Annotated in this window: 61 protein-coding genes (2 of these 61 only partly in view); 12 read left to right on the top strand and 49 right to left on the bottom strand. The window is 41.1% G+C overall.

Annotated features, from left to right (window positions below; all coding sequences use genetic code 11):
- The 14 genes from MHB41_RS07345 to MHB41_RS07280 all read right to left on the bottom strand — a co-directional run.
- Positions 1-257 carry the start of a cell division protein FtsQ/DivIB gene (locus tag MHB41_RS07345; protein WP_024424256.1) on the bottom strand. It extends 523 nt beyond the left edge of the window, so the window shows 257 of its 780 coding nt (coding positions 1-257); it begins with the start codon at positions 255-257; the stop codon falls past the left edge of the window.
- Between the two features lie 125 nt (positions 258-382).
- Positions 383-1,294, bottom strand: a complete 912-nt coding sequence (gene murB, locus MHB41_RS07340; protein WP_034623687.1) for a UDP-N-acetylmuramate dehydrogenase — start codon at positions 1,292-1,294, stop codon at positions 383-385.
- A 31-nt stretch (positions 1,295-1,325) separates the two neighbouring features.
- On the bottom strand, positions 1,326-2,420 hold the full coding sequence (murG, locus tag MHB41_RS07335) for an undecaprenyldiphospho-muramoylpentapeptide beta-N-acetylglucosaminyltransferase (protein ID WP_024426929.1): 1,095 nt from the start codon (positions 2,418-2,420) through the stop codon (positions 1,326-1,328).
- Positions 2,421-2,616: 196 nt separating this feature from the next.
- Positions 2,617-3,717 (bottom strand): stage V sporulation protein E, encoded by a 1,101-nt coding sequence (spoVE, locus tag MHB41_RS07330; RefSeq protein WP_024424259.1) that lies wholly within the window; start codon positions 3,715-3,717, stop codon positions 2,617-2,619.
- Positions 3,718-3,776: 59 nt separating this feature from the next.
- Positions 3,777-5,132 carry a UDP-N-acetylmuramoyl-L-alanine--D-glutamate ligase gene (gene murD, locus MHB41_RS07325; RefSeq protein WP_268436511.1) on the bottom strand — a complete coding sequence of 452 codons (1,356 nt, stop codon included), beginning with the start codon at positions 5,130-5,132 and terminating at the stop codon, positions 3,777-3,779.
- Complete coding sequence (gene mraY / locus MHB41_RS07320; RefSeq protein ID WP_003211854.1) at positions 5,133-6,107, bottom strand: phospho-N-acetylmuramoyl-pentapeptide-transferase; 975 nt, start codon at positions 6,105-6,107, stop codon at positions 5,133-5,135.
- 135 nt (positions 6,108-6,242) lie between these two features.
- Positions 6,243-7,718: a UDP-N-acetylmuramoyl-L-alanyl-D-glutamate--2,6-diaminopimelate ligase gene (locus tag MHB41_RS07315; protein ID WP_034281683.1), complete on the bottom strand. Its 1,476-nt coding sequence runs from the start codon at positions 7,716-7,718 to the stop codon at positions 6,243-6,245.
- A gap of 211 nt (positions 7,719-7,929) precedes the next feature.
- Positions 7,930-9,849, bottom strand: coding sequence for a stage V sporulation protein D (locus MHB41_RS07310; RefSeq protein WP_024424263.1), 1,920 nt, complete (start codon positions 9,847-9,849; stop codon positions 7,930-7,932).
- 128 nt (positions 9,850-9,977) lie between these two features.
- Complete coding sequence (locus tag MHB41_RS07305) at positions 9,978-12,128, bottom strand: penicillin-binding protein (RefSeq protein ID WP_034281955.1); 2,151 nt, start codon at positions 12,126-12,128, stop codon at positions 9,978-9,980.
- Between the two features lie 7 nt (positions 12,129-12,135).
- The gene (ftsL, locus tag MHB41_RS07300; protein ID WP_024424265.1) at positions 12,136-12,483 is read right to left on the bottom strand and encodes a cell division protein FtsL; all 348 of its coding nucleotides are present in this window, start codon (positions 12,481-12,483) and stop codon (positions 12,136-12,138) included.
- 37 nt (positions 12,484-12,520) lie between these two features.
- The gene (gene rsmH / locus MHB41_RS07295; protein ID WP_034281682.1) at positions 12,521-13,453 is read right to left on the bottom strand and encodes a 16S rRNA (cytosine(1402)-N(4))-methyltransferase RsmH; all 933 of its coding nucleotides are present in this window, start codon (positions 13,451-13,453) and stop codon (positions 12,521-12,523) included.
- Positions 13,454-13,519: 66 nt separating this feature from the next.
- Entirely contained in the window at positions 13,520-13,951 is a 432-nt protein-coding gene (gene mraZ, locus MHB41_RS07290) for a division/cell wall cluster transcriptional repressor MraZ (protein WP_340898767.1), read from the bottom strand.
- A 128-nt stretch (positions 13,952-14,079) separates the two neighbouring features.
- Positions 14,080-15,699, bottom strand: a complete 1,620-nt coding sequence (gene bshC, locus MHB41_RS07285) for a bacillithiol biosynthesis cysteine-adding enzyme BshC (RefSeq protein ID WP_340898768.1) — start codon at positions 15,697-15,699, stop codon at positions 14,080-14,082.
- A 65-nt stretch (positions 15,700-15,764) separates the two neighbouring features.
- On the bottom strand, positions 15,765-16,664 hold the full coding sequence (locus MHB41_RS07280; protein ID WP_340898769.1) for a 2-dehydropantoate 2-reductase: 900 nt from the start codon (positions 16,662-16,664) through the stop codon (positions 15,765-15,767).
- Positions 16,665-16,874: 210 nt separating this feature from the next.
- On the opposite strand from MHB41_RS07280, the gene MHB41_RS07275 reads away from it, so the two are divergent.
- Positions 16,875-17,354, top strand: coding sequence for an N-acetyltransferase (locus MHB41_RS07275; protein WP_007499784.1), 480 nt, complete (start codon positions 16,875-16,877; stop codon positions 17,352-17,354).
- A gap of 45 nt (positions 17,355-17,399) precedes the next feature.
- Here the strand turns inward: MHB41_RS07275 and gerR are convergent, their stop codons facing one another.
- From gerR to MHB41_RS07260, 3 genes are all read right to left on the bottom strand, one after another.
- A complete protein-coding gene (gerR, locus tag MHB41_RS07270; RefSeq protein WP_024426922.1) occupies positions 17,400-17,939 on the bottom strand; it encodes a sporulation-specific transcriptional regulator GerR in 540 nt (179 codons plus the stop codon).
- 138 nt (positions 17,940-18,077) lie between these two features.
- Positions 18,078-18,251, bottom strand: a complete 174-nt coding sequence (gene rpmF, locus MHB41_RS07265; protein WP_008354700.1) for a 50S ribosomal protein L32 — start codon at positions 18,249-18,251, stop codon at positions 18,078-18,080.
- A gap of 21 nt (positions 18,252-18,272) precedes the next feature.
- Positions 18,273-18,791: a DUF177 domain-containing protein gene (locus MHB41_RS07260; protein WP_019743276.1), complete on the bottom strand. Its 519-nt coding sequence runs from the start codon at positions 18,789-18,791 to the stop codon at positions 18,273-18,275.
- A gap of 206 nt (positions 18,792-18,997) precedes the next feature.
- On the opposite strand from MHB41_RS07260, the gene MHB41_RS07255 reads away from it, so the two are divergent.
- Complete coding sequence (locus MHB41_RS07255) at positions 18,998-20,245, top strand: nucleotidyltransferase (RefSeq protein ID WP_061109973.1); 1,248 nt, start codon at positions 18,998-19,000, stop codon at positions 20,243-20,245.
- Positions 20,246-20,276: 31 nt separating this feature from the next.
- On the opposite strand, the gene MHB41_RS07250 is transcribed toward MHB41_RS07255, so the two are convergent.
- Both MHB41_RS07250 and MHB41_RS07245 read right to left on the bottom strand, forming a co-directional pair.
- The gene (locus tag MHB41_RS07250; protein ID WP_024426920.1) at positions 20,277-21,305 is read right to left on the bottom strand and encodes a SepM family pheromone-processing serine protease; all 1,029 of its coding nucleotides are present in this window, start codon (positions 21,303-21,305) and stop codon (positions 20,277-20,279) included.
- A 4-nt stretch (positions 21,306-21,309) separates the two neighbouring features.
- On the bottom strand, positions 21,310-22,089 hold the full coding sequence (locus MHB41_RS07245) for a patatin-like phospholipase family protein (RefSeq protein ID WP_024426919.1): 780 nt from the start codon (positions 22,087-22,089) through the stop codon (positions 21,310-21,312).
- A gap of 156 nt (positions 22,090-22,245) precedes the next feature.
- Between MHB41_RS07245 and ylbJ the strand changes: the two genes are divergently transcribed.
- A complete protein-coding gene (gene ylbJ, locus MHB41_RS07240; RefSeq protein WP_029707660.1) occupies positions 22,246-23,454 on the top strand; it encodes a sporulation integral membrane protein YlbJ in 1,209 nt (402 codons plus the stop codon).
- A 13-nt stretch (positions 23,455-23,467) separates the two neighbouring features.
- Here ylbJ and coaD read toward each other — a convergent pair whose 3' ends face one another.
- The 9 genes from coaD to MHB41_RS07195 all read right to left on the bottom strand — a co-directional run bounded on the left by coaD (position 23,468) and on the right by MHB41_RS07195 (position 28,526).
- The gene (coaD, locus tag MHB41_RS07235) at positions 23,468-23,950 is read right to left on the bottom strand and encodes a pantetheine-phosphate adenylyltransferase (protein ID WP_024426917.1); all 483 of its coding nucleotides are present in this window, start codon (positions 23,948-23,950) and stop codon (positions 23,468-23,470) included.
- 1 nt (position 23,951) lies between these two features.
- Entirely contained in the window at positions 23,952-24,539 is a 588-nt protein-coding gene (gene rsmD / locus MHB41_RS07230; RefSeq protein ID WP_267542789.1) for a 16S rRNA (guanine(966)-N(2))-methyltransferase RsmD, read from the bottom strand.
- A gap of 280 nt (positions 24,540-24,819) precedes the next feature.
- Positions 24,820-25,092, bottom strand: a complete 273-nt coding sequence (locus MHB41_RS07225; RefSeq protein ID WP_024424276.1) for a YlbG family protein — start codon at positions 25,090-25,092, stop codon at positions 24,820-24,822.
- A gap of 65 nt (positions 25,093-25,157) precedes the next feature.
- Entirely contained in the window at positions 25,158-25,607 is a 450-nt protein-coding gene (locus tag MHB41_RS07220; RefSeq protein ID WP_061109802.1) for a YlbF family regulator, read from the bottom strand.
- Positions 25,608-25,664: 57 nt separating this feature from the next.
- Positions 25,665-26,072 (bottom strand): hypothetical protein, encoded by a 408-nt coding sequence (locus MHB41_RS07215; RefSeq protein ID WP_061109801.1) that lies wholly within the window; start codon positions 26,070-26,072, stop codon positions 25,665-25,667.
- 73 nt (positions 26,073-26,145) lie between these two features.
- The gene (locus MHB41_RS07210) at positions 26,146-26,394 is read right to left on the bottom strand and encodes a YlbE-like family protein (RefSeq protein WP_024424278.1); all 249 of its coding nucleotides are present in this window, start codon (positions 26,392-26,394) and stop codon (positions 26,146-26,148) included.
- 19 nt (positions 26,395-26,413) lie between these two features.
- Positions 26,414-26,827 (bottom strand): YlbD family protein, encoded by a 414-nt coding sequence (locus tag MHB41_RS07205; RefSeq protein ID WP_061109800.1) that lies wholly within the window; start codon positions 26,825-26,827, stop codon positions 26,414-26,416.
- Between the two features lie 110 nt (positions 26,828-26,937).
- The gene (locus MHB41_RS07200) at positions 26,938-27,981 is read right to left on the bottom strand and encodes a CAP domain-containing protein (protein ID WP_024426913.1); all 1,044 of its coding nucleotides are present in this window, start codon (positions 27,979-27,981) and stop codon (positions 26,938-26,940) included.
- A 122-nt stretch (positions 27,982-28,103) separates the two neighbouring features.
- Positions 28,104-28,526: a CBS domain-containing protein gene (locus tag MHB41_RS07195; protein ID WP_029707658.1), complete on the bottom strand. Its 423-nt coding sequence runs from the start codon at positions 28,524-28,526 to the stop codon at positions 28,104-28,106.
- Between the two features lie 161 nt (positions 28,527-28,687).
- Here MHB41_RS07195 and MHB41_RS07190 point away from each other — a divergent pair, with 161 nt between their 5' ends.
- Positions 28,688-29,053: a YugN family protein gene (locus MHB41_RS07190; protein ID WP_024426911.1), complete on the top strand. Its 366-nt coding sequence runs from the start codon at positions 28,688-28,690 to the stop codon at positions 29,051-29,053.
- Between the two features lie 67 nt (positions 29,054-29,120).
- Here the strand turns inward: MHB41_RS07190 and ctaG are convergent, their stop codons facing one another.
- The 6 genes from ctaG to cyoE all read right to left on the bottom strand — a co-directional run bounded on the left by ctaG (position 29,121) and on the right by cyoE (position 35,293).
- The gene (gene ctaG / locus MHB41_RS07185; RefSeq protein WP_061109799.1) at positions 29,121-29,999 is read right to left on the bottom strand and encodes a cytochrome c oxidase assembly factor CtaG; all 879 of its coding nucleotides are present in this window, start codon (positions 29,997-29,999) and stop codon (positions 29,121-29,123) included.
- Between the two features lie 30 nt (positions 30,000-30,029).
- Positions 30,030-30,359, bottom strand: a complete 330-nt coding sequence (gene ctaF, locus MHB41_RS07180) for a cytochrome c oxidase subunit IVB (RefSeq protein ID WP_024426910.1) — start codon at positions 30,357-30,359, stop codon at positions 30,030-30,032.
- A gap of 2 nt (positions 30,360-30,361) precedes the next feature.
- Entirely contained in the window at positions 30,362-30,985 is a 624-nt protein-coding gene (gene ctaE, locus MHB41_RS07175) for a cytochrome c oxidase subunit III (RefSeq protein WP_087977219.1), read from the bottom strand.
- On the bottom strand, positions 30,982-32,853 hold the full coding sequence (gene ctaD, locus MHB41_RS07170; RefSeq protein WP_061109798.1) for a cytochrome c oxidase subunit I: 1,872 nt from the start codon (positions 32,851-32,853) through the stop codon (positions 30,982-30,984). The genes ctaE and ctaD overlap by 4 nt, the downstream gene beginning before the upstream one ends.
- A 175-nt stretch (positions 32,854-33,028) precedes the next feature.
- Positions 33,029-34,096 carry a cytochrome c oxidase subunit II gene (gene coxB, locus MHB41_RS07165; RefSeq protein ID WP_061109797.1) on the bottom strand — a complete coding sequence of 356 codons (1,068 nt, stop codon included), beginning with the start codon at positions 34,094-34,096 and terminating at the stop codon, positions 33,029-33,031.
- Positions 34,097-34,375: 279 nt separating this feature from the next.
- The gene (gene cyoE, locus MHB41_RS07160) at positions 34,376-35,293 is read right to left on the bottom strand and encodes a heme o synthase (protein WP_034281660.1); all 918 of its coding nucleotides are present in this window, start codon (positions 35,291-35,293) and stop codon (positions 34,376-34,378) included.
- 393 nt (positions 35,294-35,686) lie between these two features.
- On the opposite strand from cyoE, the gene MHB41_RS07155 reads away from it, so the two are divergent.
- The gene (locus tag MHB41_RS07155; protein WP_034281657.1) at positions 35,687-36,610 is read left to right on the top strand and encodes a heme A synthase; all 924 of its coding nucleotides are present in this window, start codon (positions 35,687-35,689) and stop codon (positions 36,608-36,610) included.
- A 37-nt stretch (positions 36,611-36,647) separates the two neighbouring features.
- Here the strand turns inward: MHB41_RS07155 and MHB41_RS07150 are convergent, their stop codons facing one another.
- The 5 genes from MHB41_RS07150 to glsA form a co-directional block, all read right to left on the bottom strand.
- A complete protein-coding gene (locus MHB41_RS07150; protein WP_267542768.1) occupies positions 36,648-38,084 on the bottom strand; it encodes a deoxyribodipyrimidine photo-lyase in 1,437 nt (478 codons plus the stop codon).
- A 251-nt stretch (positions 38,085-38,335) separates the two neighbouring features.
- The gene (gene pyc / locus MHB41_RS07145) at positions 38,336-41,782 is read right to left on the bottom strand and encodes a pyruvate carboxylase (RefSeq protein WP_061109796.1); all 3,447 of its coding nucleotides are present in this window, start codon (positions 41,780-41,782) and stop codon (positions 38,336-38,338) included.
- Positions 41,783-41,861: 79 nt separating this feature from the next.
- Complete coding sequence (gene ftsW / locus MHB41_RS07140) at positions 41,862-43,073, bottom strand: putative lipid II flippase FtsW (protein WP_025092373.1); 1,212 nt, start codon at positions 43,071-43,073, stop codon at positions 41,862-41,864.
- Between the two features lie 210 nt (positions 43,074-43,283).
- Positions 43,284-43,565 (bottom strand): YlaN family protein, encoded by a 282-nt coding sequence (locus tag MHB41_RS07135; RefSeq protein WP_003212509.1) that lies wholly within the window; start codon positions 43,563-43,565, stop codon positions 43,284-43,286.
- Between the two features lie 122 nt (positions 43,566-43,687).
- Positions 43,688-44,617, bottom strand: coding sequence for a glutaminase A (glsA, locus tag MHB41_RS07130; protein WP_024426904.1), 930 nt, complete (start codon positions 44,615-44,617; stop codon positions 43,688-43,690).
- 120 nt (positions 44,618-44,737) lie between these two features.
- Here glsA and MHB41_RS07125 point away from each other — a divergent pair, with 120 nt between their 5' ends.
- A complete protein-coding gene (locus tag MHB41_RS07125; protein ID WP_024426903.1) occupies positions 44,738-45,220 on the top strand; it encodes a hypothetical protein in 483 nt (160 codons plus the stop codon).
- 15 nt (positions 45,221-45,235) lie between these two features.
- On the opposite strand, the gene MHB41_RS07120 is transcribed toward MHB41_RS07125, so the two are convergent.
- On the bottom strand, positions 45,236-46,558 hold the full coding sequence (locus MHB41_RS07120; RefSeq protein WP_025092370.1) for a PhoH family protein: 1,323 nt from the start codon (positions 46,556-46,558) through the stop codon (positions 45,236-45,238).
- A gap of 140 nt (positions 46,559-46,698) precedes the next feature.
- Between MHB41_RS07120 and MHB41_RS07115 the strand changes: the two genes are divergently transcribed.
- Together MHB41_RS07115 and MHB41_RS07110 are read left to right on the top strand one after the other, a co-directional pair.
- Positions 46,699-47,316 carry a YhcN/YlaJ family sporulation lipoprotein gene (locus MHB41_RS07115; RefSeq protein ID WP_034281647.1) on the top strand — a complete coding sequence of 206 codons (618 nt, stop codon included), beginning with the start codon at positions 46,699-46,701 and terminating at the stop codon, positions 47,314-47,316.
- Positions 47,317-47,415: 99 nt separating this feature from the next.
- Positions 47,416-47,649 (top strand): YlaI family protein, encoded by a 234-nt coding sequence (locus tag MHB41_RS07110; protein WP_223250959.1) that lies wholly within the window; start codon positions 47,416-47,418, stop codon positions 47,647-47,649.
- Positions 47,650-47,680: 31 nt separating this feature from the next.
- On the opposite strand, the gene MHB41_RS07105 is transcribed toward MHB41_RS07110, so the two are convergent.
- Together MHB41_RS07105 and typA are read right to left on the bottom strand one after the other, a co-directional pair.
- The gene (locus MHB41_RS07105; RefSeq protein ID WP_003210819.1) at positions 47,681-48,004 is read right to left on the bottom strand and encodes a YlaH-like family protein; all 324 of its coding nucleotides are present in this window, start codon (positions 48,002-48,004) and stop codon (positions 47,681-47,683) included.
- Between the two features lie 54 nt (positions 48,005-48,058).
- Complete coding sequence (gene typA, locus MHB41_RS07100; protein WP_041084955.1) at positions 48,059-49,897, bottom strand: translational GTPase TypA; 1,839 nt, start codon at positions 49,895-49,897, stop codon at positions 48,059-48,061.
- Between the two features lie 113 nt (positions 49,898-50,010).
- Between typA and MHB41_RS07095 the strand changes: the two genes are divergently transcribed.
- Both MHB41_RS07095 and MHB41_RS07090 read left to right on the top strand, forming a co-directional pair.
- Positions 50,011-50,190 carry a DUF5325 family protein gene (locus MHB41_RS07095; protein WP_034281645.1) on the top strand — a complete coding sequence of 60 codons (180 nt, stop codon included), beginning with the start codon at positions 50,011-50,013 and terminating at the stop codon, positions 50,188-50,190.
- A gap of 275 nt (positions 50,191-50,465) precedes the next feature.
- Positions 50,466-51,101, top strand: coding sequence for a hypothetical protein (locus tag MHB41_RS07090; protein WP_034281643.1), 636 nt, complete (start codon positions 50,466-50,468; stop codon positions 51,099-51,101).
- Positions 51,102-51,143: 42 nt separating this feature from the next.
- Here the strand turns inward: MHB41_RS07090 and MHB41_RS07085 are convergent, their stop codons facing one another.
- The 6 genes from MHB41_RS07085 to MHB41_RS07060 all read right to left on the bottom strand — a co-directional run bounded on the left by MHB41_RS07085 (position 51,144) and on the right by MHB41_RS07060 (position 55,373).
- Positions 51,144-51,440, bottom strand: a complete 297-nt coding sequence (locus MHB41_RS07085; RefSeq protein WP_061109793.1) for a zf-HC2 domain-containing protein — start codon at positions 51,438-51,440, stop codon at positions 51,144-51,146.
- Positions 51,437-51,955: a sigma-70 family RNA polymerase sigma factor gene (locus MHB41_RS07080; protein WP_305933638.1), complete on the bottom strand. Its 519-nt coding sequence runs from the start codon at positions 51,953-51,955 to the stop codon at positions 51,437-51,439. Before MHB41_RS07080 ends, MHB41_RS07085 begins: the two co-directional genes overlap by 4 nt.
- The gene (locus MHB41_RS07075) at positions 51,955-52,218 is read right to left on the bottom strand and encodes a hypothetical protein (RefSeq protein ID WP_070325785.1); all 264 of its coding nucleotides are present in this window, start codon (positions 52,216-52,218) and stop codon (positions 51,955-51,957) included. Before MHB41_RS07075 ends, MHB41_RS07080 begins: the two co-directional genes overlap by 1 nt.
- Complete coding sequence (locus MHB41_RS07070) at positions 52,208-54,133, bottom strand: hypothetical protein (protein WP_305933637.1); 1,926 nt, start codon at positions 54,131-54,133, stop codon at positions 52,208-52,210. The genes MHB41_RS07075 and MHB41_RS07070 overlap by 11 nt, the downstream gene beginning before the upstream one ends.
- Before the next feature lie 111 nt (positions 54,134-54,244).
- Entirely contained in the window at positions 54,245-55,051 is an 807-nt protein-coding gene (locus MHB41_RS07065) for an inositol monophosphatase family protein (RefSeq protein WP_305933636.1), read from the bottom strand.
- 133 nt (positions 55,052-55,184) lie between these two features.
- Positions 55,185-55,373 (bottom strand): hypothetical protein, encoded by a 189-nt coding sequence (locus tag MHB41_RS07060; RefSeq protein WP_340898783.1) that lies wholly within the window; start codon positions 55,371-55,373, stop codon positions 55,185-55,187.
- A 277-nt stretch (positions 55,374-55,650) separates the two neighbouring features.
- Here MHB41_RS07060 and MHB41_RS07055 point away from each other — a divergent pair, with 277 nt between their 5' ends.
- On the top strand, positions 55,651-56,286 hold the full coding sequence (locus tag MHB41_RS07055) for a DUF1054 domain-containing protein (RefSeq protein WP_024426894.1): 636 nt from the start codon (positions 55,651-55,653) through the stop codon (positions 56,284-56,286).
- Positions 56,287-56,513: 227 nt separating this feature from the next.
- Here MHB41_RS07055 and MHB41_RS07050 read toward each other — a convergent pair whose 3' ends face one another.
- A complete protein-coding gene (locus tag MHB41_RS07050; RefSeq protein ID WP_024424759.1) occupies positions 56,514-56,783 on the bottom strand; it encodes a UPF0223 family protein in 270 nt (89 codons plus the stop codon).
- A 190-nt stretch (positions 56,784-56,973) separates the two neighbouring features.
- On the opposite strand from MHB41_RS07050, the gene MHB41_RS07045 reads away from it, so the two are divergent.
- Positions 56,974-57,671, top strand: the 5' end (the start) of a protein-coding gene (locus tag MHB41_RS07045) for an aminotransferase class I/II-fold pyridoxal phosphate-dependent enzyme (RefSeq protein WP_340898785.1). Its footprint extends 775 nt past the window's final position; 698 of the gene's 1,473 nt are visible here — the first part of the coding sequence; it begins with the start codon at positions 56,974-56,976; the stop codon falls past the right edge of the window.

The raw sequence follows: 57,671 nt of genomic DNA, 5'->3' as shown, positions 1-57,671 counted from the left end.
CAAAACTCTGTTTCGCCTTCTTTAATCTGGGAAAGTTTCACAAGCTGTTTTGTAGGGACATGCTCATTACCCGTAATAGTTAAAGAAGAAATTTTACTGATTGGTGTCTGCAAATAAATAATGATTAAAACCATGATAAAAAACAGTAGAATAAAAGAGATTAGTCTCCGATTCGCTTTCTGCTTCCTTTGTTCTTTAATTTTAGGAATTCGTTCTTCTATATTGACGATCTTTTCATTTTCATGATCAGGCCGCATATATATTCTTCACCCCATTCAAAGCTGCTTGTCCACACCTTTGGGTCATCTTTTGATGAGAAAACAAACGGCATTCTTTCATGCCGTTTGTTTTCCTGTGATGCCATCATTCATAAGACTTGCTTTTATTTTGCTTCACCGATAATTTCTACTTCTGTATGCATTTCTACATTGTAGTCATCTTTAATTTTCTTTTGGATGTACTGGATTAAGTCCAGCACGTCTTGAGCAGTTGCCCCGCCAGCGTTCACAATAAAGTTGCCATGCATATCAGAGATTCTTGCTCCACCAATTTGGTACCCTTTTAAATTCGCTTTTTCTACAAGCTGTCCTGCATATTCAGGCAGCGGATTTCGAAAAATACTTCCGGCACATGGTCGATTATAAGGCTGTGTTTCCTTGCGATAGTCTTTATTTTGCTGCATTTTCTTTGTGATTTTCTCGCGATCATCCTGTTTGAGCTTAAACACGGCCTCGAGAACAATGCCTGGTCGTTCCTTTTGAAGGACAGACGTTCTATAGCTAAAGTTCATCTGCTCATTTGTTAGCCACTCGATGCTTCCATCTTCAAATAAGATTCTCGCTTTCACAAGAATCTTACTGATATCAGATCCGTGCGCACCTGCGTTCATATAAACAGCGCCGCCAATAGACCCTGGGATACCAGCTGCAAATTCCAGCCCTGAAAGACCCTGCTTACTAAGAGACGTTGCAAGCCTTACAACAGAATAGCCGCCGCCAACTGTAATTTCTTCATCATTTACAGTTAAGTGATCAAGTCCAGCGCCTAACTTCAGGACGACGCCACGTATTCCTTTATCAAGTACGAGTAAATTTGACCCTCTTCCAATAACCGTCCAGTCCGCGTGGTGTTTTTTTATCTGATCCATGATCGTTTTAACTGAATCGATATCTTTAGGAACGATCAATAGATCTGCCGGCCCGCCTATTTTCATTGTCGTATGATTTGCAAGCGGCTCATTTTCAAGCACTTTACCGACTTGCGCTTCTAATAATTCATTCTTCAAGTTCTCCATATTACCCTCCGCCTTACCTAATATCATTCCATCATGTAGTCGTAATTTCTTTTAATACATTATATAAACGTCCAGCCGCATCTGGTACTCCAAGTTCTTTTGTTAAACGGCTCATTTCGTTTAATTTTTCTTCATTACCAGCAATTTCATCAATGGCATGAAGGAGGCTTTCTCCAGAAAGCTCTGATTCTCTTAAAACGATTGCAGCGTCATGCTTTTCTAGTGATCTTGCATTGATTTCCTGGTGATTTGCCGTCACGTATGGGCTTGGAATAAAAATAGTTGGAATTCCAAGGGCTGTCACCTCAGCAATCGTTGTGGCACCGGCTCTTGCAACAATCACATCAATCGATTTCAAATACTCCGGCATTTGATGCAAGAAAGGCTTTGTGATCATATTAGGTGCTGCACCTTTTTCCTTTAGTTCGTTCAGCACTTTTTCATAATGAACCTCACCCGTGATATATAAAAGCTGATAGTTCTTAGCCTTTAATGCATCTTGCATGTCAATAACTGCTCTATTAATCGGCGCAGCCCCCCGGCTCCCGCCAAAAATAAGAACCGTTTTTTTCGTTTCATCCAGTCCAAACTCCTTCAGAGATTTCCCCTCTTTTATAGAGACGACTTCAGAGGCTCTAGGGTTTCCCGTAAATACAACCTTTTCAGAAGGAAAATGTGCCTTTGCTTCTTCAAAGCAGATGGCTACCTTATCAACATATCTTGCTAGAAACTTATTTGTGATACCAGGCAGGCTGTTCTGTTCGTGAATAATGGTCGGGATTTTCAGCTTAGAAGCTGCATAAACGACAGGGCCGCACACATAACCACCTGTTCCAATGACCGCATCTGGCTTAAATTCCTTTAAGTAAGATTTGCTTTTTTGAACGCCTTTTAGAAATCTCATCACCGTTTTTACGTTATCAAAGGAAAGCTTTCTTTTAAACCCTGAAATTTCTATGGACTTGAAAGGGATATTTTCTCTTTCTACAATTTTCTTTTCAAGTCCATTTTCAGTACCAATATATAAAAATTCTACATCAGGATGCAGTCTTTTCACTTCTTTAATAAAAGCTAAGGCTGGATAAATATGTCCGCCTGTTCCGCCTCCACTGATTACTATACGCATTATACCATTTCCCCTCAATTTTTTTCTGCTCTGAACAAAGTATAAACCCTGTTTTAAACAACAGGGCTCCGTTAAAACCTGTAAAGAAGAGTCGAAAAACATGTTTCCAATACAAAATCTGTCATTTCTACTCTTCAAATCATTTTTTTGTACTTTTGCAAAATAAATGTCATCATGGTTTCATGAACTAGCAGCACTAATATCTAGCGTACCTGCTTACATTCAAGAGTACGCCAATTGCCATCAGCATTAATGTCAGTGATGAGCCGCCATAACTTAGGAATGGGAGCGTGATACCTGTCACAGGGATAAGTCCAGTAACAACTGCGATATTAATCATCACTTGAATGGCAACCATAGAAATAATACCAACTGCTAGGAAACTTCCATATAAGTCTGGGGCTCCAAGTGCTATTCGTATGCCTCTCCATAATAGAACACTAAAGAGCAGCAAAATGAGTGATCCTCCTATAAAGCCGAGCTCTTCAGACAATATTGCAAAGATGAAGTCTGTTTGAGGCTCAGGTAAATAAAAGAATTTTTGTCTACTTTGACCGAGACCCATTCCGAACAGACCGCCTGGACCAACAGCGTATAAGGATTGAATAATTTGAAACCCACTGCCTAGTGGATCTTCCCAAGGATTTAAGTACGATGTAATTCGTTTTATGCGGTAGGGCGCTGATAACACTAGTGCAGCAAATCCGCTGAGCCCTAAAAGACCGAGAAATATAAAGTGAGCAATTCTCGCACCTGAAACAAATATCATAATAATACAGGTTCCAACCATTACCGTCCCTGTTCCCAAATCTGGCTGCAGCATGATGATGGCAAATGCAGAAAATACAATGCCTAATGCTGGTGCGAAACCTTTACGAAAGGATGTGATATTTTTTTGTTTTTCAGATAAGAATTTTGCAAGAAACGCAATCATCGCAAGCTTCATAAATTCAGAGGGTTGAATACTAAACGCACCGACACCGATCCAGCTTCTTGATCCATTTCTCTCCATACCGATACCAGGAATAAGTACAAGCAGCAAAAGGAGAAAACAAACAGCAATCAATATCTTTGACCAAGTCCGCCACGTCCAATAATCGACTCGCATAATGAAAAACATCGCGATAACTCCGATTCCGGCAAACAAAAGCTGTCTTTTTGCAAAATAAAACGAATCATCAAATTTATACGATGCCCACACAGCACTAGCGCTGTACACCATAATTAAACCAATCGTCAATAAAAGTAACGTAATGACAACAAGCAAAAAGTCCGGAGAAGTTTTCTTATTCGTCAAGAGACCGACACCCCAAGCATAATTTCATTTGGGCTGTCAGTCATACGAGAGACAAGCCCTTATTTAAGCATATGCACGGCGTTTACAAACATGTCTCCACGTTCTTCAAATGTTTTATGTTGATCCCAGCTTGCACAAGCCGGGGATAATAAAATCACGTCTTCTTCTTCAGAAATGTTAAACGCCGCAGGTACTGCTTGTTCAACATTATCGACATGTTTTACGTGATGTATTCCCAGTTCTTCACCAAGCTTCACAAACTTAGGTGCCGTCTCACCAAATGTGATAATTCCTTTTACATTTTTCATAAAAGGTTTCAATTCATCAAATTCATTGCCGCGATCAAGCCCGCCAGCTAGTAAAATGGTCGGCTGATTAAAAGCTGACAATGCTTTACTTGTTGCCAGTATATTGGTGGCTTTACTATCGTTATAGAATTTTCTGCTTTGAATTGTATCTACAAACTGCAGACGATGCTTCACTCCACTAAATGTCGTGAGAACGTGTGCGATTGCTTCATTTGAACAGCCTGCATTTTTCACAACACAAATAGCCGCCAAAATATTTTCTTGGTTATGCTCACCAGGAAGAACAACATCCTTTAAATCGATGATATGTTCATTCATGTAGTAGATCGCACCATTTTTAATATACGCACCATGTTCTACTTGCTCTTTCACTGAGAAAAACACTTTTTTTGCTTTTGAAGCTTCAGCCAGTTTTACGACTGATGGATCATCGAGGTTAATAACAGCTATGTCATCTTCAAGTTGATGTGCGTATACTTTCTGCTTTGCTTTTTCATATTCATCACGAGTGTGGTGATAGTCTAAATGTGCATCAAAAATATTTAATATTAAGCTGATTTTAGGTCTGAAATCAACTGTTCCCATTAACTGAAAAGAAGAGAGTTCAGTTACGATCCACTCATCGCCAGCTGCCTTTGCAGCGACTTCGCTGGCAACCGTGCCAATATTACCTGCCACTAAAGTTTTTTGACTGTCTTGTTTCAACATTTCATAAATCAAAGTCGTGGTAGTGGTTTTTCCATTTGATCCAGTGATCCCAATAAAAGGAGCTGAGGTTAAATGATAAGCTAATTCTATTTCCGTCCAAACTGGAATTCCGCGGCGAAGCGCTTCTTGAACCATCACATTTTCATATGGAATTCCTGGATTTTTAATTAAAATCGTAATTTCTTTATCATCGAACATACGAAGAGGATGGCTGCCGCAAATGACATCAATCCCCTTTTCAGAAAGAAGCTGAGCAGGTTCATTTTCTTCAAACGGCTTTTGGTCATTTACTATGACATTTACTCCATGCTCATGAAGAATTGAAGCTGCCGCATATCCGCTTTTTGCAAGACCTAATACTAGTACATGTTCGTTTTTTAACATTTGCATCTTATTCAATTATAACCACACCTCGATGTAAATTCCTAAAACAGCAAGTAATAAACCAGCTGTCCAGAAGGTGACAACTACTCTCCACTCAGACCAGCCAACTAACTCATAGTGGTGGTGAAGCGGACTCATCTTAAAGATTCTTTTTCCAGTTGTTTTAAAGGAGATCACTTGAAGAATAACGGATAACGTTTCGACAACAAATACTCCTCCAATAATGACAAGTAAAATTTCAAGCTTTGTTAAAATCGCAATTGCTACAATCGCTCCGCCTAAAGCAAGCGACCCTGTATCACCCATAAATACTTTTGCAGGATGCGCGTTAAACACAAGAAACCCAAGAACGGCTCCAGCAACAGCTACTGAAAATATCGCTACATCGTACTGTGATTGATTCCAAGCCAATATTGCAAAGGCTCCAAAGGCAATAGCCGCGGTTCCAGATAATAGACCATCCAGTCCATCCGTTAAGTTCACGGCATTAGAACCTCCGACAAGCATGAAAACGACAAGGATAAAGTAAGCCCATCCTAAATCGAAGCTCACATCTGTTCCTGGAATACGAATCGTCGTTGCAAACTGATAATAATGGAAGACTGCATAAAAAATCACTGCGATCACAATTTGACCAATTAATTTCTGTTTCGAGGTTAAACCTAGGTTTCGTTTCATCGCTACTTTAATATAATCATCTAAAAATCCTAATAGACCGTAGCCAAGCGTGACAAATAATAATAAAAACATTTCTGGACTAATCTCAGAAAATTTGTTGATCATCACAATCGTTGTAATGGTAATAGAAAAGATAATCATAATTCCGCCCATTGTCGGAGTACCTGATTTCTTTTGGTGAGACTGTGGTCCTTCTTCTCTAATACTTTGACCAAATTTAAGCCTTCTTAAAAACGGAATAAAAATCGGGGATAAAAGAACACTGATTAAAAATCCCATTATGATTGTAAACAATATCACCTGTTCAAGCATCGTTCTTTACTCCTTCCGAATTTCCAAAGCCGTTTTCCATCAGAAAATCACATTCATTAATAAGGTATTCATTCGCGTTCTTCGTATGTTGTTTTTGTACAAAATGCTTCATTTCATTACACTCTTTTCATCATTTTAAGATTTGTTTAGATCTAAAATAGCGTCCATAGCAACCTTTGCATCATCAAAATCGTAAACTTGATCGCCGACGATTTGATATGTCTCATGACCTTTACCCGCTATTAAGACTGTATCGCCTTTTTTCGCATTGGCAATTGCAAAAAAGATGGCTTGTTTGCGATTCACAAAACTATGATAATATGCGTCTGGCACCCCATTTTCCATATCCTTTAAAATAGCTGAAGGATCTTCGCTTCTTGGGTTGTCTGATGTAAATACAGGTTCATCTGCATACTTCACAGCGATTTGGGCCATTTGAGGACGCTTTGTTTTATCACGGTCGCCGCCGCAGCCTATCACACAGAAAATTTTGCCCTCTGTTAATTCTCTACACGTTGTCAGGACATTTTCTAAGCTGTCAGGTGTATGGGCGTAATCGACGATAACAGGGAAATCTTGATCACAGTTCACAAGTTCAAATCGGCCTTTGACTCCCTCCAGCTCTTCAATAGCACTTACAATCGTTTCAAATGTTAAGCCAGATACGATCCCTACTGATACAGCTGCTAGGATGTTGTACACATTAAACTTACCGATGAGGGCAACTGTCACATTTTTTGTGCCAATTGGAGTGATCAAATCAAATTGAGTTCCCTTCGGTTTGATTTGAATATTCTTTGCCATCACATCTGCTTTTTGCTCTAAGCCATATGTCATGACTTCAGCAGCTGTAACTTTTTCATAATAACTCGAAGCGTCATCATCTGCATTTAAAATCGCATGCTTTGGCTTATCGTGATGAAAGGCACTGCCAAGCTGTGAAAATAGCAAGCTTTTCGCATGTTTATATTCTTCCATTGTGTTGTGGTAATCAAGATGGTCCTGCGAAAGGTTTGTGAAAACGGCAATATCATAATCACATCCATGTACCCTGCCAAGATGCAGTGCATGTGATGAAACTTCCATAATGGCTGTGTCTACATCTTGGTCAAGCATCTGTTTAAAGGTTTTCTGAAGTGTGACACTTTCAGGTGTAGTGTTTTTCACATCGAGAATGTCATCATTCACCTTCATATACATTGTACCGATTAAGCCTGTTTTCTTTTCAGCTTTTCTCATCATTTGTTCAATCATGTGTGTTGTCGAAGTTTTTCCGTTTGTTCCTGTGATCCCGATGAGATTCAGCTTATGAGTTGGCTGCTCGTAAAACGCATCAGCTATTCTTGCAAGAGCTCTTTGAGAGTGTTTTACAATAATGACTGGTACATCTGATATGTTAAGAGGGTGTTCTGCTACAATCGCTGCAGCCCCGCTTTTCACCGCTTTTTCAGCATAATCGTGTCCATCTACTGTATAGCCTTTTATACAGACAAAAAGGCTTCCTTTTTTCACCTCTCTTGAATCCATTTCAATGGAAGTGATATCAGGATTTTCGTTTATTAATTCGTCATTTTCACTTTTAAAGTATGTAAGGAGTTCTTGTAATTTCATTTCATATCAAACCTCTCAAATTCGTTCACGTGCATGTCTTGTGAAAAAAACACACAGTCTATATTTTATCGTAAAAAAAAGGATACATCCAGCGTATTCCTTAAGTTTCTCTTGGAAAAAACACACTTTAGGCTCTTTTTTTCAAACAGACCTTCTCTTTCAACAAAAAGAGGCAGCCGAATGAGTGCGGCTACCCTCTGTTCATTCTTTATTATTCATCGTTTAAGTATAATCTGATGGTGGAGCCTTCCTTGACCTTTGTCCCGGCAGCAGGTGATTGCTTCACCACTTTACTGCCCGTTCCAGAAGCATCGATCTTAAGGTTAATCAGTAAGGATTCAAGGTCTGAAACAGATCCCCCTACAAGATTCGGTACTTCAATGGTTTTTGTGTCCAGCCACTGGTACTTCTTTTCAATTTGTCCTTTTCTTTTTTTCACACCCATCTCAGGCAGGCTGTCCCGCATAATATGACCCACAATTGGTGCAGCAACTGTCCCGCCAAATTGAATAGTGCCTTTCGGGTTATCTACAGCCACATATACAACGATACTTGGATCATCAGCAGGCGCAAACCCGATAAACGACACAATGTGGTTATTTTCCATGTACTTGCCGTCTTTTACTTTCTGTGCTGTCCCTGTTTTTCCGCCAACTCGATATCCTTCAACAAATGCATTTCGGCCAGTTCCTTGAGCGACTACACTTTCAAGCGCATATCTGATTTCTTTGGATGTTTCTGCTGAAATCACTTTCTTTTTGGCAATCGGTGATTGCTTTTTCACTACCTCTTTTGTGATTGGATCTATCCATTCTTTTGCAATGTACGGCGTGTAAAGTGTTCCGCCATTTACCGCAGCTGCTACGGCAGCTACTTGCTGTATCGGCGTAACAGATACACCTTGACCAAAGGCAGTTGTCGCCTGCTCTACAGGACCAACCCGGTCCAGCGGGAACAAAATACCTCGTCCTTCCCCTTGAAGATCGATTCCTGTTTTTTGGCCAAACCCGAAATTTTTAATATAGGAAAATAATTTATCCTTTCCTAGACGGTCGCCTAGTTCAACAAAACCGGGGTTACAGGAGTTTTGAACCACTTCTAAAAATGACTGTGATCCGTGGCCGCCTTTTTTCCAGCACCTAAGTCTTGCACCATCAACTGTCACAGAACCGCTGTCAAAAAAATGATCGCGTTTTAAATTGACTTTTTTCTCTTCTAGTGCTGCTGCAAGCGTAATAATTTTAAACGTCGAACCTGGCTCATATGTGCTCCACACCGGTAGATTTCGGTTAAACACTTTCGAGTCAACTGATTGATAATCCGCTGGATCAAAATCCGGTCTGCTCGACATCCCAAGCACTTCACCGTTCTTCGGGTTCATCGCAATTGCAATCATCCCATCTGGGTTATATTTTGCCTGCGCATTGTCTAATTCCCGTTCTATAATGGTTTGCACCTTCGCATCGACAGTTAACTTCATATCAAGACCATCTTTAGGCGGTGTATAATCATCTGCTTCATCTGGCATTTTCTGCCCTTTTGCATCGGAATAGAACTTCACAGAGCCTTTTTCACCTTTTAGGTCATCATCATAATAGGCTTCCAGTCCAAGTAACCCTTGATTATCAATTCCAGCGAAGCCCAGCACATGAGAAAGAAAACTGCCAAACGGATAGTGTCTGATGCTGTCTTCTGCAACATAAACACCATCTAAATCAAGCTCTCTGACTTCTTTTGCTTTTTCATGAGATACTTTTCTCCCTTCTGGAGAAATTCGTTCGATGGATGTTTTCTTTGTGACGTGCTTGTACGCTTTCTCTTCAGACATATTCAGTACTGCCGCCAGTTTTTTGCTTGTTTCTGCCGGATCTTTAATTTGCCGCGGGACGACCAATATAGATGGGGCACTTTTGTTCGTCGCAAGCTCTACCCCATTTCGGTCCAAAATATCTCCCCTTTCTGGTTCGAACGGGAGGTTCCGGCTCCATGAATCTTTTGCTAAGCTTGTGAGCTTCTCGCCCATAATAAACTGTACATATCCTAATCTAGTATCTATGATGAAAAAAATGATCACCCCAAACAGCAGCACGAAAAGCAATCGTTTTCTCACTGTTACACTTGATACTCGCACGCCTGGTTCACTCCTTACATACATATGGCTTGTTTCCATCATATGCAGGCCCGTCCTTATGTAGAACGTCTCGTCTATCCCGCTCGGCAAAAGAAAAAACCTAGCAAGTGGTTTGCTAGGTTTTGCAGTTAATTCGGACTTTTAAATGTCACAGTGACGACTTCATCTGAAATCTCCGATCCTCTTTTCACACTTTGTTTGACAGCATATCCTTGTCCCTTTGTTTCGATATGCACACCGGAAATGGATGCATATTGAAGGACTTCCCGTCTCGACCAGCCTGTCATATCAGGCATTTTTATCGTTTTTCCTGCTGTTTTCAAGAAAACTTTCTGGCTTTCAGAGAATTCAGAGCCTGCACTTGGCCACTGTCGTTTAATGGAGAGGCCGTCGCCGATGACAACAGGCGTTAAGTTTTTGTTTTTGGCTTCTGTTTCCGCCTGCTTCACTTCTAAATCTAAGAATGAAGGCATTGTTTCTTGCTTCACTTTTTGTTCGCCTGATTTTTTATCGTCTGTTTTTGTTGGTGCAATATTTAAATATAGCAGACTATTTTTCATCACTGGGTTAAAAATTTGTGCAACTGGGGCAGAGCCAGTTTCTGTGTCAGACAGCTGCGGCTGCTGTACAGCTACATAAACGAGCAGCTTCGGATCATCTTTTGGCGCCATTCCCATAAATGAAAAGACGTAATCGTTTCTTCCTTTGAGATAACCGCCGGCACCGCCAATTTGTCCTGTTCCTGTTTTCCCAGCAACGTCAAATCCTTTGATTTGGTAAGGCTGGCCTGTTCCAATCTTCGAGGAAACCACCTCACCTAAAATGTCACGGACTTGCTTTGCTGTATCAGAGGAAATTGGCTTTCCAGCTACTGTTGGTTCGTGCTGTAAAATTGTTTTGTTTGTGTTCGGGTCTGTAATATGATCAATGACATATGGCTTCATCATCGTTCCGCCGTTTGCTATCGCTGTCGCTGCTTCTATTTGTTGAATCGGTGTAATGGCAGACGCTTGACCGTAAGCCGTCGATGCTTTGTCATATTCGTATCTGTAATTGATTTTACTAGACGCTTCGTTCGGCAAGTCAATACCTGTTTTGTCATAGAAATGGAACTTCTGCAAATATTGTTCGTAGCGCGTGAAGCCTAGTTTTTCTTTTGCCAGCTTTGCAAAAGCTACGTTAGACGAACGGAGAACACCTTCATGAAAGTCAATTTTTCCCCAGCCATTTCCATTGTTGTGGTCTCTTACAAGGCCTCCTCCTACTTTATAAGTACCAGATTGATATTTATCATTGCCTTGGTAGACCCCTTCTTGGATTGCTGCAGCAAGTGTGAAGATTTTCATCGTTGAACCTGGTTCAAACGCATATGAAATGACATCATTGTTATAATTCGTAATGTCTAATTCATTTAAATTAAAGCTTGGCCGCTGTCCCATCGCGAGCACCTTTCCCGTTTTTGGGTCAACGACTGTGGCAATGATTTTCTTCGGTTTATATTTTTTGGCAACCTGCGTCATACTTTCTTCAAGGAACGCCTGGATTTTTTGATCGATAGTCAGCGTGACATTTTTCCCATCCTTCGGAGCGACAATGTCTTCTTTACTATTTGGAAGAGCCCATCCGCTTCTGTCACTGTTATATGTCACATAGCCGTCTTTTTCTTTTAAAAATTTGTTCAGCGCCTTCTCAAGTCCCATCGCGCCTGACATGTCCTTCGTTGCCTCATCTAATCTTGCATAACCGATCAGGTTCGACGCAAACATGCCGTTTGGATAATATCGCTTCGTGTCTTTTTCAAATGCGATCCCTGGAAGCTTTAGCTTTTCAATTTTTTCCTTTGTTGAAAAACTGATGTCTTTCCCAGCTTTACCAAACTCCACTTGGAACGCACCTTTAGTATTCAGACGCTTTAAAATTTCGCTTTCACTCATATCAATGACTTTTGACAGCTCTTTTGCTGTCTTTTCTTTGTCGACGACATGCATCGGGTGCTTTGGGTCGACTGTCATTTTCTTGCTCATGACCGCAATGAGCTTATAAACAGACGTATCCTCTGCAATCACATTTCCATTTCGGTCTAAAATAGACCCTCTTTTGGCTTCAAGTGTTTTCTTCGATTGATATTGTTCATTTGCCTTTGCGGCTAACACTTGGCCATCGACCGTTCCTGTAATCTGAATATAGATAAAACGTGCAAGGATGATAAAGAAAAACAGGGCGAAGCAAATACTCGCAATTGCCGCGCCTCTGTTCATCATTTTATTCTTTTTAGGCATCGCCATCTTAATCGACCTTCTTAACATCTTTCGAAATGCTTAAGCCTGCTTTTTTCGCAGTATCAATGACTCTCTCCGGTTCACTCAGCAAGTCTTTTTCTTTTTGAAGCTCAGTGATCTTCTTCGATTCTAAAGATACTTGCTGTTCTAATTTCTGGACTTCAATATTAGCGTGATAGACAGCAAAGGCTTTAGAAATGATGAGAATGGAGCTGCACATAAGAGCCATGACAAACATGACAAGTAAGATTTTTTCACCAAGTGTGATAGAACCTCTTCTTTTAATAACAACCGATTGGCCTTGCTGCTCTGTTTGATATTGTTTTACTTCTCTTTGGTAAGCCAAATTACTCATAAGAAACCTCCTTTTTATCATCATCTATGGTGTCGTTTTACTTTTTTTCTGCAATTCGGAGCTTCGCTGAACGGGCACGGTTGTTATGTTCCAGCTCTTGTTCTGATGCAACGATTGGTTTTCTCGTGATCAGCTTCAGCTTTGGTTCAAGTCCTTCTGGAATCACTGGTAGTCCGTGCGGAAGTTCTGGAAGAGAAGACATTTCTTTAAATGTACTTTTACAAATCCGGTCTTCAAGTGAATGGAATGTAATGACAGAAATTCTCCCCTTCGGATTGAGTAACTCTATTGCTTGTTCTAGTGCTTCTTCAAAAACTTTCAATTCATCATTTACGGCAATTCGGATCGCTTGAAACACTCTTTTTGCTGGATGTCCGCCAGTTCGTCTTGCAGGTGCGGGAATTCCTTCTTTGATAATGTCGACAAGCTCACCCGTTGTTTCAATTGGTCCTTTTTTTCTAGCTTCTTCAATTTTGCGTGCGATTTGCTTGCTGAATTTTTCTTCCCCATATTTGTAGAAAATCCGAACTAGATCTTCAAATGGCCATTCATTCACCACTTGTTTTGCCGACAATGCGGCTGTTTGATCCATTCGCATGTCAAGAGGTGCATCATGGTGATAACTAAAGCCTCTCTCTGGTGTGTCGAGCTGAGGAGATGAAACCCCAAGGTCAAAAATCACACCGTCTACGCTTGTAATGCCTTGTTCATTCAGACGTTCTTTTAAATATCGGAAGTTGCTCTTTATGAAAAGAATGTTCGCTTTAGAATCCGCGAGCTTCTCTCGTGCATGATCCAGTGCAGCATCGTCTTGGTCAAATCCAATCAATGTACCTTTTTCTGATAGTTGAGATAGTAAATATGAGCTGTGACCTGCTCCGCCCAGCGTGCAGTCTACATATGTACCGTCTTCTTTGACGTTTAAACCGTCAACTGTTTCTTTTAATAATACTGTCTCATGTTGGAACATGATGTTATGGTCCCACCTTTTTCAAATAGAAATGAATGTGTAGAAAGCTTGCTGCACAAGGGATTATTATATATCAAATCCAATCATGTTTTCAGCAATTTCAGCAAAAGAATCTTCTTGCTCTTCTGTATATTGTTCCCAGATCGGCTTACTCCACAACTCAATTCGATTTGAAACGCCGATGACCACACATTCTTTTTCGAGTTTTGCATATTGGAGTAGGTTTGATGCGATGTTAATGCGCCCCTGCTTGTCCAGATCGCATTCAACTGCGCCAGAGAAGAAGAACCGGGTAAACGCACGTGCATCTTTTTTCGTTAGCGGCAGTGCTTTGAGTTTCTCTTCGATTAGTTTCCACTCACTCATAGGGTAGCCAAATAAACATTGATCAAGCCCTCTCGTCAGCACAAACTGTTCTCCGAGACCGTCTCTAAATTTAGCAGGGATGATCATGCGCCCTTTTGTATCAATCGTATGTTGGTATTCACCCATGAACATGATAATCAGAGCCCCACTTTCTCACCCTTACTCTCCACTATCCACCACTTCTCTCCACAAAACTTATTTTACACTGTTTCTACATAAAAAAAAACCCTGAACTAGTCAGGGTTCATTAAAACTTTATTTCAAAGTTTGACAATTTGCTGCTTGTTTTGAAATGAAAATGGCAGATTTTTGAACGTTTTGAAGAATTCTGGACCATATTTGTTTAAAAAGTACATGATATTCCAAATTCTTTCTTGCGGGGCATCTAATGGTTTTAAGCTGTTTTCAATCCGTTCAAAATCTCGAAGGATATATCCTTCCTTCTCTTCCACACGCTGCGCCACCTTTTGATAAACAAATTGAAGCTGGTCTTCGATAAATTTGGCATTTTTATCTAGCAGCTGTTCGAAGTTTGGTTCAACCTCCAGTGCTTCTTGCCTCAATACGCCATGAACATTCGCTAATTCACGTTTCGCTTGATCAACGGCTTGAACAAAGCTGTCTGGAAGGCTTTGCTCAAAGTGAGCCTCTTTCTTTTCTTTTACTCCGTTTGTGAGCACTTCTTCTAGAGAAAGTTCTCTGACCGGCAGCTTCTTATCGATGTGCCTTTCAAGAATGGTCACGTGCAGTCTTGGAAGAACGGGTGCCATCTTTAATTCAAAATGCTCAAAGATTCCTTTCAGTTCTCCCCAATAGTTGACTTCACCGTGTCCTGCCATAAAAGCAAGTGTTGGGAGAAGGGTTTCCTGCATTAAGGGACGCGTCACCACATTGTTGCTGAACCGTTCTGGGTGCTCCTCAATTTCCTGCAAAAGCTCTTCTTTTGTCCACGTAAGCCCCACTTCTGATATAGAAAACTGGCCGTTTTCTTTTTCAATAAGGAAACGCTCTTCATCATATTCGTAAAACAGGTTCGCCTGATTGTCACCAGCTTCAATGATCGGCTGATATCCCGCTCGTTTCATGGCAGCCTGCGTTTCATTCAAACGAGCTGTGACTGCATCATTTGTCTCGACAATGTGCTTGAATAACGTACGCTCAAGTGGTTTGACGCCTAAGTCTCCTGAATTAAATAGAAGCAGTCCATCTTCTTCAAAAAGGTCGCATACAATCCATTCAAAGAAATCCGTAAACGTTTGTGATTTGCGTAAACATCGAAGAAGCTGATCAAGCAAGTCATTAGTATACGCAGATTCTTCAAACGTTGAAAACACATCGCGGAGCCATTTTTCTGTTTTTTCTTGATGCAGAGGTGTTCTTTTGGCCGCAGTTTTTTTGACGTTATGTAATGGCAGCTTTTGCTTGACTGGACCTTTTTCGCCGGATGTGTAGACAAAATTAATTTCATCTACGTCATGATCCTCACCTGCTACCCAAAAGACTGGAATCACAGGAACGCCAAGCGCTGATTCTTTTTCTTTTGCGAACTGAATAATGGATATGATTTTATGTATGGTATAAAGCGGTCCTGAAAGTAGGCCTGCCTGCTGTCCTCCAACCACCATGACACTCCGCTTGTCACGGATCTTTTCAATGTTCTGACGCATCGCTGCCGATTCAAACTTTGCGTGGTATGCGCTCATATAATCTGCTAAAGCCTCGCGCGGGAAGCTCATTTCCATGAGATCGTCGTATCTCTTTTTCCATGTGTCTTCAGAATGTATATCATAATCAAAAAAAGCAGTCATCTCTTTTTTTTCTTCTATATAATCACGTATGAATAAATTCTGACTTCGGATGGAAAGTTCAGTCAATTGCATGTTTAGAACTTCCTTTCTTCAATAAATAGTTAGTTTCCCGAAAAAAGTATAGCATGTAAATGAGCTCACTCAAAAGATTTTGTTTGCTTTTTTTCCAATACTTCCAAGCTTCGATTAAAGAAAGTAAGATGTGGCGCCAGAATCTCTTGAGCTTGAGCCTTTTTTAAAAGATAGCCAACGATGGCTTTTCTTTCGGTTTCACGGCCTTTGACGATATCTTGTAGCATTGACGATTGATTGGCGGCCGTTTTTTTACAAATTGAAACGACGTGTGACCAGAGACGCTCTTCTTCAGCCAGGCCTAGAATGGACAATGCTTCTTCAAATGCACATTTCATCATGTATTCATATGCAGGATTTGCGATCAATTCTCCATTTTTCACATGCAATAAAGCCGTGAGCGGGTTAATGCATACATTGACTAGCAGTTTTTCCTCCAGCACTTTTTTCCATTCATCCGTATAAATCATCTGAAAATGGGCCGGCGTTTCATTCAAAGCATTTCTCACATCATCTGTATCCTCAGGATGAAAAGCTCCCCACTTGATGACACCGATCCCTGTATGGTTCACTGCATGGTCTGATACCTTCATGGCGCCGTGCTCTACGACACCTATATATATCGAATGCGACGTGTCCCAGTTTTCTAAATCTAATAAGTGGGCCATGCCATTTTGTAAAAATAAGATTCGCTGACGAGGTAATGTTGATAGTTCATCAAGCACCTCTTGCAGATGGTGATATTTCACTGTCACAATCAGCAGATCAAATACTCCTGTAATCCCCGCCCTTGCCTCCGCAGACGCCCGGAATGTCTCTCCTTTTACCGTTCGCTTAATTCCTGATGTTCGAATCTCCTCTGCTTGTTCTTTTCTTCTTGTCAAAACAGTGATGTCATGATGCTGTGATAAATAACTGGCACAAAGCAGACCAATCGCACCGCCGCCAATGATTCCAATGTTCAACTGCCGCACTTCCCTTTTTCTGTTTACTTCATCATATCAACCATTTTAACAGTTTCAAGCCGCGATGCAAAAAGCAGATAGCGCGCCGCGATTGAATTTTTTTAATTTAAAAACTATAATAATAAGTGTAAAAACTTTTTAAGGCGGATGGGATGAAAACGCCTTCAATGACATCACTGTCGACATTATGTGTGTAAGGGGGAAGATCATATGACACAAGTAAAACGACTTCTAATCAATTACAAAACTTTAGAGGAATTTAAACAATTTAAAGAATATGGCATACAAGAACTATCCATGCTTGAAGACCTTGAAAGTAATATGATTGAAAATGACAGCAATTCTCCATTTTACGGGATTTATTTTGGAGATAAGCTGGTCGCACGTATGAGCCTTTATCAAGTGGACGGCTCGACGACAACGTATTTTGACCACAATCATGATTATTTAGAGCTGTGGAAGCTGGAAGTGCTTCCTGGGTATCAGCGTAAAGGGTACGGCGAGGCACTTGTTGATTTCGCCAAATCTTTCGGATTGCCAATCCGGACCAATCCTCGCGTCAAATCTGCCGGTTTTTGGGATAAAATGGGCTTTGAAGCGGTCAAATATGATATGGAACGCGACAAAGGTGAAAATCCACTCATCTGGGAACCTGCCCATATCCAAAAAAATACAGGTGAATCTGCTTAATACTGATGCCAAAACGCCCCTCCTTTCTCTGTGAGGGGCGTTTTCTTATTTAGCATATTCTTTTAAGTTGATATTCTGTTTGACTCTTTCAACAATCCCAATGAGTGCCCGGTAATCTTCTTCTGTCATTTTTAATTGCCGCTTCAAGTGTTCATTTTCCTCCGTGAGCGACTTCAGTTGATGCTGCGTGTCCGCTAATTCTTCGCGTAAATCAGCAGAGCCAGCAGGTTCTTTTTCAAGCTGCTCTAAGAACTGAATCACTTCTCGCAAGGTCAATTCAGCCTGAACTGAAGTTGCCTTTTCTTCTATCGTTAACGTATTTTGTGGTAAACCCGAGGAATGAATCCCAATCTTTTTACGCAGTTCTTTCCGCTGTTTTTTCGCCAGCTCAATGCCTGCCTGATATTGTTTTCTGACGTATGAATTCCACCTGAATCCACATGCTGCAGCCGTTCTTGACAACGCCTTTCCGACTTCTTCAAATGCGGAAAGCTGCGTTCCTCCATCTCGAATGTGTCTTAAGACGACTTCTGCTAAAAGTAAATCTTCATCTTGCGTCCATGCGTCCTGCCTTGTAATCGTCAATTGATCATCCCCCCTGAATCTGAATACCACATCATATGCGCTTACTAGAGTAGATAGACTATTTGCAGGAGAGAAACCTAAAAAATAGACAAATAAAAAAACGCAAGGGAAGATTCCCTTACGCTTTTTTATCAAGCATTAGTTGCTTTTTACGTCTTTGCCTTTGTATGTTCCGCAAGATTTGCAGACACGATGAGAAATTTTCATTTCACCGCATTCTGGGCAAGCTACCATACCAGGTACTTGTAGTTTGAAATGCGTACGACGCAATCTTTTTTTCATTTTAGAAGTTCTTCTAAAAGGTACAGCCATTATTCCCACCTCCTTAAAGAGTTAAGATTCATTATTTTCTTCTAAAAGCTTTTTCAAGCCTTCCAGACGCGGATCAATTCGGTTTTGATGTGCATCTTCCGAAATGACCGCCCAGTCATTCCCTTCCTGTGGTGCAGCACCTTTTACGTCTGTTTGGTCGCAAAAGATTTGCATCGGCACTTCAAGAAGAATTTCTTCCTTGACTATAGGCGTTAAGTCGATGATATCGTCTTCTACAACAGATACGTCTTCATCTTCTATATCGTCTGTCTTATGAAGTACAAATAGTTCTTTCGTTGAAATCGCAAATGGATAATTTACATCAACAAGCGTTCTTGAACAAGGCAATGTCATTTCACCTGTGATGGTTAAATCAAATGCGACTTGCTTTGATTCGATCACTCCAGTCCCTTTCACCTCTACCGGTGAAATACGACGTATATCTGAATGAAGGCTAGTAAGTTCATTTAAGTCAACCGTCTCATGAAAATCGAAGCTGTTTTTAGCTTTTTGATGTAACTGATAAACTGTCCATTTCAATTGTATCACCTCTAAGAGCAACAAACATGATTATAGCTTTCATCATGCTATTTGTCAATATTTTTTCTTTACAGTCCTTTGTGATGTCAGAGCGTTGTTTGACATCAGTTCACGGAATGCCTACACTGAAAAAAATGGGCTTCATTTTTCCCTTATGCTACTGTAGCATAGACCATTTAACCATAGCAAGAAAGGCGGAACATCTATTGAAAGCAACAGGAGTTGTTGTCGAGTACAATCCATTTCATTATGGACATGCCTATCATGTTCGCCAGGCGAAAACACATACCTCCTCAGATGTAGCCATTGCCGTCATGAGCGGATCCTTTCTCCAGCGCGGAGAGCCCGCTATCGTCTCCAAATGGGCACGAACAAAAATGGCATTGCAAAACGGTGTAGACATCGTGTGTGAGCTTCCATACATATATGCAGTGCAAAAGGCAGAAACCTTCGCAAACGGCGCCGTGTCTATTCTAGATGCTTTAAAATGCCGCTCCCTTTTTTTCGGAAGTGAGGACGGAAACATCAAAGCATTTGAGCGAACAGCTCACGCTTGGCATGAGAAAAAAGAAGAAATCGACCTTTTCACAAAAGCAAAGGTAAAAGAAGGTCTTAGTTATCCGGCTGCCGCTGCCGCTGCGTTTCAAGAGGTCATTGATCCGAAACACTTACTGGATCTGTCTAGGCCTAATAACATTTTAGGCTTCCATTATGTCAAAGCCATCTTAGAGAGATCTCCTCACATAGAGCCCTTTACCTCTCAAAGAATTGCATCCGGTTATCATGATCAAGAGCTTCCTAAACATCAGAAAATCGCAAGCGCTACAAGCATCCGAAAAGCCATAAAAGAGAATGGGTCATTTGAAACTGTCGCCTCTTATCTCCCGGAAGCCTCGCTTAAGCAATTACATGACTATTATTCTTCTTATGATCTTTTACATACGCAAGAAGACTATTTCAGCTTCTTAAAACATGTGTTTCACACAATGGATACAGCTGAACTAGAAGGCATCTATGAAATTGAAGAAGGCATCGAACACCGCATGCAAAAGGCGATCACACATGCGTCCTCCTACGAGGAATATCTATCACTTGTGAAAACAAAACGATATACGTGGACAAGGCTGCAGCGGATGAATACGCACCTTTTAATGAGGGTGAAGAAAACGGTCATGCATGAGCTGCTAAAGGAGAAACAAGCACCATACATTCGTTTACTTGGTATGTCAAAGAAAGGCCAGCAATACTTATCTCTTGTAAAAAAGGAATTGGACGTACCGCTTGTCAGCAAGCTGTCTTCCTTTTCACATCCTGCCCTTGATCTTGACATTCGCGCTTCCCGCGTCTTCAGCCTTCCCATCAGCGAACCAATGCAAACAAAGTTAACAGAAGCAGAATTTAAAACCTCACCGATCCGCTATGATGAAGAGACTGGTCTCTTCCAATCTCGATAAAAAAAGCAGCCTAAGGCTGCTCTTTTTTCACTTAAGATGCTTTCTCTTTTAACTTGTTTAAATAGTTCAGTGCGTCCTGCATTGTGTCCACAGGAACGATTTTCATATTACTTTTAATATCTTTTGCTGTTTTCACTGCATTTTTGTAGTCTGAATTTGGATCACCTTTATCGTTTGGTGCAAAGAAGATATCTTTTCCTGCTTTATCTGCTGCAACAACCTTTTGATCTATTCCGCCAATTGGCCCGACCGTACCATCAGCGTCAATCGTTCCAGTCCCTGCAATCGCATAGCCATGTGTTTCGTCTTCTTTTGTCAGCTGGTTATAAATTTCAAGTGACATCATTAAACCTGCCGACGGGCCGCCGATATTTTCAATATCGACCTTAATGGAAGGCGAGACTTTCACATTTCGGTCTGTAAATAATGATACGCCAATTCCAACTCGGTTCGGCTCTTCTTTAAAAGGTTTTAACTTCACTTTCTGCGTGATATCCTTGCCGTTTCGTTCAAGGACAAAACGGACAGATGTACCAGCTTTTTGACGGCTGATATACGACACCATTTTATCAGCAGAATCATACGTCTTGCCATCAACGCTTTTAATCCGGTCGCCCACTTCAATTTTGCCATAAGCAGGCATGCCTTTCATGACGTAGCTCGCATATACCCCATTAAACGTATAATCTACTTTTTTGCCTGCTTTTGTATACGCTGCAATCATGGCATTTTCTTGAGAGCTTTTCATCAGCTGAAGCTGTCTTTTCATATAATCTTCATCCGACTCTCCGTCCGCTTTAATATTTTCTTCTGGGACGATCTCGTCATATTTATTCATTTTCGCAAGTAAATACGTATACGGATTGGCTGGACCTACTTTTATCGTCATAAGAGAGAAGCTGCCCTTCTCGCCGTATCCACCGTCCACTTGAATGTGAGGGGCAATCTCTGTTGCATCACCCGGCTTTGTCACGTAATACGGCAGTTTAACAAAAGTTAAGCCAAATAAGACAAGAACAACGACAAAAAAGCTGAGCCAGCGAATATTCAATTTTTTCATTCGATTAACACTCCCATTTATCAATGACATCTTTCAGTTTACCTGCTAGTTGATCTGCGGCGAGCTCACCAGCTTCAATCATCTCCTGAACCTGGGTGAACGAACTAGAGCTAAATGTTTCAAGCCTCGGCCGGATCATGAGATCTGCATGAATGGTTTGATGACGGACCAATTCATTTTGAAGGATGTCCAAACTTTGCATAATCACATCCGATAATCTCGTCGCCTTTTCTGTTTTTTTCACCCTTGATACATCAGAGGCGATAATAAGGTCTGCGCCCATTTCTTTTAAAACAGACACAGGAATGCGGTCAACAACCGCTCCATCCACTAGCTGTCTGCCGCCCATATCGTGAGGAACAAACACGCCTGGAATGCTGATGCTTGCTCTGACTGCTTGTGAGACAGACCCTTCTTTAAACACAACCTTCTCCCCTGTTTCGAGGTCACAGGCAACCACCGCAAGGGGCATTCTTAATTCTTCGAATGTTTTCCCATATGTAAACGTGTGAATCAGCTGCAAAATTCGATTTCCTTTTAAAAGACCGATTTTTGGCAGTGTATAGTCAGCATAATACTTTCTTCTGAAGACAAGTGCAAGTTTTTTCATTTTTTCTACGTCTTGTCCTGCCGCATAAAAGCTCCCAACAAGTGCGCCAATACTGCTTCCAGCAATCATATCTACCTGTATTCCTTGCTTCTCAAGACTAGACAATACCCCGATATGCGCCATTCCCCTCGCACCCCCGGAGCCTAGTGCAAGCCCGATGATCGGTCGCTTCATGAAAATCCACCCTCCTCTTTCTATGCATATATACGAATCTATAGGTCTAAACATGCCCCTACTGCTCGTATAGTAATAGAAGACAGGCTCGGCTAGTTTCTTTTTCTAATATCACGAGCTCGCCAATAGATCATAACGGCAAGGGGCGAAATCTCCATGAAAAAATGGAACACTCTGTTCATCGCTGCTTTTTTTATTTTTTTAACAGCCACTGTGATTACACATCCACAAGCCTCTTTGCAAGCGTCAAAAAATGGACTTGCAATGTGGTGGGAGGTTGTATTTCCATCATTGCTTCCTTTTTTTATTTTGTCCGAGCTATTAATTAGTTTCGGGATTGTCAGATTTGTCGGGGTATTATTAGAGCCATTTATGCGCCCCATCTTCCGGGTGCCGGGTGTAGGCGGATTTGTACTGGCTATGGGAATGGCTTCAGGGTTTCCTTCTGGTGCGAAATTAACGACAAGACTGAGGCAGGAAAGGCAGCTGACGCGGATCGAAGCAGAGCGTCTCGTTTCCTTTACAAATTCATCAAATCCATTGTTTATTTTCGGTGCGGTGGCTGTTGGTTTTTTTCATCACCCAGCTTTAGGCATTGTACTCGCCAGCGCTCATTATTTAGGGAATCTCGCTGTTGGTGTGACGATGCGCGCGTATAAAGCGCGGCATGATGCACACCTAAGAAGCCGCAAGAAGTTTTTATTCCCGCCGTTTAAAGAGGCATTCAATGCTCTTCATACAGCAAGACTCGCAGAGAAAAGACCGCTCGGCCAAATTTTAAGTGATGCAGTCATGTCATCAGTCCAAACACTCTTTATGATTGGCGGCTTTATTATCTTATTTTCTGTGTTTAGCAAAATGCTGTCAGTTGTCCATGTGACAGACCTTTTATCCATCGGGCTCGGATATATGCTGCAAACGATGCATCTTCCGCCAGAATTAGACCTTGCCATGATTGCCGGTTTATTTGAAATCACATTAGGAAGCCAGATGGCGGGGTCACAGGAAGTCACCCTTCTCGCTAAAACCATTGTCGTCAGCTTTATTTTAGGATTCAGCGGGTTTTCTGTTCAAGCCCAAGTCGCCGGCATTTTGGCGGCAACCGATATCCGCTTTAAACCGTTTTTCTTCGCCCGTTTGCTTCACGGAATTTATGCAGCTGTTTTTGCCTTTTTATTATTCAAGCCTCTTTATGTCTCTCGATCAGACATGGCTCTCCCAGCGGGTGCCTTTGATGCAGGCCAGCAGGTCGTCATGTTCAGCAGCGTGGTTTGGAATCAGCTTGTGACAGCTGGTCCTTTGATCACACTTTGCAGCTTGATTGTGTATATCGCACTGTACTATCGGAAATTAAAAAATGGATGAGTGCTGGGTGCACTCATCCATTAAATTTTTCCTTCAGCGCTGCTTCTACCTCTTTTGGTACAAGATCTTTGACTGCCCCATGATATTTCGCTACTTCTTTGACAATACTGGAGCTTAAGAAGGAATATTGATTGTTGGTCATCATAAAAAACGTTTCAATTTCATCGTCTAACACTTTGTTCATTGAGGTGCCTTGCATCTCATACTCAAAGTCCGTCACAGCCCTTAATCCTCGTAAAATGACTTTGGCTTCTTTTTGCTTTGCATAATCAACAAGCAGGCCGTGAAACGATTCAACTTTGATATTTGGCAGCTCCTTCGTCGCTTGGCGAATAAGCTCACACCGTTCTTCAACAGTAAATAACGGTTTTTTAGATGAGTTATTTAATACACATACATACACTTCATCAAAAATCTTTGCACCTCTTTTGATGATATCCAAATGCCCCAATGTAACTGGATCGAAGCTGCCCGGACAAACGGCTATGTTCCCCATGCTAATTTCCCCGCTTTCTATAAATCGTAATACCAGTCAATCCGTACAGTTCCTGTCTTGTGATGTGAAGCTGTCCTGCTTCTTCTGGCAGCTTCACGTCTTTATCATGCTCACACACGATCACGCCGTCATCTGTTAACAAGGCGTGCTCGTCAATCATTTCAAGAAGTGCTTTTAGCTGTTGATCTTTATAGGGCGGATCAAGGAAAATGGCTTGAAAGGATTCCTTTCGTTTCACAACGGCTGCAAGTGCACGCTTTGCTTCATTTCGAAACACTTCACTTTGATCCATTAGCGACAATTGATTCAGGTTTCCTTTAATCGTCTGAATCGCCTTTATATCTCGATCAACAAATATGCAATGATCGAATCCTCTAGAAAGCGCTTCAATCCCTAAACCACCGCTTCCTGCAAATAAATCAAGAGCCCATCCGCCATCAAAATACGGGCCGATCATATTAAATATTGATTCTTTTACTTTATCTGTCGTCGGTCTTGTTGATTGACCTGGTACCGCTTTAAGTGTGCGGCCTTTTCTCGTTCCAGAGATGACTCTCATTTTTCCACCACTTTTTCTGCTTGCTTCTATTCGTCATTGTTTATGACAAAAAATTCAACATTATCTTACCACATCACTCCTCAAGGAACAATGCGCGGATATTCATTCATTTTCTATGTATAGATCAAGAAATCCGGGGTCATACTACTTATAACAGCATCTGATGTGGTGCTGTTGCCAACCGCGGAGAAGACTTACGTTTCCCCATAAGTTCTTCCTCCGGTTTCTCCTCTCCCTTTGCCTTCTCCTTAATGAATCATTAAGAATAGAAGGACCCCGCGGGTGATGCCGCGGGGATTTTTTTGTGTCTTTAAAAGCCCACCTTATAATCATACTCTTTTGCTTTGTCCAATTTGGATTCGTACTCTAATTTAATAAAAGGTTTATATGAAGGCTCAACACGTTTCACAAATGGTAACGAGCTGAGTTTAGCCATATGGCGCTCAAGATCATCCATATCACAATAGATCACGGCATATTTCATTTTCCTTGAAATATAGTGAACATTCCCGAATTTTCTTAGCGCTTTTGACTGCTTTAACGAATGCAGCCAGACAACCATCCCTTGACGTTTGGTTTCCATCTTTTCACCTGCCGCTTTTCAATTCTTTTCATTCATTATGTAAAAGACGAGACATTCAAGTCTCGTCAAGATACTTTACAGCCGCAGCTGCCACCTGATCCACAGCCGCCGCTGCATGATGATAGACCATCAAAATATGGGTTCCCTGTTGGAACTTTAATATATGCTGATACAGCTTGACCGATTTCAATACTAATCTCATCTAAGATGGATTGAATCGCTGTTTCTGCTTTTTTGAAATCAACCACTGTATCGTGAAGATCTAGCTTTCTTTTGACCTCACGCATTTCCTTTGAGATCGTTCTATAGTCCGGATGATACTTGCCGAACCGCTGCACATCCTCATACTGCTCTTTTACTTTTGTAAAATGGGCAATAATTTGTTGGGCTTCTTCGTCTTGCTGGAGACGCTTAAAGCAGTTGCGGTAATGTTCAGCCTCCTCCGACTGAAGAATCATGGCAGCCAATTGATTTGCTTCCTCTTGGAGCTCCACAGATTCGATTGTCGCATACATAAATGTTGCACCTCCAATTCATAGTTTACCACGAAACCTATGGATCAGAAAATGCTTTTACGTGACAAATACATCCCATGTTTCTCTTTTCTGTTTATATTCTGGATGACGGGAATTCAGCACAACGGTCATTTTATGCTTTCCTTTTGAAAGATGCTTGACCACAAATGCCGCGGTATACTCATTCCCTGCACGTTTCCCGTCTACATACACTGTAAAATATCCCGCCTTCTCGTTCTTTTTCAGACGCTCTGGCTGAAGATGAAAATCTTGAAGTGTACTTTCTATATAGACAGATGCCCCTTGCACTTTGTATTTCAAAAAGCCTTGCTGCTTCATTTCGCTTTGGGCTTGCTGCATGACTGGTACTGCTGGGTCTTGCTTAATCACTTGCTCTTCTCCATGTTGACTTTGACACCCGGTGACAAGAAAAAGCAATGCGCCTATTGACAGCATCCATTTCATCATCTGATTCTCCTTTCATCTACTTTTATAGGATGCTCAGGAAATAGACATCTTAATCAACTCAAAAAAAGCCTCAGCCGGCTCCATTTTGATTGCGCATTGCTTGGAACATTTGAATCATCATTTCAGCCATTTGGACGCTATTGCTCAACTGACTCACACGATGAGGAATGGTTTTTTCGTAAAAGTTCATTTTATCTAATTCAAAGGACGTTAGATTTTCAGGATGCCGCGTCAGCTGTCTGTACCAGATAGGACGCTGCCTTATGAATTTGATTCGCTCCTCTTCGGCCATGACAAATTCCTGTACTTCTTTTCGCACCAGAAGCATCCCCTTTCACTTAATCTTTCCTGAAGGAGAATGGGTGCTGACTGCCTCCAGATGAACCTTTCTTTGAACCATTGGATGAAAATTGGCCGAGTAAGCTTTGTAAAGAGGAAATAGACTGGCTCATTTTGTTAATCTGTTCATTCATTTGATCAGCGTCCATTTTTTTCACAGCAGAAACCATTTTAGACATAAAATCTGCTTTTCCTGTTTCACTTGGCTTAGAGGCTTTTTCTTCTTTCGCATCTTCAGATTTCAATTGCCGGTAAGGTGACCACATCTCATCTTCCTCACCAAACATGACCCAATTCTCGTATACACTTTGCCAGCTTTTTTCTTGCGATTGCACTTCTTGAATTAACTTCGGATGGCGTCTGACGAATTGTTTAAATTCATCAATGGATGTTTGTTTTTGCTTGTTTGTCATATCCTCACCCCCCATACAAATGCCTACTATACTATATACATCAGCATCTGTTTTGGTGAGCCTCTTTTTAACCATCAAAAAAGCAGCTGCGACCATGCAGCTGCTTTCGTTTAAGATGTTTTCTTGATGAAATTTTGGGTGTAATATTTTTCTTTTACCCCTACGCCAAGATGCGTGTAATCTTTATTTAATAACGCCTTCCTGTGACCTTCACTATTGAGCCAGCCCTCTACCGCTGCGGGTCCATCGACATAGTTATAAGCAATGTTTTCACCTGCGAGCTGAAAGCCCACCTCGCCTCTTTCTAACCGGTCTTTCAGCGTACCGTATTTTTTAGATTCATGGGAGAAATAATGATTCTCTTTCATGTCCTCACTATGCATGAAGGCCACTTCAGAGGTTTCATCATCCCACTTTAAGATCGGCAGGTTGTACTTATGGCGGATAATATTGGTCATATCAAAAATTTGTTTTTGACTGGAAGCTTCGATATCTTTCCACTTTTCACCTGATATCGCCTCAGGTTCTATCAATTGACCTCGATAGACCACCTCATACGGCTTTTGTTTCACAAATGTATCTGCGTTGAAGGCCCTGATACTTGAAAGGGTGCTTTCAAACTTATCCATGTAAAGCTGAACATACACATCATCTCCCACTTTCACAGTGGGTCTTGTATTCATATCATCTTCTGAGAATTCAAAGCGGTATGAATTTTGTTCATCCTCTACATGAATGTAAGGTGCAATTTGTGTTTTCTTAAATACTTCACTTGTGGCTTGACCGATTTTAAACGGTTCTACATTCAGTCCGTCTCCTGTTGCAAACAAGGTCACCACTTTACTATCCTTTACCCCTACTTGAATATAGTGCTTCTTCGATTGGTTGTAAATCCACCAGTCATAATCATATGCGGAAGGATCAATGCGATCTGGTTCTCCCAGCTGTTTAAGCACTTCGTTTGAAGATTTCCCCATAAAGGACATGAGTCCCTTTTTTGGGATGTTGATCGGCTTATCGCTAGATGTTTCTTCATTAGACACCTTCGGTTCATTGCTGTTTTCTTTTTCTGGTGAAGATCCATATTGAATAAACAGAACGTACGTTCCAGATATAATCAGGAGGATGAGGAGTGTTTTGAGCACAGTTTTCAAATAAACACCTCCGTTAAATTGGCAAGGTACAAAAAGTACCTTCTACTGTCATTTAAACAAAACTTGCTCCATTTATCAACGACAATACAGCCTATTTAACACGAATTTAAAATATGCCCCTCTTAATGAAGAAATCCTTGTCCATGATCTTGATCCTGTTGAGAGATTTCTGTCAGTGCCTCTCCCGCGCGATCATTTGATAAATCTTCGACTGATAAATCTCCTAGAGCGACAATCCCTGTTAATGCGCCGTTTTTAACAACAGGAATGCGGCGGAGCTGATGCTCTGACATGAGCCGGACAATTTCTTCAAGTGTTGCATCTTCTTCAGCTGTTAGTACTTCCTTTGTCATCAGCGAGCCCACTTCCTGTGAGTTTGGCTTCTTTTCTGCAATGCCTCTAAGCACAAGGTCACGGTCTGTCACTATCCCAACGAGCTGATCTCCGTCAACCACTGGAATGGCACCGATATCAGCATCTCTCATTTTGACTGCTGCTTCATACGTATTGTCATCTTGCTGACATGTCACTACTTTTTTTGTCATAATATCTTTGATTTTTTTCGTTTTCACGTTGATTCCTCCATCCGTTATTTTCTTTATTACTGTAACCAGCTTATAAAAGAACATACCTTTCACAGTTGAAAGTTTAACGCTTTCATACTATGATTGTCAGTAAAGGGAAATTTTATAAGGAGGGGTTTTGGGTGAAGTTTGAAGGTACGGGGATTGAAGAGGTATCAGCTGACTTAAATAAATTAGATTTCATTATGGAAAGCGAAGGATTTGTACGAGCCGATCAATGGGATTATGAGCGTGTGACGTACGACAGAAAGTACAGCATGGTAGAGGGAACCTTTTATTTACGGATTTCCGGCTACGCTACTGAAGGAGATGTCGGTGCCAAAAAGGCACACATTCAGCTTCTAACACCATTACTTGGAAAACACTATTATCCACATGGCGTTGAATACGGCGAAGGCGAAGAATTCCCTAAGTCTCTCATCCAATCGAGCAAAAAAACACTTGCACAGCTGAAGGAAAAACTAGAAGCCATGACGGCTGAAGCATAAAACAAAGGGCTAAAATATTCTTTATTTTAGCCCTAGATGAAAGCACAGCCAGATGGCTGTGCTTTTTTTATTCATATTTCGGAATAAGCGCATCTGGTACGGCATCTTTCGCTCTTTCTTTTCTTGCCCAGTCAAAGAAGACAACAGCAAGAATAGAGCCGTACACAATCTCCTGAATAATTTTCATTAAAATGGCACCTAGCTGCTGATCCTCTAGCAGCGGCAAGGTGTGGAACATATCAGGGCCAGTGAGAGCAAGGCCAGCAAGCATATCACTTGGCACACATAAATGCAGTGCTTGTATCCAGGCGCCTGCATCTGAATAGGTTGCATAAATCGGTGCCTCACTAAACATGATGAGTGCGCAGGCCGGAGTCATCAATATCCCGTCTGCCATGATATATCCAAGCTTCAAAATGCCTGTGATCTGCGGCTGACTTTGGACTTTATGGACAAGCGGCCACCACATGAAAAAGGCAGCGATAAAAATAACCACCGTCATCAATGCGTGGTAAAACGGATCTGTTTTCACAAAATCAAACACAAGCGGAATGTGATACAGCGAAAACAATCCGTTAAATCCAAGCAGTGCAATTAAAGGTTTGGAAAACAAACGGAAAACAGCTTGAATACCTGGTGTTTGAATGATCCGCTCCCATATGGCTGGAGGCAATCCTGTAATAAGGAGAGGCGGGATGACTAGGTATAGCACCGCCATTTGCGTCATATGTGCACTAAACATAATATGCCCCATTAAATCAATTGGGCTCCCTTTCACAGCATATAACAGAACAAGCCCCGTCAGAAATAACGTTTTCTCTTTCACCGTCGCACGGTGCTTTCCCTTTGTCACAAGAAGCAGATAAAGAGCAGCTGCTATCACAATACAAGTCAAATAATAAGGGCTCCATAATGCCCGAAATCCGAATATTTCTAAGTTCTCCATTGCTGCGCCTCCTTCAAGGGCAAAGCGGGTTTACCACCATATAATGGTCAAAAAGGCTAATACGGTAATAAACGCAACAAACACACCTGAGTATAGAAACAAGGCGGGTGTTTCATGCCCTTTTTGGTTCATGTGCATAAAATAATAAAGCTGAAAAGCTACCTGAATGCCTGCAAGCAGTAAAATAAATGGTACTGCGAACCAATTTCCAACGTCTTCTGAGGCGATCGTTAAAAACGCAACAAATGTTAATCCAATCATCAAGCCGAAGGAAATGAGCTGATGCTTCATTTCCTCGGCATTTTTCTTTTTACGATATACAAGATCGACTTTGGACTGATTTGTGTTTTTATTTCCCATTCTTATCCCACCATTCCCATTAAATATACAACGGTAAAGATGAAGACCCACACAACATCAATGAAGTGCCAATAGAGACTTGCCACATAATATTTCGGCGCATTGTATAAATCAAGTCCGCGTCTCATATTTCGAATCATAAGAGCGGTAATCCAGCAAAGTCCGAAGGCAACGTGAGCTCCGTGAGTTCCTACAAGTGTATAGAAGGAAGAACCAAGAGCTGAGCTGGTAATCGTAAACTCATACGCATGCACATAGTGATAAAACTCATAAATCTCAACCCCTAAAAATCCAGCACCTAAAAGGACCGTGATACCAAGCCAAAGCTGCATCTTTTTAAAGGCAAAGTTTTTCATATGATACATGGCATACACACTCGTTAAACTGCTCGTTAATAGAAGCATTGTGGCAATAAAGACAAGTGTGAGGTCAAACATATCAGTTGTTTTTGCTCCGCCTGCATTTGAGTTTTTCAGCGCCAAATAAGTGGCGAAAAGCGATGCAAACAGAACGGTTTCTCCTCCAAGAAACAGCCAGAACCCGACAAACTTATTCTTCCCTTCTAACGTGGCCTTCTCAGGAGAAGCCGGAAAGGTTTCCGCCGTCATTTTTTGTGGTTCCATTATGCTTTCACCCCTTTATCATCGTCGTCAGTCAAATCTTCTTTGTGAATATGGTATCCATGATCATCTTTCAGAGACCTAACCAGCATGGTCGCAAACGTAATGCCAAGACCAATGAAGATCACCGGAAGCCCCCAGCTGTGCTCTTGACGATACATGAAACCAAACGCTGACACAAATAGACCGAATGAGATAATGACAGGCAAGATGGAGTTATTCGGCATGTGAATATCATCGAGCGGTTCAGATGCTGTCATTCCTTTTTTACCATCCATTTTTTCAATCCATAATGGATCTAGTCCTCTGACAAGCGGAAGCTGTTTAAAGTTGTATTCTGGCGGAGGCGAAGACACTGCCCATTCAAGTGTTCTTCCATCTCCCCAAGGATCGCTCGATACACCCTCCCCTTTGGCTGTTGTCCAGATGATATTAATCAGCATGATCACAACAGCTACAAACATAAACAGTGCCCCAATCGTACTGATCAAGTTCCCAAGCTCGAGACCCTGACCTGGCAGGAATGTAAAGACCCGGCGCGGCATGCCCCATAGACCGAGAAAATGCTGGATAAAGAAAGTTAAATGGAAACCGATGAAAAACAGCACAAAGCCAATTTTTCCAAGCTTCTCATTCAGTATTTTTCCAAACATCTTCGGCCACCAGTAATGCACACCTGCTAGAATACCGAATACAACCCCGCCGATAATGACGTAATGGAAATGCGCCACAACAAAATACGTATCATGGAACTGATAATCCGCTGCAGCTGCCGCAAGCATGACCCCAGTTACCCCGCCAAGTAAGAACGACGGAATAAAGGCAACAGAATAAAGCATCGGCGTTGTAAACTTCACATTACCGCCCCATATCGTGAGCAGCCAGTTGAATACTTTAATTCCTGTTGGCACCGCAATTGCCATGGTCGCTACAGCAAAGATCGCATTGGCGATAGGTCCAAGCCCCGTAGTGAACATGTGATGCGCCCATACCATGAATCCAAGGAAACCAATCAATACAGTAGCGAACACCATGGACGAGTAACCAAACAATCTTTTTCTTGCAAACACCGGAATGATCTCAGAGAAGATTCCGAATGCCGGCAGGATCAAGATATATACTTCCGGGTGTCCGAAAATCCAGAACAAATGCTCCCAGATGATTGTATTTCCTCCAAGCTCTGGATTGAAAAAGCTCGTGTCAAACATTCTATCAAGCATCAGCATCGCAAGCCCTGCTGTCAGCGGCGGGAATGCGAATAAAATAAGTGCAGAGGCGACAAATGTCGTCCAAGTAAAGAGCGGCATTCTCATATACGTCATGCCAGGCGCTCTCATATTAATAATCGTTGCAAGAAAGTTAATCCCGGCAATCAGCGTACCAATACCCGCAATCTGCAAACCTAAAATATAGAAATCCATTCCATGCCCTTCTGAATTCAGCGTGAGCGAAGCGTATGCAGTCCAGCCAGCATCAGGTGCTCCGCCCATAAACCATCCAAGGTTTAAGAAAATTCCTCCGAAAAAGAATAACCAAAAACCAAGTGAATTCACAAACGGAAATGCTACGTCACGTGCACCAATTTGAATTGGTACAACCGCATTCATTAATGCAAATAAAAGCGGCATAGCTGCAAGGAAAATCATTGTCGTTCCATGCATCGTCATGATTTCATTGTAAACCCCTGCACTGACAAAATCACTTTCAGGGATGGCTAGCTGAATACGGATAAACATCGCTTCTATCCCGCCAACCAAAAAGAAAAATCCCCCTGCCACTAAATATAATATGGCAATTTTTTTGTGGTCAACCGTTGTCAAGTAATCCCATAAGACAGCGCCAAACCCCCGCTTTTTAGCTATTGTACTCACCATGAAATCCCCCTCTTATCTCCCATTTGCCCCTTTTCATATAGATGTCTTTCTTCACGATCCTTTAAGCAGACTATGTCTGACAGATGACGGCTTCTCGGTTGTAGAGACATATTCGGGAGCTCTTAACAAAAACTTCACATTGATCACATACCCTCTTGAATATTTGCTCTAGGCGTTACTCGATTCTAAGACCTTTTAAATACTCGTAAAGTGCATCTGCTTCTGAGTCATTTAATTTAGGGTACGTTCCTGTCATTTTATTACCTGGTTTAAAGCTTTCCGGATCTTTCAGCCATGCTTTCACATTTTCTTTGTTCATGTCTTTGATTCCAGCTACTTTCGTTCGCTCTCCGAAGGTCGCAAGGTTTGGTGCTGTCCTTGCTGCTTCCGGCCGCTTGTCACCAGGCTCTACTGCGTGACAGCTTAAGCAGTTTTTCTCTTTAAATAGCTTTTCACCCTCTAAAGCGAGATCCTTTGTGGATTCAGGCTTCTTGTAATCAGCCATTTTTTTCGTCCATCCTAAGAACTCATCTTGAGAAAGCGTTTTAACTTTAAAGTCCATTAAAGCATGTGACGGCCCGCAAAGCTCCGCACATTTCCCGTAGAAATATTCCCCTGCATCTTTCGTTCGTTTCGAGTCAAAGGTTAAATAAAATTTGTTCTCATTATCTGTGTTTGTATCAATTTTACCGCCAGCCGATGGAATCCAGAATGAGTGTTTGACATCGGATGCTTTCAGCTTAAAATACACCTTTTGATCTGTTGGTACGATCAATTCCTGACTTGTGACAATCCCATAATCAGGGTATTCAAATTCCCACCAATATAGGCTGGCTCTTACATTAACAACAAGTGTCTTTTCAGGATCTCGTTTTTTCTTATCCATAGCGCTTGTGTCCCCTAGTTCAAGCGTGTATGCAACAACAGGTACAACGAGAATAATGAGTAGAAGAATCGGAATCGCTGTCCATGTGATTTCCAAGTTGCGGTTCCCTTCCACCTGCTTTGGAATCGTATCTTCTCCCACTTTAGAACGTTTGAATTTAATGATGACGTAAAAGAAAATGATCGATACAACAATGACGACAAGAACCATAATAAGTGTACTCAGTACCGTTAGGAAAAACTGTTTATCTGCTACTTCCCCAACTGGCTTGAGTGTTGATAAGTATGGTTCACCACAGCCCGCCAAAACGAGCGTCAGTAAGAGAAACAGTGAATAAACACGCCATTTTCTTATCATAATTTGTCCCAACCCCTTTTGCTTGATCTCCTTTGCCTTTCGCTTTTTACCTCTTATTTATAAAATCACTTCTCACCCATCTATAACCCCCGCCTCTTATAAAAGCACTTACATTTCCTCTTTTCATAAAAAAATGATGTTTTTACTCAAAATACCATCTATGTATAAACAGAAAGCCGCCTAAATAGAACTGAATATCAGGCGGCTTTCATAGTTGTTAGAAAATGTTGTGTTATAAGATATAGCCATTGTTTTGTTGTGATCAAAGTGTATTTCACTCTAGAATAGTGTAATAATAATCATCGCTACGAAAAAGATGGTTAAGTAGTTTAATGAATAAACGAACATGAGCGTCGACCACTTCATGATGTCTTTCATTTTAAAGCCCATAAGGCCAATAACAAGCCATCCAATATTAAGCAATGTACCAAGTGCGACAATCGGCCATCCTAATCCACCTAAGAAAAATGGAAGCGGTAGAAGACATGCTGTCCAAATGATGATCTGACGTTTTGTGACTTCAAAGCCGTAAACAACTGGCAGCATTGGAATGCCCGCCTTACGGTAATCTTCCGTTTTCTTAATCGCAAGTGACAGGAAGTGCGGGATTTGCCAAATGAACATAATCATAAACAAAACCCAAGCCGTTGTGTCGATTGTACCTGTGACAGCTGTCCAGCCGATTAATGGCGGAACCGCGCCAGATACACTTCCGATAACTGTATTGATGGTGTAATGGCGTTTAGACCACATGGTGTAAAGAACCGCATAAGTAAAGACTCCAATAAATCCAATCACTGCTGATGTAATGGTTGTCATCAGAAGCATAATGAGTCCTAATACAACAAGCAGAATGCCAAATGCATACGCTTGCCCCGGCTGAATTTTACCTGTAACCGTCGGTCTTGTTTTTGTTCTTTCCATTAATATATCAATATCACGGTCAAACGCATTATTAATTGCGCATGAACCGGCAATAATAAGAGAAGAACCAATCATTGTTAACAGCACAATATCAAGATTTCCAAGAAAACTCATACCTGTAAAATAAAAAGCAAGCCACATTCCAGTAAATGTCGTAATGAAATTGGAATTGACGATGCCCATTTTAATCAGAGCAAGAAAATCTTTCCACGCTGTTGTTTCTTCTATTTGTCCATGAATAGCTGCTTCCGCGGCTGTTTTGGAATTTGCCAATGTGTATAACCTCCCTTGCCCAAACCTTCAAACGAACGAATGACACGTAAAATCATTACAACTCTATCATACAAGATAAACAGCTGTAAAAAAACATCCTATTAAATAATAAACGACAAACTTGAAGTTATTTGTGAACTTTTCGTGAATTTATTAGGATATATGTGTGTTTCAGAAGGCGGTGCAAAATGAAATATTCTCTCCTCTATTTCTATCAGACTGTCAAAGAAAGATCAAGCACTCTAAATCTGTAAACTTTGTGAACTGACATATCATTTTTTTGTGAACTTTGGTCATTATGAATTGCAACAGAACACGCATTTGGCTTAAACTTGAGAGCATGTGAGGTTTTCATTTACATCAGAAGTTTTTTAGAGAAGGTGAAATAATTTGATGAAATTTGCTTTAAGGCTATTGAGCGTGATCACAACGTTTGTGATGCTGATCGTGCTGATTGGCGGTGCGCTTGTGACGAAAACCGGTTCGGGTCTTGGCTGCGGTAGACAGTGGCCCCTTTGCCACGGTCGTTTCTTTCCTGAAATGAACCCCGCTTCCATCATCGAATGGAGTCACCGCATGTCAACAGGGGTTTCCACCATTCTTGTTCTGGCACTGGCGGTCTTATGCTGGAAAAAAATTAGTCCAGTATTCCGTGAAACCAAATTTTTGGTCATCATGTCCATTATATTTTTAATGCTTCAAGCGCTGTTAGGAGCTCTTGCCGTCGTATTTGGTTCTAACGCACTTGTGATGGCACTGCACTTCGGTATTTCACTCATTTCATTTGCTTCAGTATTACTGCTTGCACTTCTTGTCTTTGAAGCAACCAGATCTGAAACAAAGCTTGTGAAGCCGCTTCATATCGGCAAAAAAATGCAGTTCCATATTTATGGGTTGATCACGTATACGTATATCGTGGTATATACGGGCGCTTATGTGAGACATACAAAGTCAAGCCTTGCTTGTTCTGTCTTCCCGTTTTGTTCAAAAGACGGTGCGCTTCCAGCGTATTTTAATCAGTGGGTTCAAATGTCTCACCGAGCAGCAGCACTTCTTTTATTCGTCTGGATATTTGTCGCTATGTTCCATGCCATAAAACATTATAAAGAACAGAAGCAGCTGTATTATGGATGGATTATCTCAGCCATTCTGATTACACTTCAAGCCATTTCAGGTGTGATGTCTGTTTATTCTCAGCTTGCACTTGGTTACGCGCTGGCTCATTCATTCTTTATTTCTTGTTTGTTTGGGGTGCTATGCTACTTCTGCTTACTTATTGCCCGGTTTAAATATGAAAGCAAAGAGCCATTTAGATAAAAATTGTATCCCCCTTTCATGTAGAGAGGGGGATTCTTTATTGTCGTTTTGCTTCTTCGAATAGCGAGATGGCTTTTTTGCGTCTTTCCTTGTGATCAACTGTCGGCAGCGGGTATGTATCACCCAGCACACAGCTCGATTTCCGTTGTTCATCTATCGGCATTTTACTTGGTTCATGAATCCATTTTTCCTCAACATGCTCTAGCTCTCGTACATATCTTCTAATATATTCCCCGCTTGGATCAAACCGCTTTGACTGGGTCGTTGGGTTAAAAATACGGAAGTACGGCACGGCATCTGTCCCAACAGAAGCTGCCCACTGAAATCCTCCGATATTCGAAGCCTCATCATAATCCACAAGCTTTTTTGCAAAATACGCTTCTCCCTTTCTCCAATCAATCAAATAATCCTTTGTTAAAAATGAGGCGGTGACCATCCTTAAACGGTTATGCATCCAGCCTTCCTCATTTAACTGTCTCATCCCTGCATCAACGAGAGGAAAGCCTGTTTCACCTTTACACCATGCTTCAAACAGCGTCTCATCTTCATTCCATTTCATCCCTTGAAACGCTGAATTGATTTCTTTTTCTTTCATCTCTGGATAATGAGCATAAATCATATGGTAAAAATCTCGCCACGCCAGCTCTTTGATAAAGGTTTCTCGACCCTCGTCTTCAAACAGCCCCTCCTCATGAATCGCATGAAAGATCGTTCGAATTGAGATGGTCCCTGTTTTTAAGAAACGTGACAGCTTACTCGTTCCAAAAACAGATGGCATATCTCGTTTTTCATGGTAACGTGTTAGTCTTTTTTGGATAAAGTCTTGCAGCGTGTTCATCGCTTTGTGTGAGCCGATTTGATCAAATTTTCTTGAGCATCTCATGATTATGCTGCGTAGTTTGTCATTCCCTTTGTGTGAAAGTGACTCATCACAAATCGTATGAGCGCTGCTGAGAAATGATTTGTCAACTTTTATCACAGGCTGCTTCTCTTGCTTTCGCCATGATTGATAGTATGGAGTAAACACTTGATAATAAGTGCCATCCCTTTTTAAAATATCTTGCGCCCCGTGAAGGTGTGTATCTTGCCATTTTGATACATGAATGCCCTTCTTTTCTAAAAAAGCGGTTACTTGATGGTCACGCTTTTGACCGATTCCCACTTGATCTTCATTAAAAAAGACAGCTTTGATGTCATACACATCGATAACTTGCTGAAAGGCACGCAAGACATCCCCATAGAGAAGATGAACATACATTTGAGATTCTCTTGCTTTCTTGATAAAATGCGCCAAGCTTTGAAAAAAATGTTCGTTGTTTAAATCGAGGTCCATTTCAGTAAAAAATGGATCTAGATGATAAAGAGCAAATAATTTGTACTCGTGTTTTTTTGCATATGTGATCGCTTTTGACAAGGCGATATGATCATCTAATCGCATATCCCGGCGAAACCAAATCACAACAATGTTGTCCAACCTTCTTCACCTCACTCTATAGTGTAATCACTCTCACTGGCTGCTGCACATTTTAATGCGCTCAAAAAAAAAGACACATCACGGTGGATGTGTCTTCTTTTCAGCGTGATAGAAAACCTTTGCAGTCTAGGAAGTACAGCTACTTTTGCAGAGCGAATTTGACATTCGTGAGCACCAGCGCACAGGACTGACAAAGAATGCGAGGGTTTGTCTACACGCTGAGACACATCACGGTGGATGTGTCTCACTTCTTATTCAGGCTTTAATACGATTAACAGATCACCGGTTTGAATCGGCTCTCCATTTGTCACATGTATTTCATCTACGACCGCAGAAAATGGTGCTTGTACAGTCGTTTCCATTTTCATGGCTTCATTGATCATCAAATGCTCACCTTGTGAAATTTTCTGCCCTTTTTCCACGAGTACTTTAATGACAGTGCCTGGCATCGATGCGGCGATGTGATTTGGATTTGAACGGTCCGCCTTCATTTTTTCTTGAACGGAGGATTTGATGCTTTCATCCTTAATCACCACTTCACGCGGCTGGCCATTTAACTCAAAGTAAAGAACTCTTGTGGCATCTGGATTCGGTTCACCAATTGATACGAGTTTGACAATCAGGGTTTTTCCTTTTTCGATTTCTACCTCAATCTCTTCTCCAAGCCTCATCCCGTAGAAGAACGTTGGTGTATCAAGAACAGAGATGTCACCATAGCTTTCTGCTGTTTGGACAAATTCAGAAAAGACTTTCGGATATAAGGCATACGCAATTGCGTCTTGCTCTGTTAACGTCAGGTCATGAGATTCTTTGAACTGCTTCTTAATGTCTTCAAAGTCCACTGGCTTCAGCTTCTCACCAGGTCTGACAGTAAGAGGCTCTTCCCCTTTTAAAATCAGCTTTTGCAGCTTTTCTGGGAATCCGCCATGCGGCTGGCCTAAATAGCCTTTAAATAATTCCACAACAGAATCCGGGAAGTCTAGTGTTGCGCCTTTTTCATAAACATCTTCTTCTGTTAGATCATTTTGCACCATATAAAGTGCCATATCTCCAACTACTTTAGAGGATGGTGTTACCTTTACAATATCACCAAACATGTCATTCACACGTCTGTACATTTCCTTTACTTCATTCCAGCGCTCGCCAAGACCGACACCTTTCGCCTGCTGCTGCAAGTTACTATATTGACCGCCAGGCATTTCATGCTCATAAATTTCTGTATGAGGCGAATTCATGCCGCTTTCAAATTCATGATAGTATTTTCTGACGGAATCCCAGTATTGAGAAAGGCGTTCGACAGATTGGACGTTCATGTCTGGCTTTCTTTCATGACCATCTAAAGCATAATAAAGTGAGCTTGCACTTGGCTGCGATGTGAGTCCTGCCATAGAGCTGACGGCAACATCCACAATATCAACACCTGCATCAATCGCTCTTGCATAGGTGAACAGTCCATTTCCACTCGTGTCATGCGTATGAAGATGGATAGGGATCGTAAGCTCATCTTTTAAAGCAGAGACTAGCTCGTAGGCTGCCTGCGGTTTTAATAGCCCCGCCATATCTTTAATACCTAAAATATGCGCGCCGGCAGATTCAAGCTCTTTTGCAAGAGATACATAGTAATCAAGATCATATTTTGGACGAGATGGATCAAGAATATCTCCCGTATAACAAATCGCCGCCTCTGCCACTTTGCCTGATTCCCGAACAGAATCAATGGCAAGCGTCATGCCTTTGACCCAGTTTAAGCTGTCGAAAATACGGAACACATCAATGCCTGCCTCGGCTGATTCTTTTACAAATGCTTTGATCACATTATCCGGATAGTTTGTATATCCGACAGCATTTGATGATCTTAACAGCATTTGGAACAGCGTGTTTGGCACTTCTTGACGAAGCTCTTTCAATCGTTCCCAAGGATCTTCTTTTAAGAAACGGTACGCAACATCAAATGTAGCCCCGCCCCACATTTCCATACTAAACAGCTCTGGCCATAAACCTGCTGTCGGCTGGGCAACTTTCTTTAGATCATGTGTTCTGAAGCGTGTCGCAAGCAGAGACTGATGCGCATCTCTAAAGGTTGTGTCAGTTAAAAGGACGTTATTTTGTTCTTTTACCCAGTTGGCAAGTCCCTCAGGTCCATGCGTATCTAACAATTGTTTTGTCCCAGACGGAATCTCTTGATTAAGAGGAAGCTTCGGTACGTCTGGCTTGTCAAAATGAGGCTTCTTTTTCTCCGCAATACCCGGAAACCCATTAATGGTAACGTTACCAATATAAGTCAGCATCTTCGTTCCGCGGTCTTTTTGCTTAGGGAAATTAAATAGCTCTGGCGTTGAGTCGATAAACGATGTATCGTATTCCCCTTTTAGGAACTTCTCATGCTTAGCCACATTTTCAAGAAATGGGATGTTAGTTTTAATCCCGCGAATCCTGAATTCTTGTAAATTTCGAACCATTTTAGCAGCCGCTTGATCAAACGTGAGCGCCCATGTAGACAGCTTGACCAATAGTGAGTCGTAATAAGGTGTAATGACCGCACCTTGGAAGCTGTTCCCTGTATCAAGACGTACACCAAATCCCCCACCTGAGCGGTAGGCCATAATTTTTCCTGTGTCTGGCATAAAGTCATTTAAAGGATCTTCTGTTGTGACCCTTGATTGAATGGCAAAGCCGTGTGTAAAGATATCTTCTTGCTTTGGAATACCAACTTCTTTGCTGTGAAGGTTATGCCCCTTTGCAACAAGAATTTGAGTTTGAACGATATCGACACCTGTGATCATTTCTGTGATCGTGTGTTCTACCTGCACCCTTGGATTGACTTCAATAAAGTAAAACTCTCCATTTGCAACTAGGAATTCTACAGTCCCTGCATTAATGTACGATACATTTTGGGCCAGCTGGACAGCCGCTTCGCAAATATCTTCACGCAATTGATCTGTTAGAGACACACTTGGCGCCACTTCAATGACCTTTTGATGCCGCCTTTGAACAGAGCAGTCACGCTCATATAAATGAATAATATTGCCGTGATTGTCTCCAATCACCTGCACTTCAATATGTTTTGGATTTTCAATCAGCTTTTCAACGTATACTTCGTCATTTCCAAAAGCAGCTTTGGCCTCTGACTTCGCACGGTCATAAGCTTCCTTCAGCTCTTCTTTTGATCTGACAATCCGCATACCCCGGCCGCCGCCGCCTAGTGAAGCTTTAATAATAAACGGGTAACCGTATTCTTCACCGAATTTTTCGACTTCTTCGACCGAATCAACTGGTCCGTCACTTCCTGGAATGACTGGAATACCAGCTTTTTTCGCTTCATCTCTCGCCTTTACTTTATCTCCAAACATATCTAAATGCTGAGAAGTTGGACCGATAAATTGAATGCCTTCCTCTTCGCATCGTCTTGCAAAATGAATGTTTTCGGATAAAAATCCGTAGCCTGGATGAATCGCATCCACGTCATTTCGTTTTGCAATTTCGATGATCCCCTCGATATCGAGGTAGGCATCAATCGGTTTCTTCCCTTCTCCAACTAGATATGCTTCATCAGCTTTATAGCGATGATAAGAGCCCGAGTCTTCTTTGGAATAAATGGCCACTGTACGTAAGTTGAGCTCCGTACAGGCCCTGAAGACTCTGATAGCGATTTCCCCTCTGTTTGCAACTAGAACCTTTTGAATTGTTCTCTGTGACATTCTCACTCCTCCATATCCCTTAAAATTTTATATGTACTCTATAATAAAGGAAGAAATGAAAACTGTACACTTTTGTTTTCTAAAGATTCAAAGTTTTCTGCAATCCATTTTTTTCAACCGCTGGTTTGCTCATTGATTTTTTCTTTTTGTAACGCTCTTTATATTCAGTAAACATGCTGATATTCAGCAGCATTCCCATACAGATGCTAAGTAAAATGATAGACGATCCCCCGTAGCTGATAAACGGAAGTGTCACCCCAGTAATTGGAATAAGACCTGAAACACCGCCTAAATTGATACAAGTTTGGATCGCAATCATGGAGGAAATTCCTATTGCAAGCAAACTTCCAAACGGATCTTCACATTTTCTCGCAATATAAAAACCTTTCACGACGATGAAACCAAGAAGAGCGAGAACAAAAAACACGCCGAAAAAACCAAGCTCTTCTGAGATAATTGCCATGATAAAGTCGGTGTGCGGTTCTGGAAGATACCCGTACTTTTGAACGCTTTCTCCTAGACCGAGTCCAAAAAAGCCGCCTGATCCAATCGCATAATATGAATTAATCAATTGATGCCCAGTAGCCCCTGCATCTTTAAATGGATCTTGGAAACTCTCAAAACGTCCGAGACGATTTTGCGTGAAAATTTTATCCCAAAAAAGAATAATAAACGGGGTCACGACGACCATTACTGCACTAAATAGCGCCAGCAGCTTCGCAAGCGTTTTGCCGCTAAAGCCTGAGCATAAAATCATCGCAAGGGCAATCATGCCAATGATAAAGGCTGTCCCATAGTCTGGCTGCAAAATGATAAATCCGCACAGGATAGAGACAATCACGATTGGAGGCGTGACACCTCTTAAAATATGATCAATATAATGCTGCTTTTTGGCATACACCGCAGCAAGATAGATGATGACGACAATCTTTACAAATTCAGCTGGCTGAAGACTAAAAGGGCCTAATTTGATCCAGCTTCTTGCGTTCCCTGCAATATGACCGCCAAAGTACACATAGATGAGGGAAAAAACTGAAATCAGCAGCATACCAATCTGGAATTTCTTATTTGAAAACAGCTGATATGGAACTAATGCTGTAAAGATCAAGATGACTGCTCCAACAATCATAAATAAGAGCTGTTTCTTAAAAAAGTTATCTGGCGCGGCATCGTATCTGATAACAGATGTAATCATACTTGAGCTATATACCATAACCAAACCGAATGCGCTGATTAAGATGATGGCGAACAATAATGAGTAGTCATACGATTTTAGCATTCTCTTTAACATATAATCCTCTTCCTAACGTCTGTTTCTACTGCTTGATATCTTCTTAGCTGTTCTTATTCTACTACATTTTCTCCGTTTGATCCCGTTTTACCTCTTTTATATTGTTCGTCATTCATGAAAGAATCAAGTCCGTTTGCCGTCAATCCATCAAAAGAAATGAGAGGACAAAAAAACTCAAACCTATGTTGTGGAAGTTTGAGTTTTCAATCGTTATTTTTTTGTGAACGCATCATGAAGTGCGGAAAGCTCTCTCTCAAGTTTATCGAGTAGTTTCTTGCCTTCATGTTGATCAACTAATCCAAGCCGGACAGCAAAATCAATCTCTCTCGATAATCCGAACATTTGAGTATCTAAAACCTCTTCATAAAGAGGACATTGCGGCATCGTTAAGTTGTCCATTTGCACTTGGATCAATTTTAAAATTTTATCTGCATCCAATTTTAATAAAGCCAGTGCTTTTTGCCGATGATCGACTAAAATTTCTGACGCCAAAAGTATCCCTCCGTTCCCCAGGCGAGTACCTAATTCTTCTATTTATCATAAAGCGAAACGCCCAAAATTGCAAGCAGATTTGTACAGTTCGCTTTGTGAAAATAAAAAGAAGACATTTCTCATTAAAAGATACTCATCTCATATTTTTCACTCATGAGCTCAAGCAGCTTAATCCCAGCAATACTATTCCCTTTTTCATCCAGGGCAGGACCGAAAATTCCGATCCCAAAATCATATGGTGCCGCTCCCATAATCCCGCCTGAAACACCGCTTTTAGCAGGTATGCCGATATTAATGGCAAATTCCCCGCTTGCATTATACATGCCGCACGTCACCATAAAGGTTTTACAAATTCTAGCGACATCTTTTGAAAGAATTTGCTTGCCCGTCTCTGGATGTCTGCCATCTAATGAAAAAACACAAGCAATTTTCGCCAAATCTAAGCTGTTCATCATGATGGCGCATTGTTTCGTATACACATCCATGACCTCTTCTACGTTCCCTCTAATAATATGATATTGCTTCATATAATAGCACATAGCCCGGTTAATCATCGATGTCTCAAATTCGGATGCGGCTGTTTCCTTGCAGTATGTAATGCTTTTGTCATTTGCGAGCTCTCTAATAAAGCGGAGCAAGCGGTTCAGCTGATCTTGCGGAGTCGCTCCTCTTATTAAGCTTGTGACTGCAAGCGCTCCTGCATTAATCATCGGATTCAGCGGCTTATTCGGACTTGCTGTTTCCAGCTTAATCATTGAATTAAACGGGTCACCTGTTGGCTCTTGTCCAACAAATTGAAAGACTTTTTTTGGCCCTTCTTCTGAAAGCACGAGCGCAAGGGCTAATACTTTAGAAATACTTTGCAGGGTAAAGCGTTTATCTACATCTCCTGCCGAGTGGCAAGTATTACTCACATGGTACACAGCCACAGATAAATCCGTCTGATCCGCTTTGGCGAGAGCGGGAATATAGGATGCTACTTTGCCACCTTTGGCCACTTTTTTTGCTTCTTCTACAAATCGCTGAAGCTCTTCATTGTCACGACATGCCATGCCCAACATCCTCCCTATCTTTCATGTACGATTAGTGTGTACAAGGAAAAGCATGTTTATGAAAGTGACAAAGCAGGCGAAAACTTCTATAATTTATGTTGGAAAGGGGTTGTCTTGAACATGAGCATCATTCAAATTAAGGGGAACGTAAAGTACAAGATCACCATTGATCCAAGTGTATGGATTTTTGATGACCGCAAATTTTTAATGGATTCATTTTTTGAAAAAAGCACGGCAAATGAAGAAAGTCAGCTGGATCAGGAGCTTGACCAAGAGCGGGTGATCAGAGAAGGACAAACACTTCCACCCACTTTAAAAACAGAGAAGAAGTACGAAAAGGAAAGACTCATCACAGGCAGCTTCGGAATGAAGCTGGGTGATATGCTGAAAAATGCAGAACCGCTTGAACATGCAGACACATGCGAATTTGTCACAGAAACAGAGACAATTGCTGTTCCGCTTTCTCAGGCAATGGAAAGCATTGCACACTTCAGCCAAAATGGGAAGCCGATGACAGAAGAAGGACCAATCCACGTTTATTTCGCAGATCAGTCCAACCTCACTCAGCCGATAAAAGGTGTCAAAGAGCTCATCATTACATAAGACAGAGGGTCTGGACTACAGCAAATCAGCTGCAAGCTGTGCAAGTCCAGACCTTTCTCCTTTGACAAGCTTGACATGTCCAGATATTTGCTGACCTTTGAACCGCTCAATGACATACGTAAGCCCATTATTTAAGCTGTCTAAATAAGGATGATCAATCTGCTCCGGGTCCCCCATCAGCACAATTTTACTTCCCTCTCCGACGCGCGTTAATAATGTTTTTACCTCGTGTTTCGTTAAATTCTGCGCCTCATCAATGATAATAAATTGATCAGGAATACTTCTTCCACGGATATACGTTAAAGCTTCCACTTGAATAGAACCAATTCCCGCCAAAATGGCATCAAGTTCACCAGGTTTTTTTGTATTAAATAAAAATTCCAGGTTGTCATAAATCGGCTGCATCCATGGTCTGAGTTTCTCTTCCTTTTCACCCGGCAAGTAGCCTAAATCCTTGCCAACAGGGACAATGGAACGGGCTACGATCAGTTTTTTAAACATGCCGAGATCCTCTGTCTGCATTAATCCGGCAGCAAGTGCAAGGAGTGTTTTACCAGTACCCGCTTTTCCGATCAATGTCACAAGCGGAATATCACGTCGCAATAGCAGCTCTAGGGCCATCGTCTGCTGAACATTTTTCGGACGGATTCCCCAAACATGCTCTTGATCATAAATAAGCCGTTTCACATGCTCTGCCTTTTGATCAAGCATTCCTAAAGCAGAACCGCCTTCATTCCCCTTCATAATGACAAATTGATGAGGGTTTAATGGTGCACTTGTGACTTCTTTTATCGGCAATTGACTTTGCTTATAAAATGTATTCAATTGCTCGGTCGGAATATAGAGCTCATGATAGCCGTTATCAATGTCTTCGTTTTGCAGCACACGATCACTTAAGAAGTCCTCTGCTTGGAGACCTATAGCATCTGCCTTTACCCTGACTAAGACATCCTTACTGACCAAAATGACAGGCCGGCCGTGAGGCTTTGTTTCTTCCTCTAAGCTCAAATTTTTCGCGACCGCTAAAATCCGATTATCGTTCGTTTTTTCAATAAAAATTTCTTGAAGTTCATGGAAAGAGCGGTGATTCAGCTCGATGCGCAGCGTCCCTTTTGATTCTAGTGTAATTTTTTCATGCAGTTTCCCTTTCGATCTCAAACCGTCGATTAAACGTGAGACGCGCCGGGCGTTTTGCCCAACCTCGTCCATGTATCTCTTTTTCGAGTCTACTTCTTCTAACACAACGGCCGGAATGACGACCTCGTTGTCTTCAAATGAAAAGATTGAATTCGGATCCTGTAATAACACATTTGTGTCTAATACATAAATTTTACTCAGGTCCTTCGCCTCCTGATCGGGGTTTCATTCATCCTTGTCTTTCCCAAAACGATTGTTAAAATATATGTTTTCATGAATAAAGTTAGAAGGTTAATTCAACAATAAAATAAATCATGCAGTTTGTGAAGGAGGGAATATAAATGCGACTATTTTTGACATTATTCATGATTCAAACGATCATTCTGTTAGGCGCTTGCCAGCAGCAGGAAAAGCCAGAAGCGCTGGACAAGCAAGATGGACGCCAGCACTTAGTACGGGTGTCAGACTCATCCAAGAAAAAGACAAATCAAGCCCGCCCATCTACAGATGTTGCGCAGCATCTTGTCAATGTGACAGAGCATGTAGCAGATGTCAATGATGCAACGGCAATTGTCATCGGCCGCTATGCTGTTGTTGGTATTGATGTAAAAGATGATTTAGATAGAAGCAAAGTAGAAACCATTAAATATTCAGTTGCAAAAGCGCTGAGAAATGACCCTGAAGGTGCAAATGCTGTTGTGGTTGCTGATCCAGATACAGTCAGCCGTTTAAAAGAAATGGGCAAAGAAATCCAAGCAGGCCGTCCGGTAAGCGGTATTATGGACGAACTGGCTGCCATTGTCGGCCGCGTGATGCCAGAGATGCCGAGAAATGAGATCGAGCGTAACGAAAAAGACCCGACAAATGATCCGAATAATCAGCTCAAAGAACAGGATCAAAAGCAGTTAGAAAAAAATCAAAACGACCAATCAAACCATCATATGAATCAGAAGAAATAATGAGAACGGCTTATATCTCCTGTGATATAAGCCTTTTTCTACGCCGATTTTAAGTAGCTGGAAAACATGCTATAATAAATGCAATAAAGTGAGGTGAAAATGATGAGAGTGAAGTGCTCATTATGTGAAAAGCTTGAAACTATTGATGATGATACACTTGTTGCTAAACGGTTAAGAAACCGGCCAATTCATACATATATGTGCGATGACTGCCAAGAACGCATTAAAATAAAGACTGAAGCTCGCATCAAAACTGGCAGATTCTCTCTTTATCAGGATCCTGCGACGAAAGAGAAAAAGAAGAAAAAAGGAAAGAAAGAACAAAAGACATAAAAAAAGACCTGACACATGTTCAGGTCTTTTTTTACGTATTAACTGTTCCTTCTTTTTTCGCACGATGCAGCCGTATTTTATAAATAATCAAAATGGCAGCTGCCACAACCAGTCCTTCCGCTACTGGAAGGAAGATACCTAGAAATGTGAGAAACGTGCAGCCAAAAATCAAAAACAAATAAATCACGAGCGCTTTTAAAATCGGTAAACGTCTTGCAAAGCCGAGCTTAAAAACAATAATCGCTAAAACAAGGATGGTGCCATATAGGAGCCACATCCCTGTTTGCGGATTTTCATCGACACGAAACAGCATCGCGAAAAAGGATAGATTTTCACTTACTTCCTGATCATTCAAAAAGATTCCCTCCCCTTATCTTTCAGGGTTCTATCTTTTTAATTCTTCATGGAATTAAGATAATCCTGCTAGCTTTTTCTTCTTCGCTGCTTTCTCACGTTCGTTTTTGTCTAAAATTTTCTTTCTAAGACGAATTGATTCAGGTGTAACCTCACAGTATTCGTCTTCATTCAAGTACTCAAGAGATTCCTCAAGTGACATAATACGAGGTTTTTTCATGCTAACCGTTTGATCTTTCGTCGCTGAACGTACGTTTGTTTGTTGTTTCATACGGCTTACGTTTACAACAAGGTCATTCTCACGATTATGCTCCCCAACAATCATCCCTTGGTATACTTCAGTACCCGGCTCAACGAAGATCACACCGCGCTCTTCAACACCTTGGATTCCGTAAGCAGTCGCTTTACCTGTTTCCATTGAAACAAGTACACCTTGACGGCGTCCGCCAACTTGACCAGACTGCATTGGCTGGTAGCTGTCAAACGTATGGTTCAAAATACCAAAACCACGAGTTAATGAAAGAAATTCAGTTGTATAACCAATTAAACCACGTGATGGCACTGTAAAGATCAGGCGAACTTGACCGTTACCATTATTGATCATGTCAATCATTTCACCTTTTCTTGCACCCATTGATTCCATAACAGAGCCAGTATGCTCTTCTGGTACATCAATTTGAACGCGCTCTACAGGCTCACATCGAACACCATCAACTTCTTTTACAATAACTTCTGGCTTCGATACTTGTAATTCAAAACCTTCACGTCTCATATTCTCAATGAGAATGGATAAGTGAAGCTCTCCGCGTCCAGAAACAACCCAAGCATCAGGTGAATCAGTTGGATCCACACGAAGACTGACGTCTGTTTGAAGCTGCTGCTCTAAACGCTCTTCAATTTTTCGTGATGTCACGTATTTTCCTTCACGGCCTGCAAATGGGCTGTTGTTTACAACAAACGTCATTTGAAGTGTCGGCTCATCAATACGAAGGATTGGAAGTGCTTCTTGGTGTTCTACCGGACAAACCGTTTCACCTACGTTGATGTCTTCCATTCCAGATACAGCGACAAGATCTCCCGCTTTCGCTTCGTTGATTTCCACTCGTTTTAACCCTTGGAAACCAAAGATCTTTGTTACTCGGAATTGTTTCACAGTGCCGTCGACTTTCATCAAGGCTACCTGCTGTCCTACTTGCATTGTTCCTCTGAATACACGGCCAATTCCAATTCTGCCAACATAATCATTGTAATCAAGTAGTGCCACTTGGAATTGAAGCGGCTCTTCATGGTTGTCAACTGGGCAAGGAATATGGTTCACAATGGCTTCAAACAAAGATTCCATGTTTTCATCTTGCTTGCTCGCATCGTTACTTGCTGTACCATTGATTGCTGATGCATAGACAACTGGGAATTCAAGCTGTTCTTCTGTTGCATCCAATTCAATGAACAAGTCGATCACTTCATCAACTACTTCAGCCGGACGAGCAAAGTCGCGGTCAATTTTATTGACGACAACGATTGGTGTTAAGTTTTGCTCAAGTGCTTTTTTCAGCACAAAGCGTGTTTGAGGCATACAGCCTTCATAAGCATCCACAACGAGGAGTACACCATCTACCATTTTCATGATACGCTCAACTTCACCACCGAAATCGGCGTGTCCTGGTGTATCTAAAATATTAATGCGTGTATCTTTATAATGGATCGCAGTATTTTTAGCTAAAATCGTAATACCGCGCTCTCGCTCTAAATCATTTGAATCCATGGCTCTCTCAGCGATATTTTCATTCGCACGGAAAGTACCAGCTTGATGGAGCAATTGGTCAACAAGCGTCGTTTTACCATGGTCAACGTGGGCAATAATTGCGATGTTGCGAAGGTCTTTTCGAAGTTTCACATTTTCATCTCCTAAAATAATTAGATAACTTTCATATTATATCACAATCCCCTTTAAATGCCGATCGTTTTTCTGTAAACTTATATTAACTCTAAAAAAAGGGATGGAGACAAATGAAACAAATCAAATGGCTTCTATTATTATGTGCATTACTTGCAGTTGTCAGTATGGCGTTTATTGGGGTATCTCTTGCAGAAAAAAACATACTGGGCATATGTTTTAGTATCGTGTTCGCCATGATTTTCATGGGTACAGGATTTACATTAAAAAGAAAATTAAACGTGCAATCATAAAATTAGTTAAAAGCCTTTTACATTCTATATGTAGAAGGCTTTTTATTTTGAGTAAAAACAAGACAAATCACCTATGAAAGCTCCATTTTGCAGACGGAACGTATCTTGAAGAATTGACAAAAGTAAGCAATCTGAACCCCTCCATTTTTCGACAAGAACTTTTATAGTTCTCCAAAATCAAACAGAAAGTTACATTTTTCCTATTCTTCCACAAAGTTTCTCATGGTATGCTTTTCTTGCAACAAAATTTAACAGAAAAGGGAGAGAAAAGAAGCATGAAGAAGTTTTTGAGCAAATCGCTCAGCTCTGTTGTATTTTTCGCTTTAGCTATCATTCTTACTTTCACAACAGTAGCTCCTGGGCAAGCAAGCGCTGCAACTTTCAAAGGAATTCCTTTTGAACAGCAGCAAATCATTAAAGAATTATTGGAGAAAAACGAGCGTGTCATCAACATTCTCATCAATTCATTTGTTGAGGAAGACAACAGCTACACATTTGATGTGAAAAAAGCTGTTGAGCTCGGACTAACTGAAGAAGAAGCGGCGACTGCTGAGAAATTCTTAGATCGCGCAGCTGTTCTTACAATCGTTTTCAGTGAAAGCATCACTAAAAACGAAAAAGGGAAATTGGTTTTTGATGCAGCAAAAGCTGTTGAACTTGGTCTTACAAAAGAAGAAGCGGCTAAATTTGAAAAGCTTTTCAAATCAGTGATCAGAATTGCTGATCTTGCTGGTGATGCCCTTGTTCTAGACAAAAAAGGAAACGTTGTGATTGATTCAAAAATCGCAAAAGGTCTTGGATTCAGCTCTACTGAATTACTTGTTTTCAACCAAATGCTTAAGAAAATTCCTCAAGAGCAATTGAAAACGTTCTATGATGCAGTTCAAATTGCGAAAGAAAAATTAAGCTAATCTCAGAAAAACTCCCACCTGGTTCATCCAGATGGGGGTTTTTTATTTCAGCCAATAAAGAATGATCATCATGACGTACCCTATACCAAACGCGATACTTGCTCGATAAAGCAGCTTACCATAGTAGCGCTTTTCAAATTTTCTTTTTTCTTCCTTTTCATCTATATATGGCACGAGATCAGGAGCCTGTATAAGAGTTATTGGCTCTTTCATTTCGTGATAAAGGTGACGGCAGCTTTCGCAGGATTGTATGTGCTCTGCAACAATTTTATTTGTTTCTGCACTTGTGTCTCCCTCTATATAAAGTGGTAACAATTCTTCAATCAAATAACAGCTCATTTATTGAACTCCTCACAATGTAGCATTCGCTTCAGCTCTAATCTCGCTCGATGAAGGGTTGTTTTGACTTTAGATAAAGTCCAATTCAAAATTTCAGCTACTTCTTCATATGATAATTCTTGAATATCTCTTAAAATGAGGACATCCCGATATGAATCCTTCAGCTGATGAATATGATGCCACAGCCTTTCTATGTCGGCTTGTGTTTCGATGTAATCTTCTGGTGTTGTGAACGACTGCTGCTCTAAGAAATCCATTTCTTCTACGTTCGTAAAAGTCCATTTTATTTTTTGGCGATAGTCATTCACAAATGTGTGATACGCAATGGTATAAAGCCATGTTTTCATACTAGAATGTCCCTTAAAGGAGGACAACCCATGCAGTGCCTTCATAAATACGTCTTGCGCAAGGTCCTTGGCCGTTTCCATATTTCCCGTCCGGCGATATAAATATTTGGTGATTTCCTGAAAATATTCTTCATAGATTTTTTCAATTTGGTCGGCTGGTCTGGACATCAAAAATAAAACCACACAGTCATCCAAATCGATAAAACGATAAAAAAGAAGTATAACGAGTAAATAAACCCTTTCATGCGTTTTAACTCGTCATAGTCATTATGGCTTTCCATCGGCGCTGAAGACTGCTTTCTTCCCGCGGCCGTATGCTGAAATTGCTGTTCGTGTGCCTTCATCCAGCTGGCTGCCTCGGCTCCTAGATCCCCTTCTTGATACAGTTCATATAAGTCTTGAAAGATGGCTTGTTTTTCTTTATCTGTCAAAACGATGCACCTCTTTTGTTCGCCCATTCACTTCATAGATTTTATGCTCATTTGATCCGAAGGTTTGTATGATGACAAGCCATGAAATGTCGATATTCCCTTCTTTGTCGATCATCCTCACAGGTTTTATTTGTTTTTTATAGATCGTATATGGTTTATACCTTTTAAGTACTTGCTGATAGACTTCATTACGATCTTGATTAGATACTCCGTGCGGGATAGAAGAAGCTGCTTGCACTCTCAACTCAATTCCATCATCCCCTTTAAACAGATTGACGACATGAGAGGAGCGTTTAAATATATATTGTTTACTTTCACTAGTGCCTGTTACTTTTCTTACGTCTTTTGGCTTTTTCCCTATAATTTTTAACAAATCTTCATCGCTGACGTTCTCTTTTTTCTGTTGAAGAAGTGATTTTGACAACTTGAAGCTGATGATATCTTTTGTTGAGCCATTAAACAGAAACTCAGATTGATCTTTTGTTGTGACTCTCACTTCATGCTGCCAATCCAAATAAAAATCATTGATGCCTGTGATTTGATAAGCTGGCAGCTTTAGGTTTAAAAGTTTATAAATACTGTTGATCCTGTTTTTTATCTCCATTTCTGTTAAACGGATGCCGTCTATATCCTTTAATTGAAAGATAGCGTTTTCGTATTGCGCTTGTCGAAGCGTCCCTTTTTTCCAGGTGGCAAACGCTAAACTGTCCTCTTCATTCTGAGACATTTTTGGCAGAAGAAGAACGTCCGTCTCTCCGTCCTCTTTTTTTACAGCTAATTGAATGCGCTGCAGATCAATTGACCGCCCGCTTCTTTCGAAAAATTCAATGGTTTTTTTCTTATATTCTGTATCGGTCAGTTCCTTCCCCTCTACACGACCTCGATAAGAATATCCGCTTAAATCGCCTGTAAACGCAGAAATATTCACTTCATACTGATCATCTGCAAACACGTAATGATAAGGGATAGGCTGATGACTAGCATTTAAATAAAGCGATTGATCCTCTGGTACAAATTTTGAAGCGAATGCTTTTGCACTTACTGCTGATAAAGGGCAATATTCTTCTGAAAAAGTATCTACCAGTTCCGTTTTGGTGAATTGGAGCATGGTATGAGGAATATTGACAATCGGGTTGAGTAATAGCAGAAAAAAGACAGCTATACAACCAGCGCCCCACTGCCTTAATCTCACCTTGTCCCGTAGTAAAGCAGATAACAAATCAATCGTCATAAAGCTTCCTGCCGCTGCTACTAAAATGACAATCGATTTAAATGTAGATTGAAGCTCATACTTCGAAATAGAAGGATAAAATATATAAAGCAAGGCTGCGAAAATCAAGATATAAAACAAAAGCAATTCCTTCCACTTCCAATGCCAAAACAAGCGAAAGAAAAGGTGGAGCAGCAAAGCGGCAAAGCAAGCCATAGCCAAAATGGTGATCATATCTCTCCATACTAACCCCGTATCACTGCTAAGAAAGAACTTTTTGCTTTCAGCAAACACAATAAACACTGTTTGACATAAAGGCAGAAGTAATACAGATAAATCAAAAGCAAAGAACATACCTTTATTTTTTAAATAAGGAAGAGTAATGACATAGTACAGTGATGCAAGCAAGACGTACCCATAAATGAGAAATTGCATGAAATCTGTCAGCACTTCAAATGTTTCGATCGTATACTGTCTAGACAGGACTTGGTGGATCATTTCAACTGTCATCCCGCCTAATAGCACTACTCTTAATACGATACCAGCATAGAATACATAACTACTCCTCTTTTCTTTCCATATGGGGAGTGTCACGAAAAGGACAAATAGTCCAAGTACACACCATTGAATGATGTGGATACTGTACTCATTTAAAATAAAATACCTTTCAAAATGGAGCGATAAATCACTAAACAAATCAAACATTGATACACAATCCTTTACATGAAATTAAGGCCTCATTCGTATAGACATCCGCCTTACCAAAAAGTTTCAGGAAAAACAAAAAATCACTTCATTCTCATGAAGTGATGTCGTTTATTTTTTATTTCCGCTTCCTTTTATGTAATCATGCAAGATTTTTTCACAAATGGATCGATTTCCAGCCACTATGCTGTTTTTGTCTAGGAACGTAAGACGTTCTCCGTGAATATTTGAGTAAACGGCCCCTACTTCATCAAGCAGCACGCAGCCCGCTGCATAATCCCACGGTGCAAGCCTTAAGGTGACATATGCGTCACTTCTGCCGCTTGCAATATAAGCAAGCTCAAGGGCAGCTGATCCAATCGTTCGTGTCCCTCTCACGTCACGCACTAGACGGGCAAATGGTTTGGCGTCAAAATAAGGACTTTCAATCGCCCATGTCGGATTAATACCCACAATGGCTTTTTCAATCTCCACATCTTTTAATGGAGGGAGCAGGATATCGTTCATATAGGCTCCTTCTCCTTTAATGGCATGGTAGAGCTCGTCATGAATGACGTCATAAATAAGACCGATTTTCCCCACACCATTTTCAAATATCCCGATTGAAATGGCAAAGTTGCGCTTTTGATGGACAAAGTTCATTGTGCCATCAATCGGATCAATAATCCACACAATTCCATCGAGTGAGGTGACCTCTTCCCCTTGTCCCTCTTCTCCTAAAATGTGATGATCTGAAAATGCCGACTGTATTTTTTCAATAAAAAAACGTTCTGTTTCTTTATCGATATTCGTGACTAGATCATTTGGATTTGATTTTGTTTCAATTGATAGACCTTCCTGCATGGACGCTTTAATACGGCTCCCTGCTTCTTTTACCCAGAGCTTTGCAAGACGGTCAATTTCCACCCAGTTTGTCATCAGATTGTAAACCTCTTTTCTATGTAGGACCTATTTGTAATAGCATACTGATATTATGTACGTAAAAGCAAGAAAAAAGCAGCTTCATACAAAAACGAACCGATGAATTGGTTCGTTTTTACCTCACCCTGTTTTACCCTTGAAGCTGCTCCCATTCTTTTCTTAGGCGCTCAAGCTTTCGTTTGCTGCGTTCGATTTGGATGTCATCTTTTTGTTCGATGGCTTCATAAAGCGTAGAAAGCTCATAATCAACCTCTAATCTCCACACAGCGATGCGATTTTTCTTCTCCTGTCTATAGCCCTGCTTCACGATTTGCTTCATTGGTCAACGCCCCTTCCAGAGAATGATTCATTCCTTGTCAGTTTTCATTGATAAAAATTCAATCGATAAGAGAAATGGTTCTTGCTTATATCGTATGAAGCGATCGCATAACCGCAACGACATTCTGAAAATTGTGTCTTTACCTATTAATGATGTACCACAAATTGAAAGGTTTTAAACGCTGCACCACGCCCTTTTATCTGCCGGTGCATCTTTTTTTGAGCTTGACCCAAGCTATGATAAAATATGATCAGCGAAAAGATACAGGAGGCATAACATGAGTGAAATGCGTTTTAGAGATGAAGATTTTGAAACATTCACAGTTGATGGTTTAGATGAACGAATGACTGTATTAAAAGAAAGAGTCCGTCCAAAGCTTGAGGCACTTGGCGAACATTTTGCACCACTTCTTTCTTCTATTACAGGAGACGAAATGTTTGTACACGTCGCAAAGCATGCTAGAAGATCTGTCAACCCGCCAAATGATACATGGGTTGCTTTTGCAAACAGTAAGCGCGGATATAAAAAGCTCCCTCATTTTCAAATTGGGCTTTGGAAAACACATGTCTTTGTCTGGTTTGCGCTCATTTATGAATCTCCAGTTAAGGGTGAGTACGGCCAGCTATTTGAAAAAGAGCTAGACACCATCCAGCAGAAAATACCGCAAGATTTTGTTTGGTCTAAAGATCATATGAAACCAGATGTCATGCGTCACAGCGAACTAGATTCCGAACAGCTGAAAACGCTTTTTGAACGTGTTCAAACAGTGAAGAAAGCCGAGCTTCTGTGCGGTATTCAGCTGCCTAGAGAGGAAGTCGTTCAAATGAATAATGAAGAATTCCTATCGAAAATCGAAAATGCCTTCCGCACGCTGACGTATCTATACCGCTTCACACAGAAAGAATCTGTATAAAAAAACGAGCCTTTATAGGCTCGATTCAAATTGTTGACAAAGGGCTAAAATGATTTTGATTTTAGCCCTTTGTCTTCTTTTTCAGCGTGATAGAAAACCTTTGAAGTCTAGGAAGGACGAGTACCGGCGCGGAGCGAATTTGACATTCGTGAGCACCGGCACGCAGGCCTGACACCGAATGCGAGGGTTTGTCTGCACGCTGAAACGAGCCTTTATAGGCTCGTTTTTTACATACGTATAATAGCAGTCTCTTCTGCCTCTCTTGCGGTTTTCACTGCACGATAAGGGGAATACCCGCTTCCCTTTTCAAATGCTGCACAATGCGTTTTTTCCTCTGCTTTTGATGGCACAACCTCTTTAAATCGTTTATAAGCATCTAATAACTCCTGCTTCGCAATTCCTTTTTCATAGGCTTTTTCAACAGCCTGAAAAAATGAAATGACTGCAATTTTTTCCTCTGTCGTCCAGTCGACATCCATTGGATATTGATATTCCATTTACTTGTCCCTCACTTTAACACTCATTTCTCATTTGAACTTTTATTATAGCATCTGTTTGATCAGAAACCGATTGATTTTATGCTTTACATTCCGATCAGTTCATAATATAATTCTTTTGTTTTATGCAATGAAATCTGCTGTAATTGGCACAATAATAGCAGGTATTTCGATGAAGGTGGGAAAGCAATTGTCACAACATGATACACCCTTATATACTGGACTAAAAAAACACGCAGCAACCAATCCAGTCCAATTTCACATTCCAGGCCATAAAAAAGGAGCCGGAATGGATCCTGAATTTAGAGCATTCATTGGCGACAATGCATTAAGCATTGACCTCATTAATATAGAACCTCTCGATGATTTACATTCACCTCGAGGGATGATAAAAGAAGCACAGGAGCTTGCTGCTGAAGCCTTCGGTGCTGATCATACGTTTTTCTCCATTCAAGGCACAAGCGGCGCTATCATGACAATGGTGATGACGGTATGCGGGCCTGGAGATAAAATTATCGTTCCGCGTAATGTCCATAAATCAATTATGTCCGCGATTGTATTTTCTGGCGCAGTTCCTGTTTTTATTCACCCAGAAATAGACAAAGAACTTGGCATCTCTCACGGTATTACACCTGAATCAGCCAAAAAGGCGCTCCTTGAGCATCCAGATGCGAAAGGTTTGCTTGTCATTAATCCAACGTATTTTGGTATTTCAGCTGACTTAAAATCAATCGTAGACATTGCCCATTCATTTGATGTGCCTGTCCTTGTCGATGAAGCACACGGTGTGCATATACATTTTCACGATGAGCTTCCCCTCTCTGCGATGCAGGCAGGTGCCGACATGGCAGCAACAAGTGTCCATAAACTCGGCGGCTCTCTTACACA

The sequence above is a fragment of the Bacillus sp. FSL H7-0578 genome, assembly GCF_038630855.1.
Lineage (GTDB): Bacteria > Bacillota > Bacilli > Bacillales > Bacillaceae > Bacillus > Bacillus safensis.
Note: the sequence above shows the minus strand (reverse complement) of the source record. Positions and strands in the feature narration are given on the sequence as shown.

Bases quoted from the DNA above. Each gene is read 5' to 3' on its own strand.
- murB (WP_034623687.1), bottom strand. From the start codon at position 1,294: ATGGAGAACTTGAAGAATGAATTATTAGAAGCGCAAGTCGGTAAAGTG.
- murG (WP_024426929.1), bottom strand. From the start codon at position 2,420: ATGCGTATAGTAATCAGTGGAGGCGGAACAGGCGGACATATTTATCCA.
- mraY (WP_003211854.1), bottom strand. From the start codon at position 6,107: ATGCTTGAACAGGTGATATTGTTTACAATCATAATGGGATTTTTAATC.
- MHB41_RS07315 (WP_034281683.1), bottom strand. From the start codon at position 7,718: ATGAAATTACAAGAACTCCTTACATACTTTAAAAGTGAAAATGACGAA.
- MHB41_RS07305 (WP_034281955.1), bottom strand. From the start codon at position 12,128: ATGCCTAAAAAGAATAAAATGATGAACAGAGGCGCGGCAATTGCGAGT.
- ftsL (WP_024424265.1), bottom strand. From the start codon at position 12,483: ATGAGTAATTTGGCTTACCAAAGAGAAGTAAAACAATATCAAACAGAG.
- rsmH (WP_034281682.1), bottom strand. From the start codon at position 13,453: ATGTTCCAACATGAGACAGTATTATTAAAAGAAACAGTTGACGGTTTA.
- mraZ (WP_340898767.1), bottom strand. From the start codon at position 13,951: ATGTTCATGGGTGAATACCAACATACGATTGATACAAAAGGGCGCATG.
- bshC (WP_340898768.1), bottom strand. From the start codon at position 15,699: ATGCAATTGACTGAACTTTCCATCCGAAGTCAGAATTTATTCATACGT.
- MHB41_RS07275 (WP_007499784.1), top strand. From the start codon at position 16,875: ATGACACAAGTAAAACGACTTCTAATCAATTACAAAACTTTAGAGGAA.
- rpmF (WP_008354700.1), bottom strand. From the start codon at position 18,251: ATGGCTGTACCTTTTAGAAGAACTTCTAAAATGAAAAAAAGATTGCGT.
- MHB41_RS07250 (WP_024426920.1), bottom strand. From the start codon at position 21,305: ATGAAAAAATTGAATATTCGCTGGCTCAGCTTTTTTGTCGTTGTTCTT.
- MHB41_RS07245 (WP_024426919.1), bottom strand. From the start codon at position 22,089: ATGAAGCGACCGATCATCGGGCTTGCACTAGGCTCCGGGGGTGCGAGG.
- ylbJ (WP_029707660.1), top strand. From the start codon at position 22,246: ATGAAAAAATGGAACACTCTGTTCATCGCTGCTTTTTTTATTTTTTTA.
- coaD (WP_024426917.1), bottom strand. From the start codon at position 23,950: ATGGGGAACATAGCCGTTTGTCCGGGCAGCTTCGATCCAGTTACATTG.
- MHB41_RS07225 (WP_024424276.1), bottom strand. From the start codon at position 25,092: ATGGAAACCAAACGTCAAGGGATGGTTGTCTGGCTGCATTCGTTAAAG.
- MHB41_RS07220 (WP_061109802.1), bottom strand. From the start codon at position 25,607: ATGTATGCGACAATCGAATCTGTGGAGCTCCAAGAGGAAGCAAATCAA.
- MHB41_RS07215 (WP_061109801.1), bottom strand. From the start codon at position 26,072: ATGAAATGGATGCTGTCAATAGGCGCATTGCTTTTTCTTGTCACCGGG.
- MHB41_RS07205 (WP_061109800.1), bottom strand. From the start codon at position 26,827: ATGACAAACAAGCAAAAACAAACATCCATTGATGAATTTAAACAATTC.
- MHB41_RS07195 (WP_029707658.1), bottom strand. From the start codon at position 28,526: ATGACAAAAAAAGTAGTGACATGTCAGCAAGATGACAATACGTATGAA.
- ctaG (WP_061109799.1), bottom strand. From the start codon at position 29,999: ATGGAGAACTTAGAAATATTCGGATTTCGGGCATTATGGAGCCCTTAT.
- ctaF (WP_024426910.1), bottom strand. From the start codon at position 30,359: ATGGGAAATAAAAACACAAATCAGTCCAAAGTCGATCTTGTATATCGT.
- ctaD (WP_061109798.1), bottom strand. From the start codon at position 32,853: ATGGTGAGTACAATAGCTAAAAAGCGGGGGTTTGGCGCTGTCTTATGG.
- coxB (WP_061109797.1), bottom strand. From the start codon at position 34,096: ATGATAAGAAAATGGCGTGTTTATTCACTGTTTCTCTTACTGACGCTC.
- MHB41_RS07155 (WP_034281657.1), top strand. From the start codon at position 35,687: ATGAAATTTGCTTTAAGGCTATTGAGCGTGATCACAACGTTTGTGATG.
- pyc (WP_061109796.1), bottom strand. From the start codon at position 41,782: ATGTCACAGAGAACAATTCAAAAGGTTCTAGTTGCAAACAGAGGGGAA.
- ftsW (WP_025092373.1), bottom strand. From the start codon at position 43,073: ATGTTAAAGAGAATGCTAAAATCGTATGACTACTCATTATTGTTCGCC.
- glsA (WP_024426904.1), bottom strand. From the start codon at position 44,617: ATGGCATGTCGTGACAATGAAGAGCTTCAGCGATTTGTAGAAGAAGCA.
- MHB41_RS07125 (WP_024426903.1), top strand. From the start codon at position 44,738: ATGAGCATCATTCAAATTAAGGGGAACGTAAAGTACAAGATCACCATT.
- MHB41_RS07115 (WP_034281647.1), top strand. From the start codon at position 46,699: ATGCGACTATTTTTGACATTATTCATGATTCAAACGATCATTCTGTTA.
- MHB41_RS07110 (WP_223250959.1), top strand. From the start codon at position 47,416: ATGATGAGAGTGAAGTGCTCATTATGTGAAAAGCTTGAAACTATTGAT.
- MHB41_RS07095 (WP_034281645.1), top strand. From the start codon at position 50,011: ATGAAACAAATCAAATGGCTTCTATTATTATGTGCATTACTTGCAGTT.
- MHB41_RS07090 (WP_034281643.1), top strand. From the start codon at position 50,466: ATGAAGAAGTTTTTGAGCAAATCGCTCAGCTCTGTTGTATTTTTCGCT.
- MHB41_RS07085 (WP_061109793.1), bottom strand. From the start codon at position 51,440: ATGAGCTGTTATTTGATTGAAGAATTGTTACCACTTTATATAGAGGGA.
- MHB41_RS07080 (WP_305933638.1), bottom strand. From the start codon at position 51,955: ATGTCCAGACCAGCCGACCAAATTGAAAAAATCTATGAAGAATATTTT.
- MHB41_RS07070 (WP_305933637.1), bottom strand. From the start codon at position 54,133: ATGTTTGATTTGTTTAGTGATTTATCGCTCCATTTTGAAAGGTATTTT.
- MHB41_RS07065 (WP_305933636.1), bottom strand. From the start codon at position 55,051: ATGACAAACTGGGTGGAAATTGACCGTCTTGCAAAGCTCTGGGTAAAA.
- MHB41_RS07060 (WP_340898783.1), bottom strand. From the start codon at position 55,373: ATGAAGCAAATCGTGAAGCAGGGCTATAGACAGGAGAAGAAAAATCGC.
- MHB41_RS07055 (WP_024426894.1), top strand. From the start codon at position 55,651: ATGAGTGAAATGCGTTTTAGAGATGAAGATTTTGAAACATTCACAGTT.
- MHB41_RS07050 (WP_024424759.1), bottom strand. From the start codon at position 56,783: ATGGAATATCAATATCCAATGGATGTCGACTGGACGACAGAGGAAAAA.